The organism is Nocardia citri (assembly GCF_054065835.1).
Map to the genome: position 1 here is coordinate 1 of NZ_JBSUQM010000035.1, position 55,815 is coordinate 55,815.

Consider the following 55,815-nt stretch of genomic DNA (forward strand, 5'->3'; position numbering starts at 1 on the left):
CGGTTTCGGTGCTGTAGGCCAGCACGAGGTGGCAGAAAAGGTCGGTGCGGCGGGTGCGCACCTTGCGGCTGCGTGGCTCCATCAGCACCTGAACGGCGGTGCCGTCGTGCACCGCGACCAGGGCCTGACCGAGTGCGTCGGGATCCGGAACCGTCCGGCCGACACGGGCGAGCGCGGTGACGATCGTCGGCATCAACGCTGCGATGATCGCCTCCTCACGTTCGGCCATCACCCGTCGCAGGCCGGGCGTCCGCAGCGCGTGCGAGGTGAACTCGGCGGTAATGCGGAACCAGTCCTCATCGATCGGCACGGCGCGGTCCAAGCGCTCGATCGCGGCGCGGATATCGGCGTCGCCCTCGACCGAGAAGCCGTCGAGACTCGCGCGGACGCCGGCGATCATGGCGGCCGATCGCTGCTCCCACATTGCCAGGAACAGCTCGTCCAGCGAGGTGAAGTTGGAGTAGAAGGCGCCTCGGGTGAATCCGGCCCGGTCGCAGACGCGCTCCACCGAGGCGCGGCCGAAGCCTTCCTCGGCGAAGACCTGATATGCGGCGCAGAGCAGCCGTTTGCGGGTTTGGGTGCGTCGGGGGGTCGCCCGGCGCGCCGGGGTATCCGCATCGGTGGTCGATGCCAACGCGCACCTCCTCGGCATCCGGTCGGTTCGATACAGCAGTGTATTCGATACAAAAATGTATCAGCAGGCCCGACTCGCCTCCGGTGGCACGGAGGACGAGCGGCGTCGGCATGGATAATCCGAGGAGACCGTTCCCCATCGGTGAGGAGTGATCGGTATGAATGCGAATGCGCCGAGCACCGGCATGACCGGCTGGCGGGTGCGGCGGCCGGGGCCGGTCGATGGCGGACCGCTCGACTTCGTTCGTGAGGCGGTGCCCGAACCCGCGGCCGGTGAACTCCTGGTGCGAGTGCTGGCCTGCGGGGTCTGTCGTACCGACCTACATGTCGCCGAGCGGGATCTGCCGGTGCATCGGCCCGGTGTTGTGCCGGGACACGAGGTGGTGGGGGAGGTGGTGGCGCAAGGGCCGACAATGGCGTCGGGATCCGCTGGGGCACCTGGTTCTTCGGCTTCCGAATTCGTAGTCGGCGATCGCGTGGGCATCGCCTGGTTGCGCCACACCTGCGGCATCTGCCGGTACTGTCTGCGCGGCGCGGAGAATCTGTGCCCGAATTCGGAGTACACCGGCTGGGACGCGGACGGCGGCTACGCCGAATATGCCACTGTTCCGTCGGCTTACGCGCATCGGCTGCCCACCGGATACGACGATATGGAAACCGCACCGCTACTGTGTGCCGGGATCATCGGCTATCGGGCACTGCAGCGTGCCGATCTGCCCACGGGTGGGCGACTCGGGATCTACGGCTTCGGCGGCAGTGCGCATATCGCCATGCAGGTGGCACTGGCGCGCGGTGCCGAGGTGCATGTGATGACCCGGGATCCGGCCGCGCGTGAGCTGGCCGCCGATCTGGGTGCCGCCTCGGTGCGGGGTGCGGCGGATCGGCCTCCGGTGCAATTGGATTCGGCGATCTTGTTCGCACCGGTCGGCGAGCTCGTGCTGCCCGCGTTGGAAGCGCTCGACCGCGGCGGCATCCTCGCGATAGCGGGCATCCATCTGAGCGATATCCCGGCGCTGAACTATCAGCGGCATCTGTTCCAGGAGCGCGAGATTCGCTCGGTGACTGCCAATACCCGCGCCGACGCACGCGAATTCCTCACCCTGGCGGGCGAACACCGCATACACGTGACCACAACGGGGTACTCCCTCGGTACAGCGGATCGCGCTCTCGCGGATCTCGCGCACGGACGTTTCACCGGCGCAGCGGTCCTCATCCCATAGGCGCCCGAATCGAAACGGCGAATCCGCGCGGCTGCGTCGAGCCCCGACCCCGCGGTGGGTGTGTTCGCGTGAGATTCATGCCGATGGCACCCGGGCGTGGGACAGTCGGACTATGACAGCCCACCGCCGCATCGGCATGATCATTGCGGGACTCGCCAGCATCACCCTGGTGGCGGGGTGCGGTACCGCATCGGACAGCAGTCACACCACCCCGAGCGCACCGGGGGTGATCCCACTCATCTCGACCGACGATCTGCGCGGCGCGCGGTCGGACGAGATACATCTGTTCGGCCTCAACGATTTCCACGGCAATCTGCAACCACCTGCGGGTTCGACCGGCAAGATCGCCGGATACGACGCGGGCGGTGCGGCCTATCTCGCCACCCATCTGGCTCGGTTGAAGACGGCGTATCCGGCCAGTGCGGTGGTGTCGGCGGGCGACAATATCGGTGCGAGCCCGCTGGTCTCCGGACTCTTCCACGACGAGCCGACCATTACCTTCCTGAATTCCATCGGACTGGCCGCCTCCTCGGTGGGCAATCACGAATTCGACAACGGCGTCCTCGAATTGGCGCGACTGCAGCAGGGCGGATGCGCGGTCGCCGGATGCTCGCCCGGCGCGCCGTTCACCGGAGCGAAGTTCCCGCTGCTGGCCGCCAATGTCACCGATGCCGACGGTAAGCTGCCGCCCACGCTGCGGCCGTGGACGATGCTCGAGGTCGGTGGCCACAAGATCGGTGTCATCGGCACGGTGACGCCCGAGACCGCGAGTATTGTTTTTCCGGAAGGTATTCGGGGCTACACCTTCGGCGACGAGGTCGCGGCGATCAATCGCTATGTCCCCGAGGTGAAGTCGGCCGGTGCGCAGACGGTGGTGGCGCTGCTGCACGACGGCGGCGTGCAGAAAACGGCCCAGAACATGCCGGTCGACTACAACGGTTGTGCGAATATCTCCCCCGAGGTCACCGCATTGGCAACAGATGTCGATCCTGCGGTGCGGGTGCTGTTCACCGGACATTCGCACCAGCCGTATGTCTGCACCATCGACGGCAAGCTGGTCACCCAGGCCGCTTCCTACGGTCGGCTGATCACCGATGTCACCCTTCGCTTCGGCGCCGACGGCGTGCAGGCATCGGCGGTCAATCGGGTGGTGACGCGAGATGTTACTCCGGACGCGGCCACCGCCTCCCTCATCGACTTCTACGCCGAGCAGGCCAAGCCGCGCGCGGAGCGGCCGGTCGGCATCGCGGCGGCGTCGCTGCCACATGAACCGGCGGACTCCGGCGAATCCCCGCTCGGTGATGTCATCGCCGATTCGATGCTCTCGGTCACCGCGGCCGCACCCGCGGCGGCGGTCGCGGCCTTCATGAATCCGGGCGGTGTGCGCACCGATCTGAAGTCCGGTCAGATCAGCTACGGCGATATCTACAGCGTCCAGCCATTCGGTAATCAGATCGTTACAGTCACCATGACCGGCAATCAGATCTTGCGTCTGCTCGAACAGCAATGGGCCAATGGAAAAGCGACCGTGCTCTCACCCGCCGGGCTCACCTACACCTACGCCGAGTCGAGTCCGAAGGGCAGCAAAGTAGTCGCCGAGAGCGTGCGCATCGGCGGTCAACCTCTCAATCCGGTCGCCACCTACCGCATCACCACCAACAGCTTCCTGGCTTCGGGCGGTGACGGTTTCACCGTCTTCACCGAGAGCGCCGACAAAACTGTCGGGCCAATCGATCTTGATGCTTTCGAGACCTACCTGAAGGGTCGTCCGCCGCTCGAATCCCCACCCGCTCGTGCCGAGAAACGGTAAGCCGGTGGGCAAACGCGGTGTCCTGATTCAGGATTCGCGTTCGGGATTAACTGAAAACTGTTGTAACACAAAATATTAGCCGGGCCCATTGGTGACGAGTCACACATCGCCCGAATCGCGGTTTCCTTGCCCGGGGCCAGCTGGGGCGGTTAAAGTTACTCATCAGTAGGCCAATGGTGTTCCTGCTTCGGATCGGCCAACTTTTGGCTTGGTGCCGAATCAATGATGTCCGCATTCACTGCTGCATGCCGGGCGCGCTTGTATGACAATGCAATTCGAGTGCGACAGCAGGAGGAAATGCGATGACGACTTTCATCGTGACGGGCGGAACCGGATTCTTGGGCCGGCGGGTGGTTCAGGAACTGCTGGCAGCGGATTCCGAAGCCATTGTGCATGTTTTGGTTCGCACCGCGTCGGTGGCGAAATTCAGCGAACTCGCCGCGGGCTGGACCGGTGGCGAACGCGCCTTTCCGATGCTCGGTGATCTGACCGCCGAGGGTCTCGGTTTGATCGAGGAAGCACCCGCGGCCGACCATGTGATCCACCTCGGTGCGGTCTACGACATGACCGCCGATGAGCAGACCGCGCACGCGGCCAATGTCATGGGTACGCGCTCGGTGCTGGACCTGGCCCGCGAATTGGGCGCCGTACTGCACCACGTCTCCTCGGTGGCCGTCGCAGGTGACTACAGGGGCAAATTCTTCGAGGAGGATTTCGACCTCGGTCAGCGCCTGACCTCGCCGTACCACCGGACCAAATTCGCCGCGGAGAAGCTGGTCCGCGAATCCGAGGGGGTGCGCTGGCGGGTGTATCGGCCGGCGATCGTGGTCGGGGATTCGCGCACCGGTGAGATGGACAAGATCGACGGACCGTACTATTTCTTCCCGGCCATTTCGCGCCTCGGCGCACTGCCGGCCGAACTGCCGATGCTACTGCCGGATCTGGGGGCCACCAATATCGTGCCGGTCGACTACGTGGCGGGTGCGATGGTCGAGCTGGTGCGACGCAAGGGTCTCGACGGACGCACATTCCACCTTGTCAACCCCGAACCGCAGCCGTTCGGCGATATCTACGGCGCGTTGGCGGCCGCGGCGGGTGCGCCGACCGGAATCGGCACGGTGCCCGGCAGCGCACTCGCGCTGAACGGGCTCGCCCACCTCCCGGGCGTGGCGACGGTGCGCGATTTCCTGTTGACACAGTTGGGAATTCCGGCCGCGGTCGCGCCGCATACCTCGTTCTCGGCGGAATTCGTCTCCGACTCCACACGGGCGCAGTTGCGCGGGTCGGGTTTGTCGGTGCCCTCGTTCGACAGCTACGCCGAGCGGCTGTGGCGGTACTGGGCCGAGCACCTGGACCCGAACCGGGATCGCCCCGGCGACAGCGGTGATCCGCTGGACGGCTGCATCGTCCTGATCACCGGAGCGTCCTCCGGAATCGGCCTGGCAACCGCCCATGCCGTCGCGCAGCGCGGTGCGACCGTGCTGATGGTGGCGCGCGGTGTCGAGGACCTACACACGGCGGCGGAGTCGGTGCGGGCCGAAGGTGGTGTCGCCCACGCCTATCCGTGCGATATCACCGATTCCGACGGTGTGGACGATTTGGTCGCCGCGGTACTCGCCGATCACGGTCACGTCGATTATCTGGTGAACAATGCGGGGCGGTCGATCCGTCGTTCAGTGGTGAATTCCACCGACCGCATGCACGATTTCGAGCGAACCATGGCCGTCAATTACTTCGGTGCCGTGCGACTGATTCTCGCGCTGCTGCCGTCGATGCGGGCGCGGCGCTTCGGACATATCGTGAATATCTCCTCGATCGCCGTGCAGACCAAGGTGCCGCGCTTCGCCGCGTATGTGGCGAGCAAATCCGCACTGGACAACTTCAGCGAAATTGCTGCGGTCGAAAATCGCGATGCGGGAATCAGTTTCACCTCGGTGCGCATGCCATTGGTGCGCACGCCGATGATCGCGCCGACCGATCTCTACCGCTCACTGCCGGTGCCGGATCCGGATCGCGCCGCCGCCATCGTGGTGCGCGCCATCGAGGATCGCCCGCACCGCATCGACACCCCGGTCGGCACTTTCGCCCAGGCGGTAGAACTGCTGATGCCCTCGGTCAAGCGGACAATCATGCACCAGGGGTTCCGCTGGTTCGGTGAATCGCGTGCGGCGCAGGGGAAGCAGGCGGCGGTGTCGACCACTGCCGAGGAGCAGGATCAGCACTCCGGTCGCAATGCGCTGTCCTACCTCGCTCCCGTGATGCTGCCGCTGATGACATTGCCCGGCCCGGCCGCGCGGGTCACCCGCGTCATCCCCGGCTTGCACTGGTGACCGTGCCCACGTTGGGCTGATCGTCGTACTCGGCGTGCCTGCGCCGACCGTCGGACGTTCGGCCCTGATGTGGACGATCGGCGTTTCGTATTCTTGCGATGCCGAGCCGCCGTATTTCCTGCCGCGTAGTTGCGGTCCAGTGCCCCCGTGGTGACGAATCCTGGGACAAGGGACCGATTGAACTCGTGGCAGGGATAACGGTCGTGAAAGTTCGTAGGAATGGTGTGGGGCAGTTCGAGCAGTTGACCGATGAATTCTTGTCGGCCCTCGAGTTTCTGACAAGGCTGTCGGCCGAAGGTCGTAGGATGACCGCCCTGTGCGGCGCCTGTGTGCGGGTGCTGCCGGTGCAGCGTGCCGCGATCCTGATCCGGGAACGCGATGCCGGACTGCAGCCGTGGGCCACGAGCGATTCGGTGGCAGCGTGGGTGGAGGCGGTGCAGGCCACCGCCGGGCAGGGGCCCGCCGTGGACGCCGTCGTCGCCGGTGTGCCGGTGCTGGTGGCCGATCTGGCCGAAACCGAGGTGCGGTGGCCGGGGTTCGCCGATGAATTGAACCGGGCGGCGGTGGCCGGGGCGGCGGTGGCGGGGTCGATGGTCGCGGTGCCGTTACAGTTGGGTGTGGTGTGCTTGGGCGTGCTCGATCTGTATCGGGCCGAGCCGGGCAAGCCGGAACCGGACATGATTTCGGCGGGGTTGCATATCGCCGATCTGGTCATCGCGCAATTGGTAGCCGGATCGGCGAAATCCGTACATGCCGCGGCGCAGTGGTGGGATCAGCCGCTGACCAGCCGCACGATCCACCAGGCGGCCGGAGTCGTACTCGCACAGTTGGATATTCGCGCACCCGATGCTTATGCGCGCCTGCGCGCCTACGCCTTCTCGCACGGGTTGTCGCTGGCCGAGGTCGCGGCGCTGGTCGTGGACAACCGGATCCGCTTCGATACCTGATTCGTTCCGCCGCGTCGGCCGCAGATCGATGGGTCCTTCGACATTGTCACCGCGAACTCCGGCCACCCATTCGTAGCGTGGATCGGGGATCGCTGCCGCGGTCTTGTTCGGATAGGCGTGCAGGCTCGGCCCCTCGCGCTGTAACAAACCGAGCAGTCGCAGCGACTCGTTGGTTGAGGCAAGTACCTGTAGCTCACCGCGTTGGTCGGCTAGCAACAATCCGGCATCGGTCACGCCGGTGACTTCGGTACCGGCCGCCAGTCGCTGCTGACACAGTTCGACCCCGTCGAAATCGCTCGCCAGAGATTCGACAGCGCGTACGAGTGAACCCTGATAACTGGATCGAATCCCGTGGATCGGTTGTGCTGTTGATCGTCGAATAGGGCGCCATTGCAGTATTCCGTCGCGGTGATTGCTACTCGCCGCGATGCGGCACATTTGAACCGAGAGAATTCAGCGAAAATAGCACCTAACTAGGCACATCATTGTGCATGGTCAGGGTGGAGCCATGTCGTCGATGGTGGCATTCGGATCGTAGTCATGTCGGCCACTATCCGATGGCCGGTCAATGGAATCCGATGGGTAGCTGGATAATTCAAAGGAGCATGGTCGTGTCGAAATTGTGGTGTTTGACTTCGTTCAGCCATACCATGGGAAGGTCGGCAAGTGTGGCGCGGGACTCGAGGGGACAACCTACTTTCGCGCATGCGAGGTGATTCGCTTGTCTGACAATGAGGTGCTGGTTGCCGCAGCAGCGCGGCTGGCCGAACTGCTTCCCGCAATCGGTGACACAGCAGAGATGGTGCGCCAGTTGATGAACAGCGCGATTGTCGCGCTCGACCTGGTGGGTTGCACCGTGACGCTGATGCCGGACGAGACCGGCACACCCGATGAGCGATCCCGCCTGGCCGCCGCCGCTCCGGACGAGCTGGTGGCCATGGAATTGTGCCAGCATCACAGCGAGCGCGGTCCGAGCGTGGACGCGCTCCGGTCCGGCAAACCCATCGCGATCGACGATATCGGTCGACACCGGCAGCGTTGGCCGGAGTTCGCCGCCGAGGCGGTCCGGCACGGCCTGTCGTCGTTGGCCGAGATCCCCATGCGGGCCGGTGAGACCACGGTCGGCGTGCTCGGTCTCTACGGTCCGAGCCCGCAGGGCTGGACCGACCAGGATCTTTCGGTCGGTGGGCTGTTGGCGAGCATGGCGACCGGCCATATCCTCAACTCGAACGTATTGCGGCGTCAGCAGCGTATGACCGCGCAGTTGCAGCATGCGCTGGATTCGCGGATCGTCATCGAACAGGCCAAGGGCGTAATCGCCAATGCCAGGCAGACCACGCCGGAGGTCGCGTTCGAACTGATCCGCACACATGCACGCAAGAATCGGGTCGCCGTACACGCGGTGGCGAAAGGGATCGTCGAACTCGGACTGCGCGTCTGAGTTAAACCCTCACTGCGGAAAGTGCGTGATCATGTGCGCGCGGCGCGGTAATGTGAAAGTTGTACTACCGGCCCCGGTCCCCGGCCGGATCCCGTTCTCGCCACAGCCGTCCATGCCCTCGACGGCCTGCTTCGACGCAGCTTCATACGTCGAATTCAACTTGCTGGTCGCATCACTTGCTTGTCTGGGGGCAATCGTGATAATGCTCGTTTCACCTCGGTCCGAACGCATTTCGCATCGGCCCGAACGAATCCCAACCACACTGCGGTCCGTTCCTCGTCCCGTTCGTGATCCGATTGATATCGAATCTTCCGGTGTCGAGGCCGAATTGGTACATCGTATCGGTGTCGGCGATCAAGAGGCCTTCGCGCAGTTCTATCGCCGCACCCGCGGCCTGGTCTACGGGCGCGTGCTGGCGATCGTGCGCGACCCCGGGTACGCCGAAGAGACCTGTCACGACGTCTACCTCGAGGTGTGGCGCTGTGCGGTCGAGTTCGACGAGCACCGCGGTTCGGTGCTCACCTGGTTGCGCATGCTGGCCCATCGCCAGGCCGTGGACCGGGTCCGGCACGAACGCGCCACCATGGACCACAACCACTCGTGGGGCAGTCGCGATTATCAGCCCCCGACCGACGTGGTGGCCGAGGCGGCGGTGCGACACGACGAAAGGGACGCCTTGCGTCGCAGCCTCACCCATCTGACCGCACTCCAGCACGAATCCATCGCGCTCGCGTACTACTCCGGACTCAGCTATCCCGAGGTAGCGGAGCATCTCGGTGTCGGTCTTCCCACGGTCAAATCCCGGATCCGGGCAGGCTTGGAACACCTGCGAGCCGATCTGTCGAAATCGCACCACAACTGATCGGCTTCCAGACTGTTCGCGCCACGGCGAGTGGCGCGCTGCGCTCGCCGGTTCCGATCACAGGCGCGGTCGCGCGCGGGCCTATTGATCCATGCTGATCAGCAGGGGCGTCGGGCCGGGAATTCGGCAGCGAGTTCGGCGAATACGGCGGAATTCAGTGCGAAGGCCCACTTTCCTTCGTCGAGCACCCGGCGGCGTTCGAGATCGTCGAGCGACAGTTGGTCGAGCAGTTCGCGGTATTCGCGTTTGAAGGCCGCCGGATTGCCGAGCGCGTCGAAAACGTAAAAGCGCACACCGTCGCCGCGATGCGGGAGGTTCCACAACTTCTCGGCGGTGCCCCGGATGACCTGGCCGCCCGAGAGGTCACCGAGATAGCGGGTGTAGTGGTGCGCGATATATCCGGCGGGCCAATTGCGGGCACATTCATCGACGCGGGCGGCGTAGGCGGCGGTGGCGGGCAGCGCCTGGAGGGCGTCACGCCAATCGGAGCCGATGAGGTGCGCGAGATCGCGTTCCAACTCCGCGGTCCTGGCCAGTTCCGGACGCATGAACGGCCCCGCGATCGGATCGTCGGCCAGGTCTTCCCAGCGATGTTCCAGGGCGCGGTAGATGAACCAGAGTTGGGCGGTATAGCGGTGGTAGGAATCGATGCCGAGTTCGCCGCCGAGCATGTCACTGATGAACGAGGAGTTCTCCGCCTCCTCGTGCTGTCGTGCGGTGGCGCTGCGGATCGCGGTGGAGAACGGGACGGTATCCGACATTCTGAACCACCTCACCGATGCCGAAGGGATGGTCGCAATAGTTTTGGGCACCCTGACCGATCCGTGTAACCATACCGGCAGTCCCCGGTAGCTACGTGTGCATTATGGACGACGACCGGATTCGCGACGCAGCGAAATTCGCGGCGTTCTGCGTCGGCGCACGATGACCGGCCGTCGGATCGACCCGAATCGGCTCAGAATGCGCGGCCTGCGCACGGTACGGTCGAACCATTCGCCGAGCGTGACGCCCGCGGCCAGCGCACAGCCGACACCGATCGCCGCGAGCACCTGATTGGCTCCGATCAACAATTCGTCGTTGAGCAGGGCATACAGCCCGCGATACACCTTGAGACCTGGCAGCAGCGGGGTGATGCCCGCGACCGCGACGACCAATGGGGGAGTCAGTGATCGGCGCGCCATCAGGCCACCGGCCAGACCGACCAGCGTCGCGGCGACCGCGGAGGAGATCACCGGACCGAAGCCCAGATTTTGTATGAGCAGAAAACAGATCGTGCCCGCGGCACCGCCGAATGCCGCCGCGGCGAGCGCCCGGCGCTCGGCGTAGCAGGCGAGTGCGAACGCCAGCGCCGCGACCGCACCGGCCGCGATCTTGATCGGCAGATCGGTGATATCGCGGCTGGAGGTCAGATAGACGGGCGGGATCGTGGCACCGAGGATATCGCCGACCCGCAGTGCCATCGCGATGCCCGCGATAATGCCGCCGGTCATCATCATGACCTCGAGCATGCGGGCAGTCGCGGTGATCGGCGCGCCGGTTATCGCGTCCTGTACCGCGCCGACCAGCTGCAATCCACTCAGCAGCACAGTGATTCCGGCCGCGATGATCAGTGTCGGGTCGACATCGATACGCAGAATTATCGCGAGGGTGGCCAGGAGCAGTGCGGGTGTCGCGGCGATCGCGCCGCCGGCCACATGCTGGAAGAAGAACGGCAGCCCGTAGCGATTCAGGATGCGATTGACGCGGTCGATGGCCAGGGTGGTGCCGAAGCTGACCGCAGCGGCCAGCCAGCCGCCGCCGAGCAGCGCCGCGATCGATGCCGCCAGCAGCGACCAGCCCAACGTGGCGACCCAGCGGTGGTATGGATGCGGCGCGGAGGTGATCGCGTCCAGGCGGGCGCGCGCGTCCCCGGGCGGGACGACCTCATTGCGGATGCGACGGGTGAGCCGGTCGACCGCGGCGAGGCGGGTGAAATCCAGGGAGCGGTACTTGACCACCCGCATGGTGCTGGCGGGCGGCAGCATGGGGCCGCGGTCGGCCCAGATCCTGATCGCGTCGTAGGTGACATCGATATCGCAGCGGGACAGGCCGTAGGTGGCGGCGATGAAGCGCACCTGGGTCATGGTGTCGTTGACACCGGTCCCGGAGGCGAGCACGACCTCGCCTACCCGCACGGCCAAGTCGAGGACCTCCGCGACGCGGGCATCATCGGTGAGATCGATGGGCTGCAGCGGTGTCGGCGCGGCGACGATGGTGTCGGCGGTGGCGGGACGGTCGGCGATCAGGAGGTCGACCGCCTGTTTGACGACCGGTGTTCGGGGTGCTCGGAGGAAGCGTAATCGCGGCCGCCAAGCAGCCGGATCGCTCGGGGCGGTGTCGTCTCCCTCTGGAAAAGTGTCCGGACCCATATGCGCGACCGTAGTCATTCGAGTCCGCGGTTCGCATCCGTGGTGGTACGAGGGCCCGTGCCGATGACCAGACGATTGTCCGGACACTTGGCCGAAGCCGCCGAAGGTGATAGAACTTGTTCTAATTCGCTGGTCCTTCGAGCGACCCGCAAGCAGTAGTAAGCGAATGGGAGCGCGCGGTGCGGTACGGAATTGTGTTGTTCACCAGTGACCGGGGCATTACACCCGCCGATGCGGCCGCGGCCGCCGAACAAGCCGGATTCGACGCCTTCTACGTGCCCGAACACACCCACATCCCGGTGGTTCGGGCGGCAGCGCATCCGCGCACCGGGGATGCGAACCTGCCCGACGACCGGTATCTGCGCACGCTGGACCCGTGGGTCGCATTGGCCACCGCGGCGTCGGTCACCAGCCGGATCACACTGTCCACCGCGGTCGCCCTGCCCGCCGAGCACCATCCGATCACCCTCGCCAAAACCCTTGCCTCGCTGGATCATCTGTCCGGCGGCCGGGTCAGCCTCGGCGTCGGATTCGGTTGGAATACCGACGAAATGGCACATCACGGGGTGCCCGCGAATAAACGTAGGACGGTATTGCGTGAACATCTGGATGCCATGCGCGCGTTGTGGTCGGAGGACGAGGCCAGCTTCGCGGGACGATTCGTGAATTTCGGGCCGAGTTGGTCCTGGCCCAAGCCGGTGCAGAAGCGGATTCCGGTGATTCTCGGCGCGGCCGGTACCGAGCAATCGTTCACCTGGCTGGCCGAGAACGCCGACGGCTGGCTCACCACCCCGACCGAGGACGGCCTCGGGGAAAAGATCGAACTGCTGCATCGGGTTTGGCGCGAACACGAGCGCGAGAGCAGCCCCGAGATCATCGCACTGGCCGGACGTCACGATGCGGCGCAACTCGCGCAGTGGACCGAATTGGGTATCACCGAAGCGGTTTTCGGTCTGCCGGATCGCGACGCCGATGACGTACGCACCTACCTGACCCGCCTCGCCAGGAAGCTCGATATCGAAGCAGCCCGCTGACACCGGTTGATGTCAGCGGGCTTTCCGCTGACCGCGTCGTCTGCGCGCGACGAGCAATCCGATCAGCACACCGGCCACGCCGATAATCGCGCACTCGCCACACGGGGGCCTCGATGACTGAGAAGGCGCAACAGCTGCCCCGCAGCGGGCGATGAAACCCGTTGCGGGGCGCTGTTATTCGTATCTCAGCGCAGATCGCGGCGACGGAAGCCGACGATCCCGACCCCGAGCAGCACGACCACGATCCCGAGCAGCCACAGTATCGGCGCGGCCTCGAAGGCTGAGCCGGGCAGCTTCGGCGGGTGCGTGAAGGGAACCAGATCGCGCACCCATTGCGGGAGTCCGTCGAGCGCACCGATGACGAAAATAATGATCATCGTGCTCAGCACGCCCCAGGCGACCGGCGTATAGCGCGGCGCGAGCCCGTAAATCACCACGGTGATCGCGGTGAGCACCCACACCGCGGGCAGTTGTACCGCTGCGGCGGCGAGGCAGTCGCCGAGTTTGCCCGCCAGATCGCCATCCGAGATGCCGTAGATGACGCCGACTGCCGCACCCGCGACGAACAACAGCACCACCGGTCCGAGCAGCGCGATGGCGATATGGCTGAGCGCGTAGCGTTCTCGGCTCACCGAACCGGCCAGTGTGGCCTCGGCGCGCTGGCTGGATTCCTCCTCGTGCAGCCGCAGCACCGCCGAGATGGAGTAGGCCGATGCCGCGATGGCCAGCATGCTGAGGGCGAAGGTGATGAACGAATTCTGCAGCACATCGGTGCCGCCCATCCGATTGATCACATCGCGGACCTGCTTACTGTTGTTGAGCATATCGCCGACGCTGTTGATGGCACCGCCCATCAGCGACCCGTAGAGCAGGAAGCCGATGGACCAGGCCAGCAGCGAGCCGCGCTGCAGTCGCCAAGCGAGTCCGGATGGACCGGACAGTGTGGACGCCGCCACCGGTGCACCAGGGCGCTCGGCGAGCAGCCCAGAACCGGTATCACGTTGCCGCAGAAGCATATACGCGGCGATAGTGGTCGCCATGGCGAGGGTGATCAGCGGAATCAGCACCCACCAGCGCTCATTCGCATACGGCCGCATATTGATACACCAGCCGAGTGGCGAAAACCACGACAGCACACCATTTCCGGCGTCGCCGACCGCGCGCACCGCGAAGGCGGTGCCGAGTGTGCCGAATGCCACCCCGCGCGCGACTCGCGCACTCACGCTCACCTGTGCCGCGATGGCGGCGACCCCGGCCCAGACCAGACCGGAACTGCCGAGCGTCGCGCCGTATGCCAGCGAACCGGCGGCCGGCAGGTCGCTGCCGTAGAGCGCGAGGGCACTCAGGATGGCGATGATCAGACAGCCGGTCGCCGTCATGATCATGACGGCGGTCAACCCGGCATAACGGCCGATGCTGGTGGCGCCGACCAATTCCGCGCGACCGGTCTCCTCCTCGACCCGGGTGTGCCGGATGACGGTGAGGATCGTCGCGATCGCGATCATCGCGTAGAACGGCCCGGCCTTCCACAGTCCGACCGAGCCGAGATCGGTGCTGAAGACCGGCCCGTACATAGCGACCAGCGCCGGGCTTTCCATCACAGACTTCGCCGCGTGATCGAGGTCGGCTTGTGTGGTATAGACGGCCTTGGCGCTGCTGACGTAGAAGGCGGGTAGCAATCCGAAGGCAAGTACCCACAGCGGCAAAACAATTCGGTCGCGACGCAGGAACAGTCGCAGCAATCGGGCAGTACCGGCGAAGTCGGTCGACCCGCGCACGGCGGGTGCGGCGTAACGCGTGCCGCCCGCGGTTGCGGTTGTCATGATCCCACCTTCTGCATAGTCGCCTTCGCCTGCTCGGACGTCGCGCCGTCGACGTGGTAATGCCGCATGAACAGCTCCTCCAGGGTCGGCGGCGCGCTGGTGAGGCTGCGCACTCCGACATCGCCGAGGATCCGGATCAGCTGGCCGAGATGCTCTCCGTCCACCTGGCAACGCAGCGTCGAACCGTCGCGTTCGATGTCCTCGACACCGGGGATGCGGCTGAGATCGCCTGGGTCACCAAGCAATTCGGCGGTGATGGAGGTGCGCGACAGGTGCCGCATATCCGACAGCGATCCGCTCTCCACGGTGCGCCCGGCCCGGATGATGGTCACCCGGTCACACAGCGCCTCCACCTCGGAGAGGATGTGGCTCGACAGCAGCACCGTGGTGCCGCGCTGTTTGGCGTCCTCGACGCATTCGCGAAATACCTTTTCCATCAATGGATCCAGGCCGGAGGTCGGCTCGTCGAGCAGCAGCAGACGCACATCGGAGGCGAGTGCGGAGATCAATGCGACCTTCTGCCGGTTGCCTTTCGAGTAGGTGCGTGCTTTCTTACGCGGATCCAGATCGAACCGCTCGATCAATTCGGCGCGCCGCCGCGGATTGATCTCTCCGCGCATTCTGGCGAGCAGATCGATGGTCTCCCCGCCGGACAGCGACGGCCACAGTGTGACATCGCCTGGTACATAAGCGAGTTCGCGGTGCAGTTCGACCGCATCGGTCCACGGGTCGCGCCCGAGCAGCCGGGCCGCGCCGGAGCTGGCGCGCAGGATGCCGAGCAGGATACGGATTGTCGTCGACTTACCCGCGCCGTTCGGGCCGAGGAAGCCATGGATTTCGCCTTCGCGGACTGTGAGGTTCAGTCCGTCGAGGGCGGCGACATGGCCGAAGTTCTTGTGCAGGTCGCGAACTTCGATGATGTCGGACATCAGATCTCCTTGGTGAGTGTGTCCAAAATCGTTGGGTCTGTGAGGAATCCCTGGGTGTAGAGCTCGGCGGCGGGCAACACGAACTCCTCGGTCAAGGTGCGAACGAGTTTGCGGTAGTTGGGCTTTTCGTCGCGCTGTTGCAGCAGGGTGAAGTACAGGACGGTCGCGCCGACATTGACCATCGTCAGATATCTGGCCCGCGCTGCCGGATCACGGCTCGGCTTGAGGGTGCCCGCCTCGACGCCTGCCTGGATGTACTCCTCGGCATCCGAGATCATGTGCTCGAGCAGTGATTCGGCCAACGGCCCGCCCGCCTGCAGGCTACGCACCATATAGGCGACCAGCGGGCCGTATGACTCGATCTCGGACATCGCGGTGAGCATGCCTTTGGCGACGTTCGGCTCGGTGGCGGCTTTCCACTTCTGGTCCCGGATCAACTCCAGCACCCGCTCGTCGCAGGCGGCCCGCAGGCCGTCCTTGGAGCCGAAGTGATGGTTGACCAGTCCGGGGGAGACACCGGCCGCTGCGGCGATCGCGCGCACTCCGACCTGGAATCCGTTGTCACCGAACACCTCGATCGCGATATCGCGAATGCGGGCTGCGGTGCTGAGATCCGAATTCGGGGTCGGCGTCACGCGGCACCTCCTAGCTCGGCGGGTCCTTGCGATACGGCTCTCTGGTTGAACACATGTTTAGTATATTAAACGCGTGTTCAACGGTAAAGCAAGAGCTCGGCGCAGATGTCGTGTCACGATATTTGCGACGGACGAATCCGCTGTTCAGCGCCTTGGATGCGGTCGATGAGGGTGGAATGCGAGCGGCGCGAACCGGTCGCCGGTCGTCGGTGAAACGCTAGTGTCGGTGCCATGGCTGACACCGAGATTCCCTCGACATCGGACCACCTGCGCGATGCGCTCGACGGTCCATGGCGCGCGGTTCGCGCCGAAGCCAGACAGCGGCTGGCCGACAACCGGTTTGCCGGCGACCCCTATCTCGACTACCACGCGGCCCGGGCCCGGGTGCTCGAGCAGATGCGCGTCATCGCGACAATGGGATTCGCGGAGGCCGGTTTCCGGCGCGAGCACGGGGGTACGGGCGAGCCGGGTGCCGCGGTGGTCGGGCTGGAGATGCTGGCCTATGCGGACCTGTCGCTGTGGGTGAAATCCGGTGTGCAGTGGGGGTTGTTCGGCGGTGCCGTGGAGAATCTGGGGACCGAACGCCATCGCGATGTTGTCAAACGGCTGATATCACTGGATCTGCTCGGCTGTTTCGCGATGACCGAATCCGGACACGGCAGCGATGTCGCGAATCTGGAGACGACCGCGACCTACGATCCGCGGACCCAGGAGTTCGTCGTCCATTCACCGACACCGTCGGCACGTAAGGACTACATCGGCGGCGCGGCCGAACATGCCAGGATGGCAGCGGTTTTCGCACAGCTGATCGCCGAGGGGAAGAGCCAGGGGGTGCACTGCTTCCTGGTGCCGATCCGGGATGAACACGGTGCCGACCTGCCGGGCGTGACCACCTACGACGACGGCCTCAAGGGCGGGCTGGCCGGTGTCGACAACGGCCGCATCGTCTTCGACCAGGTCCGCATTCCCCGGGAGAACCTGCTGAACCGGTACGCCGATGTCGCACCGGACGGTACCTACAGTTCCGATATCGAGAATCCGAGCCGCCGATTCTTCACCACGCTGGGCACTTTGGTGCGCGGGCGGGTCAGCGTCGGGGGTGCGGCCGCGGCGGGTGCACGGGTCGCCTTGAGCATTGCCACGCGGTATGCCCTGAAGCGTCGCCAATTCTCGGACCCGGACAGCGGCCAGGAGACCTTGCTGCTGGACTATCGCGTTCATCAGCGGCGGCTGCTGCCCTTGATCGCCCGGTCGTACGCACTCGCCTTCGCGCAGAACGATCTGGTACGCCGCATGCATTTGGTGCAGACCGGTCAGGACCTCGCTCCGGGCGCGCAACGCGCCCTGGAGAAGCGGGCTGCCGGACTCAAGGTCGCGCAGACCCGGTTCGCCACCCGAGCCATCCAGGAATGTCGCGAAGCCTGCGGCGGTGCCGGTTATCTCACCGAGAATCGCCTGGTCACCCTGAAGGCCGATACCGATGTGTTCACCACCTTCGAGGGCGACAATGTCGTGCTCACCCAGTTGGTGGCCAAGGAGGTACTCACCGCCTACTCCGATGAGATCCGCGATATGGACGCGCTCGGCTGGGTGCGCTTCGCCGCCACTATGGCCGGCGATGTAGTGCGCAAGCGTTCAGGTGTGCGCCAACTGATCCAGACCCTACGTGACCGAAGTGACGACACCGTCGACGACGGCGACCTGTCGCGCCGCTCGGTGCAACTGCAACTGTTCGCCGATCGTGAGGACTATCTGGTGCGCACCGCCGGACATCGGCTGCGCGCCCGCGCCGAGGACACAGCGCCGTTCGAGGCGTTCAACAATGCGCAGGACCATATCCTCGCCGCGGGCACCGCGCACATCGACCGGCTGATCCTCGAGGCGTTCATCGAGGGTATCGGCGGAATCGAGGATCCGCAGGCCCGCGAGCTCGCCGCGACCGTTTGCGATCTGTACGTCTACTCGATGCTCGAGGAGAACCAGGCGTGGTTCATCATGCACCGGTTCATGTCGGTCGAACGTGCGAAGGCAGTGCGTCGCGGCGTCAATGAACTGGTCGACCGGCTGCGACCGGATGCCTTGACGCTGGTCGAGGGCATGGGTGTGCCGGAGGGCATGTTGCGGGCGGCGCTACTGGATGATGCGAGCGTGTTCGGTCGTACGAATAGCCGGATGACGGCGCAGCGGATCTAGGCGTCCACGCGCGTCCGGTCCGAGACGAATCGCTCGGTGAGCTTCCAACACGCGACGACCAGTGCGATCGCCACCGCCGCGCCACCGAGAATATCGGTGGGCAGATGATAGCCGAGGCCGATCATGCCGATCGCGGCGCAGACCACTGCGGCGGTGGCGACCACGACGGTCACCGCGCGCGCTCGCGTCGATTCGGTCAGTACGACGAATGTGGTGGCAATCGCGACCAGATGCGCGGTATGTCCGCTCGGATACGCGAGATAGTCGTGCAACGGTCGATCCCACAGCGGTTTGAGGACCCAGCTGTCGAGTCCGACCACGACCTCGGGAATCACCACCATCGCCACGGCCCGCCGCCACTTCCCCAGATAGCCGAACCAGGCGGCGGCCGCGAGCAATAGCGGGATCAGGATATAGCCATTGCTCGGGATCACCAGCGCCTCGTAGCCGCCGGGATGATGGTCTAGTGCCGAGTGGATCGGCTGGGCGAGCGCGCGATCCAGATCGGTGGCAGCGCCGTCGTCGGGGAAGGTCAACGGTAGCGCAACCGCGATGCCGAGACCGGCGATTACCACGCACAGCACCACAAAGTTCGCACGGATCCGGCCGAGCCACCCCTCCCGTTTCACAATCACCGCTCGACGATAGGGCACCCGCGACCAGACCCATCGGTCGCGGGATCACCGTCCGTCGCGGCGCGGCCGACGCCCGCCGGACCCGCTCGTGCTCAGCCCGGCCCGTAGGTCAGTACCGCACTGATCACGAACCAGATCACCCACGCGGCGGCGATGAGCATGCCGACCGCCAGGGTGATGCGCATGAACGCCCGGCCGAGATCCATATCGCCCGCCTGCCGCGGATACAGCTTCCACGGGCTGTACCAGGGCGCCTCGATGACCAGGGGCGAAGCGTTGGCCTCTCGTTCGGCCCGCGCCAACTCCACGGCGTAGGCCTCCGCCTGCGCCTGCTGTGGGCCGCCGTGCCACAACGTGATATCGATCGGACCGAGGAAACCCTCGTTGATCAGATCCTGTGGGGCAGGCAGATAAGGCAGGATGCCGAGGCTGCGGAAGGCCACCGCGACATCGTTGGCCGTCCACAGATGGATGTTCTTCTCGGATTCGGCGAGTGTCTCGAAATAATGCCGCAGCCGTTGCGGATCGGTTCCGAGGATCACATCGAAACTCGGATCGCTCCATTCCTGCTTGACCGACAACTCGGCACCACGCAGCGGCACGACCAGCGCGACACCGTGCACCGCACGTTGACCGAGACCGCGCGCGGCCAGCCAATTCTGCAGTGCGAGTGTGTGTTCGCGCGATTTGTCCAGCGGGGTGCGACGATCACGGGCCTCGCTGGCGATCGGCTGTCCGGAGATAGTCCACGGACCGCTGAGCGGCACCTCCAGTACACCGTCCTGGCGCGCGACCAGCGTCTCGGCCTCGATCACCACGCAACTGGTCGGAGTCCAGACCACCGCGTCGAACTGATGCAGCCGATCATTGTGGAACAGACTGCAATTGACCGTGGCGACGCCGTGCGGGCTGGCCGGATCCTTCCAGGTGCGCAGCCAATCGATCAGCGCCCGCTCGGCATTGGTGCCTGCCGGGTTCTGTACTCGCACGAGCATTCGCGACCGCCCTTCACGTCATCACTCGATGGTGGCAAGGATACGGACAACACGGCCCGCTTCGCCGCGCCTACGATCAGATGCGGCGTGTCACTGCGATTGTTCGGCGGCTATCTTTCCAGCCCGCACCGCGTCGGCCAATTCGGCGTGGTCGCCTTCGGCTCGATCGGCATAGCGGACCGCGAACCGCGCGACGGCATCCTCGAACGCCTCGTCACCGCCGAAATACCCGGCGAGCAGGCGCGGATCGAGGGAACGCGAATGTGCGCGGGCCAGTAGCGCACCGGCCAGGCGGCCGTAATCGTCGAGATCGTCCGAGGACAGCTCCGCCGGATCGATACTGCCCTTCATATTGCGGAACTGGCGCACCGTGAACGGTAGTTCACCGGTCTCCGAACACAGTGTGGTCCAGCCGAGCAGAATATCGGTCTCCGACTGAACCAGCCTGGCGCCCTGCACGATTCGTTCACCCTCATGCGCGGGCGGCGGCACGGGCAGGAACGGAGCCAAGGCCGACGGGTTGGCCTGTTTCAGTTGTAGTACCAGCGACTCGCCCGCATTGCCGTGCAGCAGTGCGACGTAGCTGTGCATGCCCACGCTTCCGGTGCCGACAATGCGGAAGGCGGTGTCGGACACCGCGAATCGGGCCAGCAGATTGCGCCGGGACTCGTGCAGGGTATCGCCGTAGCGCTCCAGGCCGTCGATGATCTCCTCGGTGACCTTCGCATCCACCGGTGTGAGAATCGGTGGGTCACTGACGAATCGGTGTTTGCTGATCCCGGTCTGGTGATCCTCGAGATGTTCGGTCCATTTCTCGACCACCTTGGCGCTGGTGTTCTTGCGCGCCTTCTTCGCGGCCTTTTTGAAATCGTCGAGCAGATCATCGGCCTTGGCCCTGCTGATGATCGACTCGTCCGGCAGTGCGCTCCACGATTCCATGAACGGTATCTCAGCGAGATGATCGATGGCGAGGCGATAGCTGCGGGCCGCATCCCGCGCGGCCCGCAGGCAATCGTCTTCGGCCGCACCGCCTTCGCGGCCCGCTAACACCAGACTGGCCGCGAGCCGCTCCAGGTCCCACTCCCATGGGCCGCGGATCGTTTCGTCGAAATCGTTGATGTCCATGACGATTTCGCCGTGTGACGTACCGTACAAACCGAAATTCGCGGCGTGTGCGTCACCGCAGATCTGGGCGGGTACGCCGGTGTCCGGGCTCCCGGCGAGATCGGCGGCCATAAGTCCGGCCGCACCGCGATAGAAAGTGAACGGTGAGGCGAGCATGCGTCCCACCCGCAGCGGTATCAGATGTGGCAACCGACCGGCATTGCTCGTCGCCATGAATTCGAGCAGATCCGGTCGCTGGGACCAGGTGGCCGCTCGATCCCGGGCGCTCAGCGGAACCCGCTGACGCAGCGCCCGTCCGCGGGCACGGACATCCTCGGCAGGAACATACAAGCGAAGATCGATACCACCATGCAGCACTGTGTTCATTCTGCCGTGTCTGCGCGCGGCATGTTCGCGGCCCCCTGCTGTCTCGAATGAAGTGGGTATCGGGACGGCGACCGCACCTGGGCCGGTCAGGTAGCGGGCACCGCGGGATCGACCGGCGTGATCGGCAGCCGCAGCGCGCCGGCAGCGGATGCGGGCACCGTCGGACGTTTGGGGGCGACGGGGCAGATCCGGCGATACGCCGAGCCCAGTTCCGGGCGCGGATCGGCGTCGTCCTTATTGGGCCAGAAGGCCATTGCGCGCTCGGCCTGGGCGGTGATCGTCAGCGACGGATTGACACCGAGGTTCGCCGTCACCGCCGAACCGTCCGCGACATGCAGTCCGGGATGACCGAATACTCGCTGATACGGGTCGACCACACCGGCTTCCGGGCCCGCGCCGATCACACAACCACCGATGTAGTGCGCGGTGGCCGGGATATTCAGCACATCCATGATCAGGCCGTGGGTATCGCCGTTCACCTTGGCGCCGAACCGTCTGCCGATATCGTGCGCCAGTGGAATCCAGGTCGGATTCGGTTCGCCGGTGCCCTGTTTGGTCTTCAACTGTCCGCGCTTGCGGTAGGAGGTCAGCGAATTGTCCAGCGACTGCATGACCAGCAAGATCACCGACTTCTCCGAGGCATGGCGGGCATTGAGGCTGCGCAGGAATACCAACGGGTGCAACACGATTGCCAGCAGGAAGCGCAGGAACCGGAACGCGCCGCCGTCCACAATCGGTACCGACATCGGGAACAGCGCGTTCTGTCTCTTGCCGTAATGGCAGACCTCGATGTGGGTATCGGCCTCCGGATGGATCGAGGAGGTGATCGCGATGCCCTCGGCGAAATCGCGATGTGAGCGGCTCACCACATTGAGGATCGCCTCGGAATTGCTGCGGGTCAGCTCACCCAGGCGCGGCGACAGATTCGGCAGAATCGCCTCGTCGCGCATCTTGTGCAGCAACTTCTGCGTGCCGAGCGCCGCACCGGCAAATACTACCTGTTCGGCGGTAAAATTATGGTGCTGCTTGCGAATCCACCGGTCTGAGCGCTTGGTTTCGACCGTGTATCCGCCACCGGACAGCGGCCGGACCGCAGTCGCGGTGGTCAGCGGATGTACCTCGGCTCCGGCCTTTTCGGCCAGATAGAGGTAATTCGTCGTAGTGGTGTTCTTGGCATTGTTCGGGCAGCCGGTGAAACATTGCGCACAATGCACACAGCCGCGGCGGTGCGGACCCGCGCCGCCGAAATACGGATCCGCGACCTCGGTGCCCGGATCGGCCTCGTTGAAGAAAACGCCCACATTGGTCGGGTGGAAGGTATCGCCGACACCGAGATCATCGGCAATCTCCTTGATCACCGCGTCGGCAGGCGTCATTCGCGGATTCGGAGCCACGCCCAGCATGCGCTGCGCCTGGTCGTAATACGGCGCCAGTTCGACCTGCCAATCGGTGATGTGGGCCCACTGCTTATCGGTGTAGAAGTTCGGCAGTGGCTCGTAGAGGGTATTGCCGTAGATCAGTGAACCACCGCCGACGCCCGCGCCGGAGAAGACTGCGCATTTACCGAGCACGCTGATCCGCTGCGGTCCGGTCAAACCGAGCCGTGGCGCCCAGATCGATTTGCGTACATTCCAATTCGTTTTCGGAATGTCCTCGGTGCGCCAGCGCCGTCCGGCCTCGAGCACACCGACCCGGTAGCCCTTCTCGGTCAGGCGCAGTGCGCTGACGCTGCCGCCGAATCCGGAGCCGATCACCACCACGTCGTAGTCGAATGCTGGCATGGTTTGCCTCTCTGGACCGCGCGATAACCGTGTGAGATGGTTCCACAATCATTCTGTCACCCGGGTCGGTGCGGTGTATCGCACAGCAGGCGGATGCCCGAAAGTAGGCGCTATGGCGTACCCGGATGGCGTGAACCGGGGTCGGTGCGGTATGCACGGGCTGTGACTACCGAATCGGGGAAAACGGAACCGGGCGAGCGTGCCGGCTCCGGCGCGGACAACCCGGGAAAAACGGGCGGTCCGGCCGCGGGCGGCATCTTCGCCGACCGCATCGTGACCCTCCCGAATATCTTGAGTGTGCTGCGACTGGTCGGCGTGCCACTGTTCGTGTGGTTGCTGCTGGTCGTGCGGGCCGACGGCTGGGCATTCACGCTGCTGGTGCTCAGCGGTGTGACCGACTTCCTCGACGGCAAGCTGGCCCGGCTGCTCGACCAGTCGTCGCGGCTGGGCACGCTGCTGGATCCGTTCGTGGATCGGCTGTTCCTGGTGACCACCCTGGCCGCATTCGTGATCCGCGGATTGCTGCCCTGGTGGGTCGCGGTGATCCTGATCGGCCGCGACGCCGTCCTCGCGCTGACTCTTTCGGTGTACAAACGCCGCGAACTGGATCCGCCCGAGGTCATCTATCTGGGTAAAGCCGCCACCTTCGCGTTGATGTCGGCGCTGCCATGGTTGCTGGCCGGTCAGATGGATTGGGCGCTGGCAGGTTTCGGCCGTGCTTTCGGCGGGGCATTCCTGGTCTGGGGCACCGCGGTGTATGTGTGGACCGGCATGCTCTACGTCTGGAAGGCATTCGCCGTCGCGCGAGCGATACCGGCGGTGCCACGCCGCAGCGAGTAGCGATTAGAGTTGCGTCGAGTAGACGACGAAAGGACGGCCGGTGACCCAGACCCCCGAGGATCTGCGCTACACCGAAGAGCACGAATGGGTGCGGCGGATCGGACCGACCCGGGTTCGGGTGGGCATCACCGATTACGCCCAGTCTCAACTCGGTGACGTTGTGTTCGTGCAGTTGCCCGAGGTCGATAAGGAGGTGGCCGCCGCAGACAGTATCGCCGAGGTGGAATCGACCAAGAGCGTGTCCGATATCTACGCTCCACTGGCCGCGAAAGTCGTTGCGGTGAACGATGTTCTGGATTCGGTGCCGGAAACGCTGAACACCGATCCCTATGGCGAGGGATGGATCTTCGAGCTCGAATTGAGCGACGAGACGAGCGTGGACACCGCGCTCGGTGAACTACTGGATGCCGCAGGTTATCAAGGAGTTATCGGGGGCTGACCCAGCCTTCCCAGTTCTACCTGCACGGGTACGCCCCGGCAGGGTACGGTCAATGCCAACAGATGTACCGGCGCTTGGCAGCCGGTGTTCTAGCGCCAGGATCCCCAGGTCGTGGCGGTGAAGGCAGCACCTGCTTGCATGGATAATCAGGTTCGAGGAGGAGAGAAACGGTGAGCGAGAACAAAGACCCGGGTTACGGGGAGACCGCGGCCGAGACGACGTCGGTCTTCCGCGCGGATTTCCTGAACGAGGTCGACGCGTCGCGCTCCGCTGAGGTGACCGGCGAACAGCCGGTCCAAGGGGTCGAGGGCCTGCCGGTTGGTGCTGCCCTCTTGGTCGTGAAGCGAGGCCCGAATGCGGGCTCGCGGTTCCTGCTCGATCAGCCGACCACGTCGGCGGGGCGCCATCCCGACAGTGACATCTTTCTCGACGACGTCACCGTCAGCCGTCGGCATGCCGAATTCCGGCAGGACGACGATTCCTTCCAGGTGGTCGATGTGGGCAGCCTCAACGGCACCTACGTCAACCGGGAGCCGGTGGACTCCTCGGAGTTGCAGAACGGTGACGAGGTTCAGATCGGCAAGTTCCGCCTCGTCTTTCTCACCGGCCCGCGGGCCCAGGTGAACGAACCGTCGGCGGGTGCGGGCAGCCTGTGACATCAGCGGCACGGATTCACGTGTCGGTGGTGATGACAGGGATGAACGCTGTGTCATGAAAGGCTCGGTGCTATGACGGGCGCGGCGCAGTGGGCTCGCGGAGGCATGTCGATCGGCTCCGTGCTGGACCTGCTGCGACCGGACTTTCCGGACATCACCATCTCGAAGATCCGATTTCTCGAGTCCGAAGGGCTGATCCGACCCGAGCGCACACCGTCGGGTTATCGCAGGTTCTCGATCGCGGACTGTGAGCGGCTCAGGTTCGTGCTGACCGCACAACGCGATCAGTACCTGCCCTTGAAGGTGATCAAGGAGCAGCTCGAAGCGATCGACAGCGGTGCGGCGACGCTCGGTGTGCGGGAAGCCCGCGCCCGGGCGCACTCCGGCCGCAACGGTGCGTCGGAGCCCGGGCACGTCATGCCCGACTCCGAGCCCACCGCAACACCGGCGCCGCACAGTGGCGCACGCACCGCCGCGCCACGCAGACTGGGTATCGTGCCCGGCGAGATCTCGCCCGAAGAGCTGCGATTCGACCACGAAATCCGGCTCACCCGGGCGGATCTGCTCGCTCAGGCCGAGATCGACGAGAAATTCCTCGCCGATTTGATCCGGGCCAATCTGATCAGCCCGAGCACCGCCGGTTTCTTCGACGAGGATGCGGCGACGTTGGCCAAGACCGCGAAGGCGATGGCCGAATTCGGCTTGGAGGCACGGCATTTGCGCGCCTTCAAACTGGCCGCCGATCGCGAGGCCGCACTGGTGGCGCAGATCGCCGCCCCGATCGCGAAGAGCCGCGATGCCGGTGCCCGGGCCCGTGCGGAGGAGACGGTGCGGGAGTTGGCGGCATTGTCGCTGACACTGCACACCTGCCTGGTGAAGGCGTCGGTGCGGTCTTCGCTCGGCGGCTGAGTTCCGACGGACACATCGGAGGTTGCTTTGCGTTCCAGACGGGCAACACGCCGATTTCGGCTGTGCAGAGGGAATGCTGCATGCTTCGAGGTTCGCTTAGACTCATGGGTACGGCGAGCTCTGCAGCGGTCATGGCGGGCGGCCGGCGAGTTATTGGGAGGCAGTGCGATGAGTGAGATGCGTGTAATCGGCATTCGTGTCGAGCAGCCACAGAACCAGCCCGTGCTGTTGCTCCGCGAGGTGTCCGGAGACAGGTATCTGCCGATCTGGATCGGGCAGGCCGAGGCGACCGCGATCGTGCTGGAACAAGAGGGGGTGACTCCGATCCGTCCGCTGACCCACGATCTGATCAAGATCTTGATCGCCGACCTCGGGCACACCCTCAAGGAAGTGCGGATCGTGGATCTGCAGGAGGGCACCTTCTACGCGGATCTGGTCTTCGAGAACGATCTGCGGATCTCGGCGCGGCCTTCGGATTCGGTAGCGATCGCCTTGCGGGTCGGTTGCCCCATCTATGCCGAGGAGCCAGTGCTCGAGGAGGCGGGGCTGGTCATGCCGGACGAGCGCGAGGACGAGGTGGAGAAGTTCAAGGAGTTCTTGGAGTCGGTCTCCCCGGACGACTTCAAGGCAACCGATAGCTGAACCGACCAGGCGGACCGGTGTCGTCGGTCCGACATGCCCGTCTTTCTGCTGGCCCTCGAGTAGAGGTCGAGACTCTTACCGCGCGTCGCGTTTGGTCGGATGATGCGGCTCCCGGGACAATCAGGGGGAGTAATCTCGATACTTGGACCACGTCCGTTATGGCCGGTCGTTGGTCGTGACGGAGCCGGGTCATCGATGAGGCAAGGCGTCGGCGAAGCAAGGGAGTGGTCAGTGGCAGAGCAATCGCAGGATGTGGTACAGCCAGGCCTGTTCCCGGATGATTCGGTACCCGACGATTTGGTCGGCTACCGCGTTCCCAGCGCGTGTCAGGTGGCCGGGATCACGTACCGGCAGCTCGACTATTGGGCACGGACCGGATTGGTCGTGCCCTCCATCCGAGGTGCTGCGGGTTCGGGCAGCCAACGGCTGTATTCGTTCAAGGACATTCTGGTCCTGAAGATCGTGAAGCGACTTTTGGACGCGGGCATCTCGCTGCAGAACATCCGCATCGCGGTCGACCATCTGCGCAGCCGCGGCGTACAGGATCTGGCGGGTATCACGCTGTTCTCGGACGGGACCTCGGTGTACGAATGCACCTCGCCCGAGGAGGTTGTCGATTTACTGCAGGGTGGGCAGGGCGTCTTCGGAATCGCGGTCAGCGGCGCCATGCGGGAACTGACCGGAGCCATCGCCAACTTCCCGGCCGAGCGGGCGGTGAGCGGCAGTGCGAGCGAACGTCCGGAAGACGAATTGTCCTTCCGACGCAAGGCTCGGATGAATCGGAAGACCGGCTAGAAATCGAATCGGGTGCCCGTCGCTACTGCGGCGGGCACTTGTCGTATGTAGCGCAGTGATGGGCACTACACGCCCATCCCGTTCCGATGGCGTCATTCGTTGCGCGCGCGGCATAAACTAGCGATGCGTCGCCGCCGTGCGGGAGAGTTCCGGACTTCACGAGAGTTCGGGCGCCGAAGGAGCAGCACCTCCCCGTCAATCTCTCAGGCAAAAGGACCGTACGGGCTTCGACGTCTCTGGAAAGTGGTGATTGGCGCACACGCGGCGACCACCCGCCCATGGGGAAAGGAGTCCCGGGCCTGTCGATTGGCGGCAGGGTTTCGTGGCGTCCGAATCTCTCAGGCTCCGCGACAGAGGGGGAGGGCTGGAACCCGTCGGCCGCCGTTGGTCGACCCCGCCCGACCTTGGAGTTGACGTGACTCGATCATTCGCCGATCGCCATATCGGACCCGACCGGGACGAACTTGCCCGGATTCTGGACGTTATAGGCGTAAAATCGCTGGACGAGTTCGCCACCGCGGCGCTACCGGCGAGCATTCTGGACCGCTCCGGTCTGGAGGTGCTGCCGCCTGCGGCCACCGAGCACGAGGTGCTCACCGAACTGGCCGAACTGTCCCATGCCAATACCGTCGCCGCCTCGATGATCGGGCTCGGCTACTACGACACACTGACCCCGCCGGTGCTGGTGCGTAGCCTGCTGGAGAATCCGGCCTGGTACACCGCCTACACGCCGTACCAGCCCGAGATCAGCCAGGGGCGGCTGGAGGCGCTGCTCAACTTCCAGACCATGGTGTCGGATCTGACCGGGATGGCGGTGGCCAATGCGTCCATGCTGGATGAGGCCACCGCCGCCGCCGAGGCAATGACGCTGCTGCGCCGTGCGGGCAAATCCAAGTCCGCGCGTCTGCTCATCGATGACGATCTGTTTCCGCAGACCAAGACCGTGCTGTACACCCGGGCCGAGCCGCTGGGCATCGAGATCGTCTCGGCGGACCTGTCCGGCGGCGAGTCGCCCGAGGGGGAATTCTTCGGGGTGCTGGTTCAGGTTCCGGGCGCGTCCGGCCGGATCGTGGACTGGCGGCCGGTGATCGAAGCGGCGCACGAGCGTGGTGCATTGGTGGCGGTCGGCGCGGATCTGCTTGCGCTGACCTTGATTACGCCGCCGGGGGAGCAAGGCGCCGACGTATGTTTCGGTACCACACAGCGTTTCGGGGTGCCGATGGGCTTCGGCGGTCCACACGCCGGATATCTGTCGGTGCACACCCAGCATGCGCGGCAGCTGCCCGGCCGGTTGGTCGGTGTCTCGGTGGACGCGGATGGCAACAAGGCCTACCGGCTCGCGCTGCAGACCCGTGAACAGCACATTCGCCGGGAGAAGGCGACCTCGAATATCTGTACCGCGCAGGTGCTGCTGGCCATTGTCGCCGCGATGTACGCGAGTTACCACGGTGCCGACGGGCTGCGTGCGATCGCCCGTCGCGTGCACGCGCGTGCCGCCGCAATCGCGGCCGGGCTCGATGGTGTTGTGGTGCACCAGAATTTCTTCGACACGCTGCTGGTGCGCGTGCCAGGCGGCGCGGAATCCGTTGTCGCGAAGGCGAAGTCGAGCGGGATCAACCTGCGGCTGGTGGATCCCGATCACCTCGGTATCGCCTGTGACGAGGCCACCACCGAGGCGCATGTCACCGCGGTGCTGGAATCCTTCAACACCGGACTGCCGTCGGGCGTCGGCGATCCGGCCGGTGCGCCGAGCCTTTTCGAAGGTTCGATCGAGACCCGCACCTCGAAATTCCTCACCCACCCCGCATTCACCAGCTATCACACCGAAACCGCGATGCTGCGTTATCTGCGCAGGCTCTCCGATAAGGACATCGCACTGGACCGCAGCATGATTCCGCTCGGCTCCTGCACCATGAAGCTCAATGCCACCGCCGAGATGGAGGCCATCACTTGGCCCGGTTTCGCCCGGGTACATCCCTACGCGCCCTTCGAGGATGCGCCCGGTCTGCTGCGGGTGATCACCGATCTCGAGGACTGGCTCTCGGCCATCACCGGATACGATCAGGTGAGTCTGCAGCCGAATGCGGGCAGTCAGGGGGAATACGCCGGGCTGCTGGCCATTCGGCGTTACCACCTGGATCGTGGTGACACACACCGGGATACATGTCTCATTCCGTCCAGTGCGCACGGCACCAATGCGGCCTCGGCCACCATGGCGGGGCTGCGCGTGGAGGTCGTGAAGTGCCGGGAGAACGGCGATGTCGACCTCGATGATCTGCGCGCCAAGATCGCCGACCACGCCGACCGGCTGGCTTGCATCATGATCACCTACCCGTCGACGCACGGTGTGTACGAGCACGAGGTCGCCGAGTTGTGCGCCCTGGTGCACGATGCGGGTGGGCAGGTGTACGTCGACGGTGCGAATCTGAATGCTCTGGTGGGCCTTGCTCGTCCGGGACGGTTCGGTGGCGATGTCAGCCATTTGAATCTGCACAAGACCTTCTGCATTCCGCACGGTGGCGGCGGTCCAGGCGTCGGACCGGTGGCGGTGCGCTCGCATCTGGCGCCGTACCTGCCGGGTGACCCGCTCGAACAAGGTTCGCACGCGGTGTCGGCGGCCAAGTACGGTTCGGCGTCTATCCTGCCGATCACCTGGTCTTATATCCGGATGATGGGTGCGGATGGCCTGCGCAAGGCTACGTTGACCGCGATTGCCTCGGCCAATTACATCGCGCGTCGGTTGCACGAGCACTTCCCGGTGCTGTACACCGGTGAGAACTCGATGGTCGCGCACGAGTGCATTCTGGATCTGCGCGAGATCACCAAGCGGACCGGTGTGACCGTCGACGATGTGGCAAAGCGGTTGGCGGACTATGGATTCCACGCGCCGACCATGAGCTTCCCGGTGGCCGGCACGCTCATGGTGGAGCCCACCGAGAGCGAAAACCTTGCCGAGCTGGACGAATTCATCCTCGCGATGACCGCGATCCGGGGCGAGATAGATCAGGTCGCCGCGAGTGTGTGGCCGGTCGACGACAACCCATTGCGCGGTGCGCCGCATACGGCGGCCTGTCTGGTGGGGGAGTGGGAGCACCCGTACAGCCGGGAGGTCGCGGTGTACCCGCAGGGGCTGGATCCGGCGCGGGGCAAGGTCTGGCCCGCGGTGCGGCGCATCGATGGCGCCTACGGTGACCGCAACCTCGTCTGCTCCTGCCCGCCACTGGACGCGTACTGACGGTTACCAAGCCGTACCTCGACCCCGATGCAGGTCGGCTCGGTAACGATCTTCACTGTGCGGCAGCCGCTTTGGCATAGGTATTGACCAGATCGGGCCAGCCGCCCTCGCTCTGCACCCTGTCGCGCATGGATTCCCAACCCGCGCTGTGCTTTTCGAACTCCGAATGCACCAGGGTGACGGTCGTGCGGTCGGCGGTGACGGATGCGAAGGTGACATCGACGCGGCTGGCGCGGTCCGGATCGTCTCATGCTGCCAGGTCGGGCTGATCTCCCAGGAGAATGCGAAATGCCGCGGCGGATCCCAGACGAGCACGGTGCCCCAAGAACATTCGGCACCGTCCGCTTGCACGCCGAAGCATCGTCCGCCCTCGCGAGGTTCGATAACCTCCTGTGCGAGTTCGCCTTTGCCGATGTGATGGGCACGCGGCCACCATCTGTCGATCCCCTTGGTGAATACGACGTACGCCTGCACGATCGGTGCGTCGACGACCAGTTCGACCCGAACTTCCCGATCGCTCAACGGCTGTGTCATGACTTCTCGTGTTCGGAGGTGCCGGCCGCCCGCCCCCGTCGCGACCTGCCGGTTGACCCCCCGCTATCCGCGTCGTGAATGGTCGGAGGAGCTCCCGATGCATCGACGGATAGGGACCGAGGCGGACGATCTCGGTGGCGGGCCGATCCCCGGGCCTGCCGAGCTACAGCGTGCGATCAGTGCACGGTAGCGATGAATGCGACAAATGATCGGGGCCGGTATGGGCCGACGAACCGCCGCGGCATTTCGCATCGACGGATGCGAAGGCCAACGGCGGGGTTGACTGTGTCGGGTTCCGGGGGCGGTGGGTCACGCCGACGCGGACTCGGGTTCGAGTTCCGAGATCTCGCTGAGGGCTTCGATTCCCAGCTCAGCCCGCGTTGCGTCGATGACGGCGCGTTCGTCTTGGACGGTGTTGGCAATCGCCTTGTGCCACAGTGCGCGGATCGCGTTCACGTCGTCCATGGTTGCCTCGAGGTCGAGTTCGACTTTGAGGCGTTGCACGGTGATGCTCTGGGCCGCGGTGAGGGTGCGGAGGAGATCTTCGCAGCGCGCCGGGATCTTGGCGTTCGACAGGACGCGCAGGCGGGTGATGTAGCCGTTGCATGCAGAGATGCTCTGTTGTACTTCCTTGCCGAAACTGTCTACCTCCTCGACGGATTCGGCCTTCCAATCGAGGGTGTCCCACAGGGCTTCGCGGACATCGGCGGCGGCGAGCAGTACCGAGGAGATCGCGGTCAGAATCGACTCGCGCCGCCACTTGTCCTGTTCGCGGCGTTCCGCGGCGGCGTTGGCGTTGTCGATGTTGCGTTGCGCGGCGTCGTGGGTTGTCTCGATATTGCGCTGTGCGGCGTCCAGTGTGGTCCGGTTGCGCTCGTCGGCTGCGGTGATCGCGTTGCGGTTCGTCCGGTTGTTGATCAGGACGCCGATGAGCGCCGCGGCGGCGACGATGAGCGAGCTGAGAAGCGGGAGCCAGGAAGTCACCGGGTCATCATTGCATTGCGGGGTGCTCCACTGTGCCCCGATCGGGCCGTGAGGTCGCCCGGGCGGCGCTGCGGCCTGCGGGCTTCGGCCGCACCAGAGGGTGTCTTACGTGGTCAGCAGTTCGTGTGTGATGAACGGGCGGTAATAGATCGGCGCCATGGCGAAGTGAACAATCTCCTCGACCTCGATAATCTCGAGGAGATTGCCGCGGACGATCACTCACGGCGTTGTCAACGCATGCATGACCGCGGTCCCGAAGCTGATGTCATCCGACGTCGTCAGCCGCGTGTACGTCCCGCCGGTTCGCTGCGCGGCGGTTTGGAGGGTCTCCGTGCCGGTGCCGCCGATAACGATCACATCGATGCGAACCGGGTGGGCTGGATCGGCGGCGGAGGTCAGGTCGGTAAGCAGCTTGGCTCCGGTGGCGGTGGAGTCGTCATCTGGGCCGTCGGTGATGAGCAGAACCGAATTGGTGAGCCCTGGAGAGTATCCGCGAACAGCTGACTTGTAAGCGGCGATCAATGACGGATACGCCTGGTCGGTGCGGGATCCGGCAGGCTGGACCGCCTCGAGTGCGGTATCCAACACGGTGCGTTGCTGATTGCTCAGTGGCGCGGTGGGTGTCTGGATCTTGTACGGCGTTGTCCCGTCGAGGTTCTTGCCGAACGTCCATACGCCGAGTCCGAAGTCCGGTGGCATCACATTCATCGTGGAGCGAATCGCGCCGAGCGCATTCGAGAGCCGGGTGGTGGGTCCGTCACTATTGCCCATCGAGGACGATACGTCGAGCAACACCGTAGCCTGCACGCCGAGAACAGGATTGGCGAGGGTGGCCCGGACCTTGTCCAGCGCGGTACGTGACGGCGCGGGTGTGGCGGTGGCTGGTGCGGCGGTGAATCCGGCGGCGGTGAAGGCAGCGGACTGTTGGGGTGCGCGCAGGTAGTCGGCGAACAGCGATGCAATCAGATTCTGGGTCTTGTCCACCCACGCCCCGGACATCAGCGCGGCGGGATGATCGGCGACCGGTGCCGTCCCCGCGGGCCGAAATGACGACATACCACCGAGGGCTTTCAGTTGCTGCTCAGTAGCGGCGACCGCATGAATGGGTGAATTCATCCCACCTATGGCGGCCAATGCGGCCGTCGTATCCGCCGCCTGCGGCGCCTGCGCGGCGAGTCCGGAGATCGCGGCGACGACCTGACCGGACTGCGCGACCTGGTCGGTGAGCGGATCGGTCCCCGACACCGCGGAGCCGACTGCGGCCGCCGCCGCCAGCGTGGAGTCACCGGTTGGCAGCGCCATCCGCAGCCCACTCCATCCGGCCAGCCCGAGCTCACCGAGCGAACCCTGTTGCAGCCGTGGCAAATCCGCCCAGGTGACCTTGGCTTGCTCCAGCGCTCGCCGCAGATCCTCGGGAACGGCGACCACGATCGGACTCATCGCGACCGGCGCGGGTGTGCCCTCGACGAGGCCGGGCACCCGCATGGATTCGATGGATCGCATCGAATCGGCGATCCACAGTCCCGGCTGCGGTCCGAGCGCAGCGTTCCACGCGCTGCCCGCGGTGAACCCCGCGATGATCGCCGCCGACGGCTGCGTCGTCACCACCACGTTCGCGCAATGGTCGCGCACCTTCGGATTGGTCGCGTTGTAGCGCTCGGCCGCGGCCCGCACCGGATCGGCGATATCCGGATCCACCGTTACGAACAGCGTCGACGGCCCCTCCTTGCATTCCGCCGCGGCCGACCTGTCACGGTTCGCGGCGCGATCACTGAGTTGAAAAAACGCGAAGACCGCCGCGACTAGCAGCAAAACGGCAACCACTGCGATAACCGGACCTTTGCTGACGCCTCGGGACCTGGTTCCGCTGCGATGTGTGCCCACGGCTTTCAGTGTATGGTCACGCGAGATTTGCCGTCCCGGTGTGTCCGGTGCGGCGCACCGGCACGGCGTGCCGCGAACATCGGACTAGGGTCGGATGATTCGTCCGCGGTCGAACTCGTGGCCACCCCAGACCCCGGATTGTCCGGTCCGCGCGGCGAATTCACCGCAGGCGTCCCGGATGCGGCAGCTCGCGCACACTCCGCGCGCGTACTCGAAGTCCTGTGACGGGTACGGAAACCACGCCTCGTGATTCGGATCACCATGGCAGGCCGCCCGATGCCACTCTCGGGAATCCGAGAGCGGTAGTAGGTCGGTCAGATCGACAACAGCGCTGGTCTCCAGTTCGACGGTCATTTCGAGCCTTCTCCTTTCTCTCTCGGCTCAGGTGGCGGCCAGTTGCTTCCAGATCCGCCGCTGCCGCTTGGCCAGGTGGTCGGGCGCCTTCGGCTGCCACAGCAACCGCATACCGGCCTCTTCCGGCGTCCGATCGGCCTTGCTCGAGTTACAGGGCGCGCAGGCGGCGATCAGGTTGTCCCAGGTATTCGGACCGCCCCGGCTACGGGGCCGGATGTGGTCAACGGTGCGCGCCCAGGACGCGCAGTATCCGCACCGGTGGTTGTCCCGGCGCAGCACACCGGCCAGCGTCGCGCGGCTACCGTCATGTACTCCGGTCACCCGGTCGAGGTACACGTAGCGCAGCAGGCGAATCGTCTCCGGCAGCGCGAGCTCGAGGTGCTTGGACCGAATCGGGAAATGCGGCTCCCGATCCGCGATCGACTCGGCGGCGCCGCCCATGAGCAGCACAACGGCCCGGTCGGCGCTGATCTCGGTGAGCGCCTCGTAGCTGGCATTCAGCACCAGTATCCGGGTGTGTATCCAGTTGTCGACGGTTGACACCACCGGTTCGGTGGCACGGTGGAGCGTCATGAGAGTCACCATGTCTCGAGAGAGCGAGCGGACTGGGAAGCGACGGTCGGTCAGTTACCGGCCGGGAGGCGGCGCAGTCCCTGCTCGACGCACGCGTCATAACGACGCGAGCTCGATACGACAATGGTCATGGCCGCCTCCTTCCTCATGCTCGTGAGCACCCGCGATCGGATGATCATCATCGAAATCCATGGTGGCACAGTGCACCCGCCGCTAGCGACGGCTTTTTTTCAGGCTAGGCCGACCAGCCAGTGCCGCAGCCACGAGGTAGCGGTGGCACCGCTGGAATCCACGACATAGGTCGGGTAGTTCTGGTGGACGAACGAGTTGTAGAACCGATCGAATTCCCGCTTGCGTTCTGTCATTTCCGGATCGGCGAGTTGGTTCTGGATGAGCGGGGACACCCCGGTCGCCATCAGGTCGTTGAAGATCGCGAGCGCCTCCTGCTGGTAGCGCCACAGCTGGGTCGGATCCGGATCGGAGGCCTGGGCCAGGAATCCCGCGATGCGGGTCGCGAAGTCGGTGGGCGGCGCGGCGCAGTAGAGGTCACCGACAGCGCAGATGGTCCGGGTTTGCGGGCTGACGAAACCGAAGCCACCGATGCGCGGGCCGCCCGCACCGGCGCCCTCGACCGGCGGACCGATGAGTAAATCGGTAGGGGAGCGGCGCGGATCCGAAATGAGACCGACCGCGGCGATGCGTTCGGGCCGAACGGGACTCAGTCCGGTGCCGATTTCGGCGGCCAGATCGCCCGCCGCATCCGCGCCCTGGCTGTAGCCGATCAGCGCGATCTTGGTCTCGGCGCAGTGCTGTGCCATGGCCGTGACCAGGCCGCGGGCATTATCGATGGCCTGTCGTTTGGACCGGCCGTAAACATCGGTCTCCCAGGGGAAGGCGGTCGCCGCGTAGGCCACGTAGTCGGTGCGGGTATTTTGCGGCAGGTTATCGGTGACATTCGCGAGCATGCCCTCGCCGGGTTTGGCATCGGAGGTCTCCCACGTGCCCGGTATCGCCACGACATAGAGGTCGGGGCAGCCACCGGGGGCCGCCGTTGTCGGGCCGGCGCCGCCGACGGCGCCCGCCGCACCTACCATGACGGTTCCCGCCACGGCGCCGATCATCTTGCGCATAAACATGGTCCACACCTCGGGTTGCTAGTTCCGAAGCGGCCGAGGGCCGTACGCGAGGGCCTGCCATCGCGTCGCAGACCACCGTACGGTCTGACCAGCGGTTGATGCGGGAACATCTCGTGACAAACGCCGAACATTTTTTATACGGGGTGGCAATGCCGGACCTGCCTCGGAGAATTGGGGTGCGCTGGACTTCGGCGAATCGCAACCCGAGAAGCTGGCCGCCGAGCTGCTGGCGTGGTGGCTGCGCTCGTGGCTGGATACATCCTCCCGGTCGACGTCACCGTCGGCTTCGATGTCGAGTCGTTGTACCAGTTCGGCCGGGGCGCATTCCGCTCCCGCACGTACCGGCCGAGTGGAACTCACCTGGCCGACTGCGCTCACTCGGCGGATGGCGCAGGTGTTGTGGTTGAGTCCGGTCGCGGGGTACTCGAATCCGGCCGGGCGCGCCTCGTGACCGTCACGCGGCGGTTTCCCGCGCGTAGATGTAGTAGCGGTAGACGCCGTCACCGGGATCGGCATGTAGCGGCCACTCATCGTCGGCGGTGCACCGAGCCCATTCCATGACCAGACCAGCGTCGCCTTCGGCGATGGACTTCGCTCGGTCGAGGGAGCTGTCGGTCCCGAGGGCTTGGTCATCGGTACCACAGAACTCGCAGCTGTGCACCCGCCGCACCTCGTATGCGATCACTCGGTTACCTCCGTCGGTCATGGGCGCCAGCGGTGCGTGCACACTCGCCGGATATCCGGGCGTCGATACCGGCCACGGCTTTTGGTCACCGCACCGAATACCACTGACACGTATGCGGTCAGCACCACGATCGACACCTGCACCCTCAGCGTGCACCCGGTGACGGCCCAGTAGGCGATTTCAGAGGTTGCCGACGATGTGTTCGAGGCGACGGGCCACCAGTTCGCGGGCCTGTGCGCGGAGGGCGGGACGGTAGCCGCTCGGGTACACCGGGTCGCCGGGGGTGTAGTCCTTCAGCACTTCCTTGGCGAGGGTGATCTTGTGTACCTCGGTGGGGCCGTCGGCGATCGCCATGACCTCGGCGTAGTTCATCATGTCGACGAAGGGCAGATCCTGGCTGACGCCGATGGCGCCGTGCAGATGCAGGGCGCGCTGGGCGATATCGTGATGGGATTCGGGTAGAGCAGATCGAGGGGTTCGACCTCGGTGCGGACGAACTCCGCGGCCCAGTCCAACTTCCGCTGATATTCCGGGTCGGTTTCGAAATCCCAAGCCATGGTCAGCCTTTCGTGTCGGTGATGCCGTCGAGAACGGTGGACGCCACAATGTCGGCGATTTCGCCGGGGGAGCGCCCGCTGTGCGGGCGGTACCAGAAGGTCACCATATTCAGCATGCCGAGCACACTGTTGGTGACCACGTGGTCGTCGGTGCGCAGGACACCCGCCGCATGACCGGCGTCGATGACGCGCTGCCAGCAGGACTGAACGTCATCACGCATTTCCTGCAGTTTTTCGCCGCGATCGCCGGACAGTGCGGTGACATCGCGCAATTGGATCGCGACCTCGCGATGGTGCTCGATGATCAGTCCGATATGGCTGTGGATCAGCTTGCGCAACTTGACGATCGGCTCGTCCGTGCCGCGGGCGATTCGTTGTGCATCGGTGAGCATGAGCTGGATGTAATCGCGCAGGATCTGCCAGAGCAGTTCTTCCTTGGAACCGATGTGGTAGTACAGCGCCCCCCGCTGCACCCCGGCCCGATCGCCGATTTCGGCGACACCGGTGCCGTGGAAGCCGTGCTCCGCGAATAGTTCCACCGCGGCCGCCACGATGCGCGCCCTGGTCACCTCGGCCGTGGTCTCGGCGGCCGGTGGGCGACCGCGACGGCGCGGCGCGGCCGATTCGGGCTGACCCCGGATCGAATCGCTGTGCGATGTCGCGGTCATGTGCGCGGATCCAGCACGACATTGGAAACCCCATCGGCACGGTCGGCGAACATGCGGTATGCGTTCGCGCCGTCCGACATCGGGAATCGGCGTGTGAAAGCGGCTTCGGGCCGAATGCGCCCGGCGGCGGTGAGCCGAGGCAGTGCCGGCAGTTCGTATACATCCGCACCGGTCGCCGCGAAAGCCGGCACCATCTCGCGACCGAGCCTGTGGCTACCGGCCGTGACCAGCGCGATCTCATCCGCTAACGACTGCTCTGGCATTGCGCTCCATTGCTTCGGCCGCTAGAAATGTTCCATTCGGTACATTAATTCCCCTGAACGATACAATCAAGGCCCCGACAAACCGTCGTATCGCTACCGATGGGTAACATTGGTTGCGATTTCCCACCCGGCTTTCTCGAAGTGAGGCAGTAGATGACAGAGCGGATTCAGGTCGGCGGGCTCCAGGTGGCCAGCGTTCTCCACGAGTTCATCGAGAACGAGGCGCTCCCCGGAACCGGCGTAGATTCCGCCGCGTTCTGGGCCGGAGCCGAGCAGGTCATCAGTGACCTCGCTCCACGCAACCGCGTCCTGCTGGCCGAACGCGACGAAATCCAAGGCAAGCTTGATGCCTGGCACGCCGAGCACCCTGGCACGAACTACGACAAGGCCGCCTACAAGAAATTCCTCGGCGACATCGGCTACCTGCGCGCGGAGCCGGCCGACTTCACGATCGCCACCCGGAATGTGGACGAAGAGATCGCCACCACGGCGGGCCCGCAGCTGGTGGTGCCGGTGATGAACGCCCGCTTCGCGATCAATGCCGCGAATGCGCGGTGGGGCTCGCTCTACGATGCCCTCTACGGCACCGACGCCATCTCCGAGGCCGACGGTGGCGAGAAGGGTACCGGCTACAACCCGGTTCGCGGTGGCCGCGTGATCGAGTTCGCGCGCAAGTTCCTCGATACTGCCGCCCCGCTGGCCAACGGCTCGCACCGGTCCTCGACGCACTACGCGATCGACGGCGGCAAGCTGGCAGTCACACTGAGCAACGACGAGGTCACCACGCTGGCCGCCGGTGGCGCGGAACTGGTCGGCTACTTGGGCGATCCGGCTTCGCCAACCTCGATCCTGTTGAAGCACAACGGTTTGCACATCGACATCCAGATCGACGCCGCCTCGCCGATCGGTAAGACCGATCCGGCCGGTGTCAAGGATGTGGTGCTGGAGTCCGCGGTCACCACCATCATGGACTTCGAGGATTCGGTCGCCGCGGTGGACGCCGAGGACAAGGTGCTCTGCTACCACAACTGGCTCGGCCTGATGAAGGGCGAGCTGGCGGAACAGGTGACCAAGGGCGACAAGACCTTCACCCGCATCATGAATCCGGACCGCGTCTACACCGCGCTCGGCGGTGGCGAGTTGGTGCTGCACGGCCGGTCGCTGCTGTTCGTGCGCAATGTCGGTCACCTGATGACCTCAGACGCGATCATCGATGCCGAGGGTAACGAGGTGCCCGAGGGCATTATGGACGGCCTGATCACCTCGCTGATCGCCAAGCACAGCTTGCTCGGCGACAAGAAGCTCAAGAACAGCCGCACCGGTTCGGTCTACATTGTGAAGCCGAAGATGCACGGCCCGGACGAGGTCGCGTTCACCAGTGAGCTATTCGGCCGGATCGAGGACGTCCTCGGCCTGACCCGCAACACCCTCAAGGTCGGCATCATGGACGAGGAGCGCCGCACCACGGTCAACCTCGCGGCCTGTATCCAGGCCGCCGCCGAGCGCGTGGTGTTCATCAACACCGGCTTCCTGGACCGCACCGGCGACGAGATCCATACCTCCATGGAGGCCGGGCCGATGGTCCGCAAGGCCGACATGAAGACCCAGCAGTGGATCCTGTCCTATGAGGACTGGAACGTCGATACCGGTCTGGCCGCCGGCCTGCCCGGTAAGGCGCAGATCGGTAAGGGCATGTGGGCCATGCCGGATCTGATGCACGACATGCTCGAGCAGAAGATCGGCCACCCGCGCGCGGGCGCCAGCACCGCCTGGGTGCCCTCGCCGACCGCGGCCACATTGCATGCGACGCATTACCACCAGGTCGACGTGTTCGAGCGGCAGCAGGAGATCGCCGCCGGTGGTCGTCGCGCCACCGTCGATCAGATCCTGGAGATCCCGCTCGCGGCCGACCCGAACTGGACCGAGGAGCACAAGCGCCAGGAGTTGGACAACAATTCCCAGGGCATCCTCGGCTATGTGGTGCGCTGGATCGATCAGGGCGTCGGCTGCTCCAAGGTGCCCGATATCCGGGATATCGGTCTCATGGAAGACCGGGCGACCCTGCGTATTTCGAGCCAGCTGATGGCGAACTGGCTGCGTCACGGCGTGGTCACCGCCGATGAGGTGGTCGCCAGTCTGGAGCGGATGGCACCGGTGGTCGACAAGCAGAATGCGGACGATCCGAACTATCGGCCGATGGCGGCGGACTTCGCGAGCAGCATCGCGTTCCAGGCCGCGAAGGAGCTGGTGCTGGAAGGCGCCAAACAGCCGAACGGCTACACCGAGCCCATCCTGCACCGGCGTCGTCGGGAGGCCAAGGCGCTGGCCGGCGTTTAAAGAGCGCGTCTGAAAGCTCTGTCGGTGCCCTGTCAAAGCACCAGGGCACTCCAGCACTGCCCGGGGTCCGGGAGCCTGAAGCGCCAGCCCCGTCACCGGGCGCTGGCCCGCACTCCGGTGCGGGTGAAACCAGCCTGCTCCCGGGCGGGGGGATGTCTTTACCACACGACGGCCGTCTCCGGGGCGGATGACCAGTTTCGACAGATATAACGATCCGTTACCCTGGGCGCTGCCCGAAATAGTCGGATGTGAGGAAGATTTATGGGAAGCGTTGTCCTTGATGTATTCGCCGTGGTTGTGAATCGCGCGGCGATGTTCTGGAACTGGGTGGCCACCGGTTCGGCCGGTTTCCCGCCGCTGTAATAGCCGAGCCGAACGTCCGGTACGACGACCCCTGGTCCCGGCCCCCCGATGGGATGCCGAGGCCGGGGGTTTCCTTTGCCCGGTGAGATATGTCCACAGGCGGTGAGCCGATTCCCTTCGGCGGCAATGCCATCAATCGATTCTCCCATTGCGCTCTCGGCGCATATTTCGACACACCGACGTCAATTATTCCCTGTGTCCCGATTGTCGGTGCGGTTCGGGTTTCGGTGTGATAAATCGGGATCTAGCATGTGAAGAGTCCAGCATACTGCCGTGCGGAAGGTAGGTGAAGATATGGCGACGACCGAGCGTGACTGGAGTAGACCGGCCGCGATGGCCATCCCGCCGGAGGGCTATTTCGAGCTGGAGCGGGGTCGGTACGGACCCATTTATCCGCGGACTCCGGCATGCTACGGGTTCTCGATTATCGCCAAGGTGAAGCCGGGACGGGAGGAGGCTATCCGCGCGTACGGCAAGCAGTTGGAGGACGCGATAGCCGCTGGTCCGGACGTTCTTGCGCCGCTACGGCTGCACTATCTGCGGTGGGTGCTGTTCGACGTCGGATCGGGACTGCATTTCCAGTATCAAGGCATTTTCGATACCGATTTCGACAAATATACCGAGGATGCCGTCGCGCTGTTCTCCCAGACCGGTATCACCACGGTTTTCACCAATCTCGAAGGATTTCCGGAGGATTGGAAGGAAAATACGGAGGCGTTCGTGAAATTCGTTCGCGAACACCAGTTCCCGAGCTTCCTCGAATACGGCGAGTATCCCTATGTCACCGCCGAAGAGATCAAAAAAGCGCTGCGGCTGAAGGTGGCGTTCTCCGACATGCTCGACCAGATGCAGTAATCCCCTTGTGTCATGCTCGAACTCGACGATATCCAGCACATCCTGCTGACCCGGACGCCAGCGATGACGGGCCGCTACGAGTTCCTGTCTTTCGATGACCCCGAGGGGGCCCGGAGCTGGTTGACGCCGTTGGTGGACCGCGTGCAATCGGCCGCGGACGTGCGCGCGACGATGGACAGTTCCGACCGCTGGCTGACGCTGGCCTTCACCTGGCCCGGGTTGCGGGCGCTCGGTGTGCCGGAGGAAACGCTCGCCGCGTTCCCGGACGAGTTCCGGGAGGGTATGGCCGCTCGCGCCGACATCCTGGGCGACACGGGCGCCGCCCATCCCGACAATTGGGTGGGCGGGCTGGCCGGTGACGACCTGCACGCCATCGCCATTCTGTTCGCCCGCACCGATGCCGAACGCCAGCGCTGCACCGCCGAACACGACAAACTCGTGGCCCGTTGCCCAGGGGTGCGCGTGTTGTCGTTCCTGGATCTGAACGCGACGCCGCCCTTCGACCACGCCCACGATCATTTCGGGTTCCGCGATCGGCTGTCCCAGCCGGTGATCGACGGATCCGGCGAAGCACCGACCCCGGGCTCGGGGGCGCCGCTGCAACCCGGTGAATTCATCCTGGGCTATCCCGACGAGGAGGGGCCGACACCGGCGCTGCCACGACCGGAGGTGTTGTTCCGCAACGGAAGTTATCTGGCCTACCGGCGGCTCCAAGAACACGTCGGCGCGTTTCGGAACTTCCTGCGCGAGCACGCGGACACCCCGGACGGGCAGGAGTTGCTTGCCGCGAAGCTCATGGGGCGCTGGCGCAGCGGCGCTCCCTTGGTGCTGGCCCCGGATCGGGATGATCCGGCGCTGGGCGCGGATCCCATGCGCAACAACGACTTCAACTACAAAGAGATGGATCCGCACGGCTATGCGGTACCACTCGGCGCGCACGCGCGGCGACTCAACCCGCGCGACACTGCGGCAAATATGAACCGCCGCAGGATGATTCGCCGCGGTGCCACCTACGGGCCAGCACTACCCGACGACACCCCCGACGACGGGGTGGACCGCGGGATCGCCGCTTTCATCATCTGCGCCAGCCTGGTACGCCAGTTCGAATTCGCCCAGAACGTCTGGATCAACGACAAGACCTTCCACGAGCTCGGCAACGAACACGACCCGATCTGCGGCACCCAGGACGGCACTCTGGACTTCACCGTACCCAAGCGGCCCATCCGAAAGAAGTTCCTCGGGCTGCCGGCCTTCACCACTCTCAGAGGCGGCGGGTATTTCTTCCTGCCGAGCATCAGCGCCCTGCGATATCTGGCCACACTCGACAGCCGAGAGGCGACACGATGAGCAGCACCTTGCCGCTGGCACGCACCTACAACCAGAACCACATCCCGCGCCACCACGACGGACGGCGGCGGATGACCATCTATTGGACGTGGAGCTATCCATGGGAGGCCCAACGTGATCCCGCCGAGTTGTACAACCGCTTCTCGACGATGACCGAGGTCCGCAACGTTCTGTGGCCCGGCTACGAGACTCCGGAATACGACGCTGCGCACTTCCTACAGGGCATCGCCGGCACACTCGAGCTGTTCCATCGCTCGACACTGGCGTTTCAGCAGCTGGCCGAGGAGGTCACCGGTCACTGTGTCGCGGTGTTCCAGCGTGTCGACCAGGCGGGCTATACCTTGCCGATAGACGAGCGGATCCTGGGCGATACCGACACCCTGATGGTGTTCGGGCTCGATCACCTCCTCTCCGGACAGCAGGCCGCACCAGAGGAGAGCGACGCTATCCGCGACTGGTTGCGACGCGAAGGCACCTGCCTGCTCCTGGCGCCGCATCACGACGTGGGGTGCACCGACGATAATGCGCAGCGGCAAATGGAATTCGAGCATCACCGCGACCCACTGGTGCCGCGGCAGCAGCGATTCGGCCGGTACACCCGCTCGCTCATGCAGGCTCTCGATGTTCCCGTGTACAACAGATGGGGCCTGCGACCCGCGGTTGTCGATGGCACCGCTGAGATCGCCCCCTTGACCGGGTTCCGTGACCTGGACGAGCCCCGGCTGCTGGATAACGTCACGACGTTCAACTTCCACCCCCATCTACCGCACTACGAGCTCACCGCGCCGGAAACCGACTCGCTCCGTGTCCTGGGCCGTCAGCGTGTCGACCTCCAGCGGCCCCATCCCTTCACCGCCGCGGGCAATATCGAATTCAACGCGCTGGTCTGGATGCCACCCGCCGACAGGCGAGCCGGTGACATCGTGCTCATCGACTCCACCAACTTCACCACGCTGTTCGGTGGCACCGATAGCCTCCGAAACCTCTGGCACAACCTCGCCACCATGCGGTAGAGGTGCCCACTCGGGGTTTGGCTTGGGTCCAGCGCATGGCTTTGGTGGAGATGCCTGGTGGTTGGCGTTTTTCGCCGCGCCGCTCAGCTGGCGGTGCGCGCTGCGGTGTGGTGCGTCAGCAGCGATGTGCAGATGTCGAGCAGCGACTGTCGGAGTCCCGCCGACCGCTGCGCCAATGCCGATTGCGCGCGGACGTATTCGGCACGTCCCGCAGGGGTTTCGATGCGTATCGGCTCGTAGCCGTAGTCGGTGAGGTCGTACGGGCTGGCGCGCATATCGAGTTCACGTGCGGCACAGGCGAATTCGAAGTAGTCGAGCAATGATTCGGAGGAGATGAGCGGGGTCAGTTTGAAACCCCATTTGTAGAGATCCATATTGGCGTGCAGGCAACCGGGCTGCTCCCGGATTTCCTGATCGGCGCGGGACAACGGTTCCGCGTTGCGGCCGACCGCCTCCGGGGTGAAGAAGCGGAAGGCGTCGAAGTGGGTGCAGCGCAAGGACATCGATTCCACCACCGCATCGGTACCGGTGCCGCCCAAGCGCAGCGGCACCTGTTGGTGGCGGATCTCATCGGATTTGTACACCATGGCCCACTCGTGCAGCCCGAAGCAGGACAGCTGCGCCGGGCGCGATGCTGTGGCGCGCAGCAGTTTCGCGATGAACTCGATGGTGTCGCGCCGCCGCCGGATGAACGCCGAGTCGGCGGTGCAGACAACTGCGTCGGTTCCATGCGCGGCGATGCGGTGATATCCGCGAGCCCCGTCGTACTCCGGCGCACCGGCCAACGCGACACCGAATCCCGGGTGCCAGCGCCGCAATTGGGCGGGTTTATGTCCGTAGTACGTGAACAGGAAGTCGATCACCGGATGTACCGAACCCGCCGCGCGCCGTTCGAGATACGGTCCGACGAGCTCGTCCAGCCGAGCCCGGTGTTCGGCGGCACTGGTCCGCCATTCGGACTCGGCCAGCACGATCATTCGATCACCCGGTGCGTCCCGTCGCGCACGGTGCCGACGAACTCTTCCACCAGATCCTCCAGCGCCACGATGCCCACCGTATTGCCGCGGGTGTCCACGACGCGGCCGAGGTGGGAGTTGGTGCGGCGCAGGCGGGCCAGCGCTTCGTGCAGCGGGGTACCGGCGCTCACCGTCGGCAGTGGGCGAATATCCGTGCGCGGGATGGGCGTATTCGGTCCGGCCCTTTCGTCGGCGACCTTGTCGAGCACATCTTTCACATGCAGATACCCGACCAGCGAGCCGTCGCTCGCACGCACCGGATACCGGGAGAAACCGGTTTCGGCGACCGCGGATTCGATATCGCCGAGCGTGGTGCCGTTACCGCGCAACGGAACCGAGCGGGTCGTCGTCAGCGGCACCATCACATCGCCCACAACGCGATCGGAGGTGCCCAGCGCCTGGGTGAGACGGCGGTGCTCCTCCTCGTCGAGCAGGCCCTCCGAACGGGATTCACCGATCATCTCGGCGAGCTCCACACTGGAGACCGTCGCCTCCAGCTCATCCTTCGGCTCGATCCGCAACATCCGCAGCGACAGATTCGCGGCCAGGTTGTAGACGGCGATGAGTGGACGCGCCAAGCGCAACCACATCAGATGCACCGGAACCAGCAGCAGCGCACTGCGTTCCGGTCCGGCCAGCGCGATATTCTTCGGAATCATCTCGCCGAACAGGATGTGCAGGATCACCACGATGGCCAGCGCGATGGCGAAGGCCACCGGATGCAGCAGCTGATCGGGCAGGCCGAACAGTTCGAACGGCCTCTCCAGCAAATGCGCGACCGCGGGTTCGCCGACCCGGCCGAGCAGGATCGAGCAGATGGTGATGCCGAGTTGTGCGGCGGCCAGCATCATGGACAGGTTCTCACCGGCCCGGATGACCGTGTGCGCCTTGCGCTTGCCCTGTGCGGCGAGCGCTTCGAGTCGGTCGCGGCGCGCGGAGATGAGCGCGAATTCGGCGGCGACGAAGAAGGCATTGCAGGCCAGCAGTACCGCCGTGAGCAGGACGCCGAGGAGATCACCCATGGTTGCTGTCCTTCAGCGCGGCGGCCGCGACCGGGACCAGTCGGACCCGATCGATGCGCCGCCCGTCCATCCGTTCGACCTTGGCGATCCAGCCGCCGTCGTCATCGTTGGGATAGCGGTGCGAGGATCGTGGATTCGGCAGGATAACCTCGTCACCGGTGACCGGGATGCGACCGAGCCGGGTGAGCACCAAACCGCCGAGGGTTTCGTACTCGCCCTCGGGCGCGTCGTAGCCGGTGGCCCGAGAGACCTCGTCGATGCGTAGCAGTCCGGAGCAGTCCCACCCGTCCGCCACGCGGCGGACATCGCGTTCTTCCTCGTCGTGCTCGTCGCGGACATCGCCGAGGATTTCCTCGATGAGATCCTCCATGGTCACGATGCCCGCGGTGCCGCCGTATTCGTCGACCACCAGCGCGACCTGCATACCGTCGGCGCGGACCCGCTCGAGCACCTCGTCGCCGTCGAGGCTGGCCGGCACGATCGGCACCGACCGGGCGAGTAGATGCAGCGGGATACTGTTGCGGACATTCGCCGGATGGGTGAACGCCTGTTTGACGTGCACCACGCCGAGGGTGTTGTCCAGATCGCCATCGATGATCGGGAAGCGGGAGTAACCGGTGCGGCTGGCGGCCGCGATCAGATCGGCGATGGTGTCGGACTTGTCCAGGGATTCGATCTTGACCCGAGGTGTCATCAACTCCTCGGCGCTGCGCTCACCGAATTGCAGCGAGCGATCGACCAGCTGCGCGGTGCGGTGGTCCAGCGCGCCGCGCAGGGCGGAAGTACGCACCAGCGATCCGAGTTCCTGTGGGGAACGCGCCGAACGCAACTCCTCGGCTGGTTCTACGCCCAATCGGCGGACCACCCAGTTCGCAGTGCCGTTGAGGAAGTGGATCATCCACTTGAACACCACCGAAAAGGCGATCATCGGGCCCGCCGTCGCCCGGGCGGTGCCGAGCGGCTTGGATATCGCGATGTTCTTCGGGACGAGCTCGCCGTAGACCATCGACAGCGAGGTGGCGAGCAGCAGCGCCAGCGTCAGCGAGAGGCCCTGCGCCGCGCCCGTGCTCAGACCGAGCGCGGTGAACAGTGGCGATAGCACTCGCGCCAGGACGGGTTCGGCGATGTAGCCCGTGATCAGGGTGGTGATGGTGATACCGAGCTGGGCTCCGGACAGCTGGAACGACAAGGTGGTGTGCGCCTGCCGGACCAGGCGCGAGCGGGCGTCACCGATCGTGCGCACATGCGATTCGACGGTGCTGCGTTCCAATGCGGTCAGGGAGAATTCGGCGGCAACGAACAAAGCGGTGCCAACCGTGAGAGCGATGAACCCGATCAGGCTTAGCACGGTGAGCGCGACGGACATCGTCAGCACCACCTGCGAGACGTGCGATGAGCTGAATCGGATCGGGCGGCTGGGAGACGGAGAGCGCCGGGTTTGTCACCCGGCTCGGTAGAGGAGCCCTCCTGTGCGGCGCCCTCGGACGCGGGTGACAACTTGTTCCTCTCGGCAAATGGTTTGTGATGCCGGAGTCCGGCAACCATCATGCTACCGGCTCTGTCCAATGGCAGCGCCTACGGCGCCGGATGTATGTATGCCCAGTGGCGCGTCGCGCGCCACTCGACGGCCCGACTGAGTCGATGGCCGCGCGGTCGAGTGGTCGTGCGATGGGCTGCTCGAGGTGATCTGCCGAGGCGCTACCAGCCGCTCGGCAGTGGGCGGCCTTCGGCGAAACCTGCCGCTGACTGGACTCCGAGGACCGCCTTGTCATGGAACTCAGGGAGGGTGCGGGCACCCGCGTAGGTGCAGGCGCTGCGGACGCCGGAGCAGATGTGGTCGATGAGGTCCTCGACGCCGGGGCGTTCCGGATCCAGGCGCATGCGCGAGCTGGAGATGCCTTCCTCGAACAGTGCCTTGCGGGCGCGGTCGAAGCCGCTGTCGGTGGCGGTGCGGGCGGCGACGGCGCGCTTGGAGGCCATGCCGAAGCTCTCCTTGTAGGCATTTCCGTCGCGGTCGACGCGCAGGTCACCGGGGGATTCGTAGGTGCCGGCGAACCAGGAGCCGATCATCACATTGGACGCGCCCGCGGCCAGTGCGAGCGCGACGTCGCGGGGGTGCCGGACCCCGCCGTCTGCCCACACATGCACGCCGAGTTCCTTTGCGGCGGTAGCGCATTCGGCCACTGCGGAGAACTGCGGACGGCCGACGCCGGTCATCATGCGCGTGGTGCACATGGCGCCGGGGCCGACACCGACTTTGATGATGTCCGCGCCCGCGGCGACCAGATCACGGGTGCCTGCCGCGGAAACCACATTGCCCGCGACCAGCGGCACGCCGAGGCTGAGATCGCGGATGGCGCCGAGGGTTTCGAGCATTTTGGCCTGGTGGCCGTGTGCGGTATCGATGACGAGCAGGTCCGCGCCTGCGTCGACAAGTGCCTTGGTCCGGGCGGCCACGTCGCCGTTGATGCCGACCGCGGTGGCGACACGCAACCGGTTGTCGGCGTCGACATTGGGCTGGTAGATACCGGCGCGGATGGCTCCGGTGCGGGTCATCACGCCCGCGAGGCCGCCGTCTTCGGTGACGAGCACGGCGAGTTGCGCATGTTTGGCCTCGAGCAGGTCGAACAGATCGCGCGGCGAAGTGCTGGCGGGTGCCTGCACGAAATCGGTGACCGCCACATCGCGTAGCCGGGCGAAGCGGTCGACATCGGTGCAGGACGCCTCGGTAACCACGCCGACCGGCTTACCGCCGTCGACGACCACCACGGCACCGTGCGCGCGCTTGTGCATCAGCGCGACGGCCTCGGAGACCGAACGCTCCGGATCCAGCGTGACCGGGGTATCGGCGGTGAGCGAGCGGCTCTTGATAAAGGCGATGGTCTCCGATGCCGCGGCGATCGGGAGATCCTGCGGGAGTACGACGATGCCGCCGCGCCGGGCGACCGTCTCGGCCATCCGGCGTCCAGCAACCGCGGTCATATTCGCGACGACAATGGGAATGGTGGTGCCGGACCCGTCCACGGTCGACAGATCCACATCGAACCGTGACGCGACATCGGTCCGATTCGGGACCAGAAAGAGGTCGTCGTAGGTCAAGTCGTAGGGCGGCTGATGACCAGGGAGAAACTGCACTTGACCGATTCTAAGCGGTACACCGTACTTCCATGCAATCCTCCAGCATTCGGTCCCAACCCGTGCGAAACACCGGGCGCGACACTGGACTCGAGATCAGGTGGAACTGGGTGGCGGGGCCTTCTCGGGCCGATGCCGCCGTGGTTTCCACGTGATCTCGATCCGCGAGTGTTATGGCTCGGCTTGGGCGCGGGAGAGTTGGATTGCGGTCGCGCACATGATGATTACGGCGACGATGATGACAGCGAGGCCGAGGTGGTCGGTGCGGAGGTGTTCGTCGAGGACGGTGAGGCCGATGAAGGCGGCGGCCAAGGGCTCTGCGATGGTGACGGCGGGCAACGATGCGACGAGTGGGCCGGATTGGAAGGCACGTTGCTGGAGATAAAGGCCGATGAGACCGGAGGCGACCAGGGCCCAGGTCTGCCAGCTGCCCAGCACATGGATAAGGCCGCCTTCGAAGAGTTCGGTCACGTACTCGGTGAGCGCGGCGGCCAGGCCGAACAGGGCACCGCCTACGGCGCCGAACAGGAGTGCGCGGCGGGTGGGATCCGAGGTCCCGAAGGCGACGACGACGGTGACCGCGAGCAGGCCGAGCAGTCCGGCCAGCGGCGGGATCCAATCGCGCAGGGGCGCACTGGTATTGCCCTCGGTCGGATCGCCGACGATCAAGAAACAGGCGAGGGCCGCGGCGAGGGCGACGGCGGTCGCCCAGGTGCGCGGGGTGATGCGGCGGCGGTTGAGCCGGGCGGAAAGCGGGAGCGCAAAGACCAACATACTCACCAGAATCGGCTGGACGAGCAGCACCGCGCCCAAGGCCAGCGCGGCGACCTGCATCGCGTAACCGCCCGCATCCCCGACGATTCCGGCCCACCAGCGCGGATTGCGCATCAGCGCGCGTATCAGCGACTCGTCCTCCGGAACCGTGGCCGCCGCATGCTGCTGCGCGACCGCGGCCACCGCGAAGAGCAATGCCGCGATCAACGCGCAGACGACCGCGCCCACCTGATGATTCGCCACCTGGTCAGTTTGCCCCGTGATTGCGTCCGCCCGACACCCCCTGCGCCCGCCCGGCGCGTCGACGCGGCCGCCCGGGCGTGTCGCCGCTGGTCGCAGCGGTGCGACCGGTTGCGGCACCGCGACCGGAAACTCCCGTACCCTGGTTGGTCGAGGTGCCGCGCGCGGCAGCGCTGGATCCCGCCGAACGCGTCGAGCTCGCCTTCGCCGACCCGCCGACACGACCCGCCGCCGCGGCATTCACCGTCCGCGCGGGGGCCTTTTTCGCCGATCCGGCAGCTCGGCCAGGCGCGGCTGATGCCGGGTTCGTGGTTCGCGCGGGGGCTGTCTTCGCCGACCCCGCGCCGCGGCCGGGGGCTGCCGTCGCGGTGGAACGGGGCGAACTGCCCGAGGTCTTCTCGGCACCCCCGGCGCGACGACTCGAATCGGCATTTCGACGCCCGGTGCCAACTGATCCCGCACCACCCGAGCGGGCGCCTCTACCACGACCGCTGGTGCCGGCACCACCCGAGCGGCGGCTCGCCCCACCGACCGTCAACTCACCCTCGTCACCGACTGTGAGCGCCGAGTTCGCCGCGACGATCGGCACACCCGACGGCCGCTTCGCACCGGTGATCTGGATCAGCCGCCGATCGCCCGGACGGACCTGCACGCCGTCGACATCGACGCCCGCCTTGCGGGTCATCTTCTCGACGTCGCCGCGTTCCTCCTCGGTGACCAGCGTGACGACGACGCCGTCCTCACCGGCGCGGGCGGTACGGCCCGCGCGATGCAGGTACGCCTTGGATTCCGCGGGCGGATCCACGTGTACGACAAGGGAAATCCCGTCCACGTGGATGCCGCGCGCGGCCACATCGGTGGTAACCAGCACCGGTGTGGTGCCGTCGGCGAATGCGGCCAGCGTGCGCACGCGGTTGTTCTGCGCCTTGCCGCCGTGCAGCGCGCCTGCGGCGATGCCGGCCGCGCGCAGTTGTTTCGCGAGCCGGTCCGCACCGTGCTTGGTGCGCACGAACATGATGGTCAGCCCGTCGCGGGCGGCGATCTGCGCGGTGATTTCACGCTTATCGGCCTTGCGCAGGTACAGCAGATGATGCGACATCGTCGCGACCGAGGCCGATGGCGGCGCGGTGGAATGGGTGACGGGAGAGCGCAGGTAACGCTTGACCAGTTTGTCGACCTCACCGTCGAGGGTTGCCGAAAACAATAGGCGCTGACCATCTTTCGGCGTCCGGTCGAGCAGCTTGGTGACCTGCGGCAGGAAGCCCATATCGGCCATGTGGTCGGCCTCGTCCAGTGCGGTGATCCGCACATCGGACAGGTCGGCGCAGCGCTGGTTGATCAGATCCTCGAGTCGCCCGGGTGTGGCGATGAGCAGGTCGACACCGCGTGCGAGCCGGTCGGCCTGCCGCTTGATCGGTGCGCCACCGACCACCGAGGCGACCCGCAACCCGAGCGACAGTGCCGCATGGTCCAGCGCCTTTTCGATCTGGGCTGCCAGCTCGCGGGTCGGCACCAGCACCAGACCACGCGGACGGCCCGGCTTGGCCTGGGCGCCGGTGAGTAGCGCGAGCATCGGCAGTCCGAACGCCAGGGTCTTGCCGGAACCGGTCGGGCCGCGCCCGAGCACGTCCTTGCCCGCCAGCGCATCGGTCGCGGTCGCGGCCTGGATCGGGAACGGGGCCTCGATGCCGTCGCGGCGCAGCGCCTGAACAAGCACGGCGGGTAGGCCCAGATCCGCGAAGGTGGTGGCAGGGGTGGGGGAGGTCAACGGGGTCGTGTGCCTTTCATGTCTCGGCGCGAACGGATCCGGGCACGCGTGGTGCCGCCGAGATGGTTGGGCCCGGTCGTCGGGATGCGGTAGGACCGGGTGTGTCGGGGAGAACCGGAGGAATCAGTTACGCAGTAGTCGATCCAGTTCGACCAGCCAGGGTACCGCCACAGCCATGGTGGGGACCACCAGGATGGCCGCGGACCCCAGATACGCCGCCGAGGCGACCCGAATGTCGCCGATCCGTCCACCCAGGCGCTGGATGCGGATCAGGGTGGTCGGACCGCCCGCGGCGAGCGCGCCCTGCGGAGCGGTGGATTTGGCGCACGCGACCAGCGCTCGGGCCAGCGGCTTCGGGCCGGTCACCTTCACCGCCGAGTCGTCGGCGAGCAGTTCGATCAGGAGTTTCACCGAGCCGAGCGCGGCTTTGCTGCGCACCACCCGGGGAAAGGCCTCGTGTACGGCGGTGAACGCCTCGAGCACCAGGTCGTGCCGCGCACGCAGATGCGAGCGCTCATGGCTGACGATGGCGGTGACCTCGGCATCCCGCAGGCTGGTCAGCGTGCCTTCGCTCAGCACGACCCGCTGGCGCAGGCCGGGTAGGCAATAGGCGATCGGTTCAGTCGAGGCGAGCACCCGGATATCGGCGGCCCGGCGCTGCGGTCCGCTCTGGTCGAGCAGATCGACGAGCATGCGGTGGCGCGCGCGGCGCCTGCGGGTGTGTACGCCGACGCGCACGATCGCGTAGATCAGCCGCGCGCCGATCAGCAGGGTCACCGCGAAGACGAAGACATATGCCAGCCACAGCGGCAGTCCGAGCGCGTCGATCTCACGGGCCGGAGACGTGGTCGGGCGACCGTCCGGTCCGGGAACGAGCAACTGCGCGGCGATGGCCAAGCCCGAGCCGAATGCGCTGAGCACGGCGGCGAGCGCGATGGCCTGCCACAACACCACCGCGGCGCGTGGGGTCCGGTACGGCCAGGTCGCGCGGCTCAGCAGAGCTGGGGCAGGCCCCGCGAGAAGCAAAGCGAGACCGGTGAAGACCGGCGCGGTTGCGTTCATCGACTCAGCTCACTGCGTTGTGGGGCCACGGCGTCACCTCGTTGTGAGGCCAGGATCCCAAGACTACTGCTTCGGTGGCGCGGTATCTTCGGATGCCTCGAGCTTAGCGAGTGCTTCTCGCAGGGCATCCGTATCGTCCCTGCCGACCTGTTCGACGAAATGCACGAGCGCCGCCGCGCGGCTGCCCGCCGCATCCGCCTGCTGCAATGCGTCGACCATCAAGCTGGCCACCAGTTCGTCGCGGGTGTGCACCGGCGCATAGCGGTGGGCGCGGTCGTCGCGGCGCTGAACCACCAGATTCTTCTTCGCCAGTCGCTGCAGCACCGTCATCACCGTGGTGTACGCGAGCTCGCGGCGGGCGGCCAAAGCCTCGTGTACCTGCCGTACGGTCTGCGGCTCGTCACTGGACCACAGCTGGTCCATGACCGCCTTCTCGAGTTCGCCAAGTCCTGCCATCCCCTAAGCTTACGTAATCAACGACACAATTGCGTACTACACCCCGTCGTAACTGATGGATTGCTGGTGTGTCATTTGTCATACTCGGGCAAAACGTGCCGGGTTCCGATGGGCACGATCATCGGACGGCCGGAGACCGGGTCCTCGAGTACCGAGGCGTCGAGATCGAAGACCTCGCGCAGCAGCGCGACATCGATGATATCGGCGGGGGCGCCTTGGGCGACGATGCGTCCGTCGCGCATGACGATGAGTTGGTCGCTGTAGCGAATGGCCAGGTTCAGATCGTGCAGCACCATCACCACGGTGCGGCCGAGGTCGTCGTGTAGCCGGTCTATCAGGTCCAGGACCTCGACCGAATGTGCGAGATCGAGGTAGGTGGTCGGCTCATCGAGCAGCAGGATATCGGTGCCCTGGGCCAGTGCCATCGAAATCCAGGCGCGTTGGCGCTGACCGCCGGACAACTCGTCGAGTGCGCGATCGGCCAGAACGGCGATGCCCGTCGCCGCGAGTGCGGACATGACCTCGGCCTCGTCGGTGGCCGACCATTGCCGGATCCAGGACTGATGTGGATGACGCCCGCGCGCAACGAGATCCGCGACGGTGAGCCCCTCGGGCGCGACCGGCGACTGCGCAAGCATGCCGATGATGCGTGCCACATCCTTGGTCTTCATCATCGAAATCGCCTTGCCGTCCAACAGGATTCGGCCCTGACGCGGTCGCAGCAGGCGGCCGAGCGAGCGCAGCATGGTCGACTTGCCGCAGCCGTTCGGGCCGATGACGGTGGTGACGACGCCGGGGGCGATATCGATATCGAGTCCGTCGACGATGACGCGGTCGCCGTAGCCGAGGGTGACGTCCTGTGCGCAGAGCCGTGTGTCGCTGGTCATGACAGAGTCGCCTTCCGATTCATACGCACGAGCAGGTAGAGCAGGAACGGTCCGCCGAAGGCGGCGGTCACGACACCGACCGGCAGATCGACCGGAAACAGCGTGCGTGAGACCACATCCGCGCCGACTACCACGATGGCGCCGGTGAGCGCCGAGCCGATGAGCGGTTCGCCGGGAGTTCGCAGGAGTCGGCGTGCGATCTGAGGTGCGGCGAGCGCCACAAAGGTGACCGGGCCGACGGACGCGGTCGCGACCGACGCGGCAACGACAGCCGCACCGATCAAAATCGTCTGCTGGGTCTGGATCCGCACGCCGAGCATCCGCGTGGTGTCGGTGCCGAGGCGCAGCGCGGCAAGGGTTCGCGCGGAACCCACGGCGACGAGGACAACAACGGCCAAGGCCAGCGCGGCCGGGACGAGTTTGGTCCGGTCCGCGCTGTTGAGCGAGCCGTTCAGCCACAGTTGGGCGCGGGCCGCGTCCTGCAGGCTGGCGCGGGTGAGCAGAAAGCTGATGCCGGACAACAGCAATGCGTTCACACCGATGCCGATCAGCACTAGTCGCATCGGTGTAACGCCGCGGTCACCGGTCACGCTGGGGCCCCAGGCGAGCAGGTAGATCACGATCGCGGTGAGCAGACCACCGGTCAGCGCCGCCAGCGGAGCACCGACGCTCGCCGCGAGTCCCGTTGTCGCGCCACCGGTTCCGACCAGCACCGCGACCGCGCCGAGGCTGGAGCCGGTGGTGATGCCCAGCATATCCGGCGCGGCGAGCGGGTTGTGCAGGATCGATTGGGTGATCGCGCCCGCGATGCCGAGGGCCGCACCGACGACCGCGGCGGTGAGGGTGCGCGGAAGTCGGGACTCCAGCACGATGAAGCGCTGGGAGCGGGTGCCGCCGCCGCTGAGCACATCCAGTACCCGGCCGATCGGAATGTAGGTGTCGCCGAACGCGATATCGAGGCAGCACAGTGTGAGCACGCTCGCGGCGAGCGCCAGCACTATGAGCGCCATGGTGGGGCGCAGCACGATCGACACCGGGCCGAGGCGCAGGGCGGGATGGATGCGGCGCAACGGTGCTGCCGACCGAGCCCGCTCGTACCCGGTCGCGGTGTCGCTCGACTCCGTCATGCGCGAATGCGCGCTGAGTTGGGCGGTTCGCTCGCTCATGGCTGCACCTCGCTGACGCTCGGCTCCGCCATGACCGAGCGATGCTCGGCTGT

Annotated in this window: 47 protein-coding genes, 1 pseudogene and 1 riboswitch; of the genes and pseudogenes, 19 read left to right on the top strand and 29 right to left on the bottom strand. The window is 65.5% G+C overall.

Annotation, left to right across the window (positions count from 1 at the left end; translation table 11 throughout):
• Positions 1–652: TetR/AcrR family transcriptional regulator (locus ACW2Q0_RS28725; protein WP_457194051.1), on the bottom strand; the 652-nt coding region annotated here is incomplete at its 3' end.
• A 139-nt stretch (positions 653–791) separates the two neighbouring features.
• On the opposite strand from ACW2Q0_RS28725, the gene ACW2Q0_RS28730 reads away from it, so the two are divergent.
• The 6 genes from ACW2Q0_RS28730 to ACW2Q0_RS28755 all read left to right on the top strand — a co-directional run bounded on the left by ACW2Q0_RS28730 (position 792) and on the right by ACW2Q0_RS28755 (position 9,243).
• Positions 792–1,853 carry a zinc-binding alcohol dehydrogenase family protein gene (locus ACW2Q0_RS28730; protein ID WP_457194052.1) on the top strand — a complete coding sequence of 354 codons (1,062 nt, stop codon included), beginning with the start codon at positions 792–794 and terminating at the stop codon, positions 1,851–1,853.
• 112 nt (positions 1,854–1,965) lie between these two features.
• Positions 1,966–3,663 (top strand): bifunctional metallophosphatase/5'-nucleotidase, encoded by a 1,698-nt coding sequence (locus ACW2Q0_RS28735; RefSeq protein ID WP_457194053.1) that lies wholly within the window; start codon positions 1,966–1,968, stop codon positions 3,661–3,663.
• A gap of 302 nt (positions 3,664–3,965) precedes the next feature.
• Complete coding sequence (locus ACW2Q0_RS28740; RefSeq protein WP_457194054.1) at positions 3,966–5,993, top strand: SDR family oxidoreductase; 2,028 nt, start codon at positions 3,966–3,968, stop codon at positions 5,991–5,993.
• A 203-nt stretch (positions 5,994–6,196) separates the two neighbouring features.
• Positions 6,197–6,940, top strand: a complete 744-nt coding sequence (locus ACW2Q0_RS28745; protein WP_457194055.1) for a GAF and ANTAR domain-containing protein — start codon at positions 6,197–6,199, stop codon at positions 6,938–6,940.
• Positions 6,941–7,661: 721 nt separating this feature from the next.
• Positions 7,662–8,381, top strand: coding sequence for a GAF and ANTAR domain-containing protein (locus ACW2Q0_RS28750; RefSeq protein WP_457194056.1), 720 nt, complete (start codon positions 7,662–7,664; stop codon positions 8,379–8,381).
• A 328-nt stretch (positions 8,382–8,709) separates the two neighbouring features.
• Positions 8,710–9,243 (top strand): sigma-70 family RNA polymerase sigma factor, encoded by a 534-nt coding sequence (locus tag ACW2Q0_RS28755; RefSeq protein ID WP_457194057.1) that lies wholly within the window; start codon positions 8,710–8,712, stop codon positions 9,241–9,243.
• A 98-nt stretch (positions 9,244–9,341) separates the two neighbouring features.
• On the opposite strand, the gene ACW2Q0_RS28760 is transcribed toward ACW2Q0_RS28755, so the two are convergent.
• On the bottom strand, positions 9,342–10,004 hold the full coding sequence (locus ACW2Q0_RS28760; protein ID WP_457194058.1) for a biliverdin-producing heme oxygenase: 663 nt from the start codon (positions 10,002–10,004) through the stop codon (positions 9,342–9,344).
• A gap of 102 nt (positions 10,005–10,106) precedes the next feature.
• Complete coding sequence (locus tag ACW2Q0_RS28765; protein WP_457194088.1) at positions 10,107–11,651, bottom strand: threonine/serine ThrE exporter family protein; 1,545 nt, start codon at positions 11,649–11,651, stop codon at positions 10,107–10,109.
• 179 nt (positions 11,652–11,830) lie between these two features.
• Here ACW2Q0_RS28765 and ACW2Q0_RS28770 point away from each other — a divergent pair, with 179 nt between their 5' ends.
• Positions 11,831–12,685: an LLM class F420-dependent oxidoreductase gene (locus ACW2Q0_RS28770; protein ID WP_457194059.1), complete on the top strand. Its 855-nt coding sequence runs from the start codon at positions 11,831–11,833 to the stop codon at positions 12,683–12,685.
• Between the two features lie 185 nt (positions 12,686–12,870).
• Here the strand turns inward: ACW2Q0_RS28770 and ACW2Q0_RS28775 are convergent, their stop codons facing one another.
• From ACW2Q0_RS28775 to ACW2Q0_RS28785, 3 genes are read right to left on the bottom strand one after another with little or no spacing between them, the layout of a single operon-like run.
• Positions 12,871–14,508 (bottom strand): ABC transporter permease, encoded by a 1,638-nt coding sequence (locus tag ACW2Q0_RS28775; protein WP_457194060.1) that lies wholly within the window; start codon positions 14,506–14,508, stop codon positions 12,871–12,873.
• Positions 14,505–15,437 carry an ABC transporter ATP-binding protein gene (locus ACW2Q0_RS28780; RefSeq protein WP_457194061.1) on the bottom strand — a complete coding sequence of 311 codons (933 nt, stop codon included), beginning with the start codon at positions 15,435–15,437 and terminating at the stop codon, positions 14,505–14,507. The genes ACW2Q0_RS28775 and ACW2Q0_RS28780 overlap by 4 nt, the downstream gene beginning before the upstream one ends.
• Complete coding sequence (locus tag ACW2Q0_RS28785; protein WP_457194062.1) at positions 15,437–16,072, bottom strand: TetR family transcriptional regulator; 636 nt, start codon at positions 16,070–16,072, stop codon at positions 15,437–15,439. The genes ACW2Q0_RS28780 and ACW2Q0_RS28785 overlap by 1 nt, the downstream gene beginning before the upstream one ends.
• Before the next feature lie 246 nt (positions 16,073–16,318).
• On the opposite strand from ACW2Q0_RS28785, the gene ACW2Q0_RS28790 reads away from it, so the two are divergent.
• Positions 16,319–18,265: an acyl-CoA dehydrogenase family protein gene (locus tag ACW2Q0_RS28790; RefSeq protein WP_457194089.1), complete on the top strand. Its 1,947-nt coding sequence runs from the start codon at positions 16,319–16,321 to the stop codon at positions 18,263–18,265.
• Here the strand turns inward: ACW2Q0_RS28790 and ACW2Q0_RS28795 are convergent.
• The 4 genes from ACW2Q0_RS28795 to ACW2Q0_RS28810 all read right to left on the bottom strand — a co-directional run bounded on the left by ACW2Q0_RS28795 (position 18,262) and on the right by ACW2Q0_RS28810 (position 23,167).
• Positions 18,262–18,900: a phosphatase PAP2 family protein gene (locus tag ACW2Q0_RS28795; RefSeq protein ID WP_457194063.1), complete on the bottom strand. Its 639-nt coding sequence runs from the start codon at positions 18,898–18,900 to the stop codon at positions 18,262–18,264. The genes ACW2Q0_RS28790 and ACW2Q0_RS28795 overlap by 4 nt on opposite strands.
• Before the next feature lie 92 nt (positions 18,901–18,992).
• Positions 18,993–19,895, bottom strand: coding sequence for a nuclease-related domain-containing protein (locus ACW2Q0_RS28800; RefSeq protein ID WP_457194064.1), 903 nt, complete (start codon positions 19,893–19,895; stop codon positions 18,993–18,995).
• A 90-nt stretch (positions 19,896–19,985) separates the two neighbouring features.
• Positions 19,986–21,386: a DUF2252 domain-containing protein gene (locus ACW2Q0_RS28805; protein ID WP_457194065.1), complete on the bottom strand. Its 1,401-nt coding sequence runs from the start codon at positions 21,384–21,386 to the stop codon at positions 19,986–19,988.
• Between the two features lie 86 nt (positions 21,387–21,472).
• Positions 21,473–23,167 (bottom strand): GMC oxidoreductase, encoded by a 1,695-nt coding sequence (locus ACW2Q0_RS28810; protein WP_457194066.1) that lies wholly within the window; start codon positions 23,165–23,167, stop codon positions 21,473–21,475.
• 255 nt (positions 23,168–23,422) lie between these two features.
• Here ACW2Q0_RS28810 and ACW2Q0_RS28815 point away from each other — a divergent pair, with 255 nt between their 5' ends.
• From ACW2Q0_RS28815 to gcvP, 7 genes are all read left to right on the top strand, one after another.
• Complete coding sequence (locus ACW2Q0_RS28815; RefSeq protein ID WP_457194090.1) at positions 23,423–24,007, top strand: CDP-alcohol phosphatidyltransferase family protein; 585 nt, start codon at positions 23,423–23,425, stop codon at positions 24,005–24,007.
• A gap of 40 nt (positions 24,008–24,047) precedes the next feature.
• Positions 24,048–24,446: a glycine cleavage system protein GcvH gene (gene gcvH / locus ACW2Q0_RS28820; RefSeq protein ID WP_457194067.1), complete on the top strand. Its 399-nt coding sequence runs from the start codon at positions 24,048–24,050 to the stop codon at positions 24,444–24,446.
• A gap of 170 nt (positions 24,447–24,616) precedes the next feature.
• Positions 24,617–25,102 carry an oxoglutarate dehydrogenase inhibitor Odhl gene (odhI, locus tag ACW2Q0_RS28825; protein ID WP_354956478.1) on the top strand — a complete coding sequence of 162 codons (486 nt, stop codon included), beginning with the start codon at positions 24,617–24,619 and terminating at the stop codon, positions 25,100–25,102.
• 72 nt (positions 25,103–25,174) lie between these two features.
• Positions 25,175–26,011 carry a transcriptional regulator FtsR gene (gene ftsR / locus ACW2Q0_RS28830; RefSeq protein WP_457194068.1) on the top strand — a complete coding sequence of 279 codons (837 nt, stop codon included), beginning with the start codon at positions 25,175–25,177 and terminating at the stop codon, positions 26,009–26,011.
• 168 nt (positions 26,012–26,179) lie between these two features.
• The gene (locus ACW2Q0_RS28835; protein ID WP_063037414.1) at positions 26,180–26,653 is read left to right on the top strand and encodes a bifunctional nuclease family protein; all 474 of its coding nucleotides are present in this window, start codon (positions 26,180–26,182) and stop codon (positions 26,651–26,653) included.
• 195 nt (positions 26,654–26,848) lie between these two features.
• Positions 26,849–27,448, top strand: a complete 600-nt coding sequence (locus ACW2Q0_RS28840) for a MerR family transcriptional regulator (RefSeq protein ID WP_040689886.1) — start codon at positions 26,849–26,851, stop codon at positions 27,446–27,448.
• Between the two features lie 129 nt (positions 27,449–27,577).
• A riboswitch (glycine riboswitch) is annotated at positions 27,578–27,677 on the top strand.
• Between the two features lie 186 nt (positions 27,678–27,863).
• Positions 27,864–30,683, top strand: a complete 2,820-nt coding sequence (gene gcvP, locus ACW2Q0_RS28845; RefSeq protein ID WP_457194069.1) for an aminomethyl-transferring glycine dehydrogenase — start codon at positions 27,864–27,866, stop codon at positions 30,681–30,683.
• Between the two features lie 843 nt (positions 30,684–31,526).
• On the opposite strand, the gene ACW2Q0_RS28850 is transcribed toward gcvP, so the two are convergent.
• From ACW2Q0_RS28850 to ACW2Q0_RS28890, 9 genes are all read right to left on the bottom strand, one after another.
• A complete protein-coding gene (locus ACW2Q0_RS28850) occupies positions 31,527–32,201 on the bottom strand; it encodes a hypothetical protein (RefSeq protein WP_457194070.1) in 675 nt (224 codons plus the stop codon).
• Between the two features lie 219 nt (positions 32,202–32,420).
• Positions 32,421–34,025, bottom strand: coding sequence for a VWA domain-containing protein (locus ACW2Q0_RS28855; protein ID WP_457194071.1), 1,605 nt, complete (start codon positions 34,023–34,025; stop codon positions 32,421–32,423).
• A 144-nt stretch (positions 34,026–34,169) separates the two neighbouring features.
• Positions 34,170–34,439, bottom strand: coding sequence for a WhiB family transcriptional regulator (locus ACW2Q0_RS28860; protein WP_457194072.1), 270 nt, complete (start codon positions 34,437–34,439; stop codon positions 34,170–34,172).
• 27 nt (positions 34,440–34,466) lie between these two features.
• Complete coding sequence (locus ACW2Q0_RS28865) at positions 34,467–35,012, bottom strand: HNH endonuclease (protein WP_457194073.1); 546 nt, start codon at positions 35,010–35,012, stop codon at positions 34,467–34,469.
• Positions 35,013–35,242: 230 nt separating this feature from the next.
• Positions 35,243–36,142 carry a cutinase family protein gene (locus tag ACW2Q0_RS28870; protein WP_457194091.1) on the bottom strand — a complete coding sequence of 300 codons (900 nt, stop codon included), beginning with the start codon at positions 36,140–36,142 and terminating at the stop codon, positions 35,243–35,245.
• A 460-nt stretch (positions 36,143–36,602) separates the two neighbouring features.
• Entirely contained in the window at positions 36,603–36,854 is a 252-nt protein-coding gene (locus ACW2Q0_RS28875) for a hypothetical protein (RefSeq protein WP_457194074.1), read from the bottom strand.
• A gap of 159 nt (positions 36,855–37,013) precedes the next feature.
• Entirely contained in the window at positions 37,014–37,274 is a 261-nt protein-coding gene (locus ACW2Q0_RS28880; RefSeq protein WP_457194092.1) for an acyl-CoA dehydrogenase family protein, read from the bottom strand.
• Between the two features lie 118 nt (positions 37,275–37,392).
• The gene (locus ACW2Q0_RS28885; RefSeq protein WP_457194075.1) at positions 37,393–38,058 is read right to left on the bottom strand and encodes a TetR/AcrR family transcriptional regulator; all 666 of its coding nucleotides are present in this window, start codon (positions 38,056–38,058) and stop codon (positions 37,393–37,395) included.
• A complete protein-coding gene (locus tag ACW2Q0_RS28890; protein ID WP_457194076.1) occupies positions 38,055–38,321 on the bottom strand; it encodes a hypothetical protein in 267 nt (88 codons plus the stop codon). Before ACW2Q0_RS28890 ends, ACW2Q0_RS28885 begins: the two co-directional genes overlap by 4 nt.
• A 153-nt stretch (positions 38,322–38,474) precedes the next feature.
• Here ACW2Q0_RS28890 and ACW2Q0_RS28895 point away from each other — a divergent pair, with 153 nt between their 5' ends.
• From ACW2Q0_RS28895 to ACW2Q0_RS28910, 4 genes are all read left to right on the top strand, one after another.
• Positions 38,475–40,658, top strand: coding sequence for a malate synthase G (locus tag ACW2Q0_RS28895; protein ID WP_457194077.1), 2,184 nt, complete (start codon positions 38,475–38,477; stop codon positions 40,656–40,658).
• 657 nt (positions 40,659–41,315) lie between these two features.
• Positions 41,316–41,876: a hypothetical protein gene (locus ACW2Q0_RS28900; protein ID WP_457194078.1), complete on the top strand. Its 561-nt coding sequence runs from the start codon at positions 41,316–41,318 to the stop codon at positions 41,874–41,876.
• Positions 41,877–41,888: 12 nt separating this feature from the next.
• Positions 41,889–43,223: a Dyp-type peroxidase gene (locus ACW2Q0_RS28905; RefSeq protein ID WP_457194079.1), complete on the top strand. Its 1,335-nt coding sequence runs from the start codon at positions 41,889–41,891 to the stop codon at positions 43,221–43,223.
• Positions 43,220–44,236, top strand: coding sequence for a hypothetical protein (locus ACW2Q0_RS28910; protein WP_457194080.1), 1,017 nt, complete (start codon positions 43,220–43,222; stop codon positions 44,234–44,236). The genes ACW2Q0_RS28905 and ACW2Q0_RS28910 overlap by 4 nt, the downstream gene beginning before the upstream one ends.
• Positions 44,237–44,319: 83 nt before the next feature.
• On the opposite strand, the gene ACW2Q0_RS28915 is transcribed toward ACW2Q0_RS28910, so the two are convergent.
• The 10 genes and pseudogenes from ACW2Q0_RS28915 to ACW2Q0_RS28960 form a co-directional block, all read right to left on the bottom strand.
• Positions 44,320–45,213 (bottom strand): 3-methyladenine DNA glycosylase, encoded by an 894-nt coding sequence (locus ACW2Q0_RS28915; protein WP_457194081.1) that lies wholly within the window; start codon positions 45,211–45,213, stop codon positions 44,320–44,322.
• A complete protein-coding gene (locus tag ACW2Q0_RS28920) occupies positions 45,210–46,274 on the bottom strand; it encodes a hemolysin family protein (protein WP_457194082.1) in 1,065 nt (354 codons plus the stop codon). Before ACW2Q0_RS28920 ends, ACW2Q0_RS28915 begins: the two co-directional genes overlap by 4 nt.
• Positions 46,267–47,640: a hemolysin family protein gene (locus ACW2Q0_RS28925; RefSeq protein WP_457194083.1), complete on the bottom strand. Its 1,374-nt coding sequence runs from the start codon at positions 47,638–47,640 to the stop codon at positions 46,267–46,269. The genes ACW2Q0_RS28920 and ACW2Q0_RS28925 overlap by 8 nt, the downstream gene beginning before the upstream one ends.
• A gap of 332 nt (positions 47,641–47,972) precedes the next feature.
• Positions 47,973–49,409, bottom strand: a complete 1,437-nt coding sequence (locus tag ACW2Q0_RS28930) for a GuaB1 family IMP dehydrogenase-related protein (protein ID WP_457194084.1) — start codon at positions 49,407–49,409, stop codon at positions 47,973–47,975.
• A 171-nt stretch (positions 49,410–49,580) separates the two neighbouring features.
• Positions 49,581–50,426 carry a DMT family transporter gene (locus ACW2Q0_RS28935; protein ID WP_457194085.1) on the bottom strand — a complete coding sequence of 282 codons (846 nt, stop codon included), beginning with the start codon at positions 50,424–50,426 and terminating at the stop codon, positions 49,581–49,583.
• Between the two features lie 382 nt (positions 50,427–50,808).
• Positions 50,809–52,191 (bottom strand): annotated as a pseudogene (locus ACW2Q0_RS28940) (DEAD/DEAH box helicase); the annotation flags it as partial.
• Positions 52,192–52,314: 123 nt separating this feature from the next.
• Complete coding sequence (locus tag ACW2Q0_RS28945) at positions 52,315–53,253, bottom strand: M56 family metallopeptidase (RefSeq protein ID WP_457194086.1); 939 nt, start codon at positions 53,251–53,253, stop codon at positions 52,315–52,317.
• A 63-nt stretch (positions 53,254–53,316) separates the two neighbouring features.
• Positions 53,317–53,709 carry a BlaI/MecI/CopY family transcriptional regulator gene (locus ACW2Q0_RS28950; protein ID WP_330254691.1) on the bottom strand — a complete coding sequence of 131 codons (393 nt, stop codon included), beginning with the start codon at positions 53,707–53,709 and terminating at the stop codon, positions 53,317–53,319.
• Between the two features lie 71 nt (positions 53,710–53,780).
• Positions 53,781–54,596: an ABC transporter ATP-binding protein gene (locus tag ACW2Q0_RS28955; RefSeq protein WP_457194087.1), complete on the bottom strand. Its 816-nt coding sequence runs from the start codon at positions 54,594–54,596 to the stop codon at positions 53,781–53,783.
• Positions 54,593–55,723 (bottom strand): FecCD family ABC transporter permease, encoded by a 1,131-nt coding sequence (locus ACW2Q0_RS28960; RefSeq protein WP_457194093.1) that lies wholly within the window; start codon positions 55,721–55,723, stop codon positions 54,593–54,595. Before ACW2Q0_RS28960 ends, ACW2Q0_RS28955 begins: the two co-directional genes overlap by 4 nt.
• Positions 55,724–55,815: the final 92 nt, after the last annotated feature.

Bases quoted from the DNA above. Each gene is read 5' to 3' on its own strand.
- ACW2Q0_RS28730 (WP_457194052.1), top strand. From the start codon at position 792: ATGAATGCGAATGCGCCGAGCACCGGCATGACCGGCTGGCGGGTGCGG.
- ACW2Q0_RS28735 (WP_457194053.1), top strand. From the start codon at position 1,966: ATGACAGCCCACCGCCGCATCGGCATGATCATTGCGGGACTCGCCAGC.
- ACW2Q0_RS28740 (WP_457194054.1), top strand. From the start codon at position 3,966: ATGACGACTTTCATCGTGACGGGCGGAACCGGATTCTTGGGCCGGCGG.
- ACW2Q0_RS28760 (WP_457194058.1), bottom strand. From the start codon at position 10,004: ATGTCGGATACCGTCCCGTTCTCCACCGCGATCCGCAGCGCCACCGCA.
- ACW2Q0_RS28765 (WP_457194088.1), bottom strand. From the start codon at position 11,651: ATGGGTCCGGACACTTTTCCAGAGGGAGACGACACCGCCCCGAGCGAT.
- ACW2Q0_RS28775 (WP_457194060.1), bottom strand. From the start codon at position 14,508: ATGACAACCGCAACCGCGGGCGGCACGCGTTACGCCGCACCCGCCGTG.
- ACW2Q0_RS28780 (WP_457194061.1), bottom strand. From the start codon at position 15,437: ATGTCCGACATCATCGAAGTTCGCGACCTGCACAAGAACTTCGGCCAT.
- ACW2Q0_RS28800 (WP_457194064.1), bottom strand. From the start codon at position 19,895: ATGCTCGTGCGAGTACAGAACCCGGCAGGCACCAATGCCGAGCGGGCG.
- ACW2Q0_RS28805 (WP_457194065.1), bottom strand. From the start codon at position 21,386: ATGAACACAGTGCTGCATGGTGGTATCGATCTTCGCTTGTATGTTCCT.
- ACW2Q0_RS28810 (WP_457194066.1), bottom strand. From the start codon at position 23,167: ATGCCAGCATTCGACTACGACGTGGTGGTGATCGGCTCCGGATTCGGC.
- ftsR (WP_457194068.1), top strand. From the start codon at position 25,175: ATGACGGGCGCGGCGCAGTGGGCTCGCGGAGGCATGTCGATCGGCTCC.
- ACW2Q0_RS28835 (WP_063037414.1), top strand. From the start codon at position 26,180: ATGAGTGAGATGCGTGTAATCGGCATTCGTGTCGAGCAGCCACAGAAC.
- ACW2Q0_RS28840 (WP_040689886.1), top strand. From the start codon at position 26,849: ATGAGGCAAGGCGTCGGCGAAGCAAGGGAGTGGTCAGTGGCAGAGCAA.
- ACW2Q0_RS28860 (WP_457194072.1), bottom strand. From the start codon at position 34,439: ATGACCGTCGAACTGGAGACCAGCGCTGTTGTCGATCTGACCGACCTA.
- ACW2Q0_RS28865 (WP_457194073.1), bottom strand. From the start codon at position 35,012: ATGACGCTCCACCGTGCCACCGAACCGGTGGTGTCAACCGTCGACAAC.
- ACW2Q0_RS28870 (WP_457194091.1), bottom strand. From the start codon at position 36,142: ATGCGCAAGATGATCGGCGCCGTGGCGGGAACCGTCATGGTAGGTGCG.
- ACW2Q0_RS28875 (WP_457194074.1), bottom strand. From the start codon at position 36,854: ATGACCGACGGAGGTAACCGAGTGATCGCATACGAGGTGCGGCGGGTG.
- ACW2Q0_RS28885 (WP_457194075.1), bottom strand. From the start codon at position 38,058: ATGACCGCGACATCGCACAGCGATTCGATCCGGGGTCAGCCCGAATCG.
- ACW2Q0_RS28890 (WP_457194076.1), bottom strand. From the start codon at position 38,321: ATGCCAGAGCAGTCGTTAGCGGATGAGATCGCGCTGGTCACGGCCGGT.
- ACW2Q0_RS28895 (WP_457194077.1), top strand. From the start codon at position 38,475: ATGACAGAGCGGATTCAGGTCGGCGGGCTCCAGGTGGCCAGCGTTCTC.
- ACW2Q0_RS28900 (WP_457194078.1), top strand. From the start codon at position 41,316: ATGGCGACGACCGAGCGTGACTGGAGTAGACCGGCCGCGATGGCCATC.
- ACW2Q0_RS28905 (WP_457194079.1), top strand. From the start codon at position 41,889: ATGCTCGAACTCGACGATATCCAGCACATCCTGCTGACCCGGACGCCA.
- ACW2Q0_RS28910 (WP_457194080.1), top strand. From the start codon at position 43,220: ATGAGCAGCACCTTGCCGCTGGCACGCACCTACAACCAGAACCACATC.
- ACW2Q0_RS28915 (WP_457194081.1), bottom strand. From the start codon at position 45,213: ATGATCGTGCTGGCCGAGTCCGAATGGCGGACCAGTGCCGCCGAACAC.
- ACW2Q0_RS28920 (WP_457194082.1), bottom strand. From the start codon at position 46,274: ATGGGTGATCTCCTCGGCGTCCTGCTCACGGCGGTACTGCTGGCCTGC.
- ACW2Q0_RS28925 (WP_457194083.1), bottom strand. From the start codon at position 47,640: ATGTCCGTCGCGCTCACCGTGCTAAGCCTGATCGGGTTCATCGCTCTC.
- ACW2Q0_RS28945 (WP_457194086.1), bottom strand. From the start codon at position 53,253: ATGAACGCAACCGCGCCGGTCTTCACCGGTCTCGCTTTGCTTCTCGCG.
- ACW2Q0_RS28950 (WP_330254691.1), bottom strand. From the start codon at position 53,709: ATGGCAGGACTTGGCGAACTCGAGAAGGCGGTCATGGACCAGCTGTGG.
- ACW2Q0_RS28955 (WP_457194087.1), bottom strand. From the start codon at position 54,596: ATGACCAGCGACACACGGCTCTGCGCACAGGACGTCACCCTCGGCTAC.
- ACW2Q0_RS28960 (WP_457194093.1), bottom strand. From the start codon at position 55,723: ATGACGGAGTCGAGCGACACCGCGACCGGGTACGAGCGGGCTCGGTCG.